The sequence below is a fragment of the Angustibacter sp. Root456 genome (assembly GCF_001426435.1).
Lineage (GTDB): Bacteria > Actinomycetota > Actinomycetes > Actinomycetales > Angustibacteraceae > Angustibacter.
In genome coordinates this window covers 456-56,252 of record NZ_LMER01000015.1, presented here as the reverse complement: position 1 = coordinate 56,252, position 55,797 = coordinate 456, and the positions used below count along the sequence as shown (strand labels likewise).

The following is a 55,797-nucleotide window of genomic DNA, read 5'->3' as shown; positions in this document are numbered from 1 at the left end:
GCGGTCGCCGATACCGAGCGGGCGAGCATGCGCCCGGCGGCCGGTGACAGGTGGGCGCCGCCCGCGGCCACCGTGCGGATCGCGGCGACGATCTCGTCGACGTCGAACTCGCTGTGGACGACGTAGCCGCGGGCTCCGGCCGCCAGCGCGGAGGCGATGATCTCCGGCTCGTCGGAGTGGGTGAGCATGAGCACCGGCACCGTCGCCGCGATGGCCTGGGCCACGGCGATGCCGTCCACGTGAGGCATGCGGACGTCCAGCAGGGCCAGGTCAGGACGCAGCTGGTCGACCATCGCGAGGGCCGCCCGACCGTCGGGCGCCGACCCCACGACGCTGAGCCCCGGCACGGTCGAGAGCAGGTTGCTCATACCGGCGCGCACCACCGGGTTGTCGTCGGCCACCACCAGGCGCAGGGGAGCGACCGGTGCGGGCTCACTGGTGAGGGGCCCGGGTGCGGTGCTCACGCGGGCACCGTCCGCGGCAGCTCCAGCACGACCTGCGTGCCGGGGCGGTCGACCTCGCCGGGCCCGGGCACGACGCTGAGCGCACCGCCCGCGACGCCGGCCCGCTCGGTCATGCCCAGCACCCCGTAGTGCCCCTCGCGCACCCCGGGGCGGCGCTCGGACAGCCCGGCGCCGTCGTCCACCACCTCGAGGTGCACGGTGTGCTCGTCGCCGGTGAGCCGCACCAGCACGTGCCGGGCGCCGGCGTGGCGCCGGACGTTCTCCAGGGCCTCGTCCAGCACGCGCAGCGCGGCGATGCGGGCCGCCGGAGCGAGGTCGGCGACGCCTGCCGCGGTGAACTCGGCGGCGATACCGGTGGCGTCCTGCCACCGCCGCACGCGGTCGGCGACGGCCTGCAGGAGCGGCGCGCTGTCGTCGTCGCGGCGCAGGCCCGTGAGCACCTCCCGGGACTGCGCGAGCGCAGTGCGCGCGGCCTCCTCGAGGTCGCGGGCGAGCTGAGCCAGGCGGGGATCGGATCCCTCGGCAGTGCGGGCCAGCGCGGTCGACTGCAGCACCACACCGTGCAGCGTCGAGCAGACGCCGTCGTGCAGGTCGCGCGCCAGGCGCGTGCGCTCGTTGGCGGTGGCGGCAGCGCCCTCGGCGGCGACCGCCGCGTGCAGGGCGTCGGCGAGCCGGTCGTGGATCTGTCGGAACGCCCCGCCGGTGAGCGTGAGCAGGACGTAGGCCGCGAGCAGCCCCAGGGTGCTGGCGCGGACGGCGCCGTGCGGCGCCTCCAGCGTCTCGATCAGCAGCGTGCCCGCGCACAGCAGCGTGCAGACCAGCGTGGCCGCGAGGTGGTTGACGAGGAAGCCGACGAGCACGGCCGAGGTGACGGTGTAGGCCACGAACGGTGACGGCAGCCCGGCGTAGGCCAGCACGACGAGGCTCGTGACGACGTCGAGCGCGGCCCATCCCGGGTGGCGGCGCACGTGCGGGGCGATGGCGTCCCACCGCAGCGCGAGCAGCGCGGTACCGGCCACGAGCAGCGTGAGCAGCGCCAGCTCCAGCACGCTCGGCCCGTGGTGACCCCACGCGAGCACGACGGGGTAGAGCGTGAGGATCCGCAGCAGGATCAGCACGCGCACTGGGCCGCTGACCTCGTGCTCAGCCACCGAGGTTCCCCAGGTCGACGCCGGACGACAGCAGCAGCGACACCACGAGCAGCACCAACGCACCCGGCACCATCACCATCGTGACGACGAGCGCGACCCGCGGGGAGGTGCGCGAGGCCTGCTGGCGGGCCCGTTGCGCGGTGGCGCGCCGCATCTCGACGGCGATCTGGTCGAGGGCCTCGGTGAGGGGCGTGCCCAGCTCCTCGGCCTGCAGCAGCGCGACGACGAACTGGTCGAGCGCCGCGGAGTCGTTGCGGCGGCGCAGCCGCTCGAACGCGGTGCGTCGGGCCTCGCCGACGTCCATCTGCCGCAGGGTCTGGGTGACCTCCTCCGACAGCGGACCCTCGTAGCGGGCCGCGACGCGCTCCAGCGCGGCCCGGAACGACAGGCCGGCGCTCACCGTGACCGCGAGGACGTCCAGGAAGTCGGGCAGGTCGCGGTCGATGGCGCTCTGGCGAGCCTTGCGTGCCGAGCGCAGCGCGAGGTCAGGAATCGCCCACGCGCCGGCCACGGCGAGCAGCGCGAGCAGCCACTGGCCGCGCAGGACGAGCACGAGGGCTCCGGCGCCGAAGATGGCGAGCAGCCGGGCTTTGCGCTCGAGGTAGGACTGCAAGGTCAGGCCGTCGGGGTTGCCGGCCTGCTGGATGCGGCTGCGCGTGCGCTCGAGCCGCTGCGCGCCGAGCGCGCTGGCGAGCACCGGTGCCAGGCGGCGGCCGAGCGCCCCGAGCGGACCACCGGAGCGCTCGATCTGCTTGCGGCTGCGCACGAGCGCGAGGTCCTCGACCTCCAGGCCGTCGAGCGGGTCGCTGCGCAAGCGGGCGTAGCCGCGCACCGCCGTCCACGCGCACGCGGCCGCGAGCAGCGCCATGAGCACGGGGCTGCCCAGGACGCCGGTCACGACTCGATCCTCGTCATGCGCCGGATCAGCAGCAGGCCGCCGGAGAAGCAGAGCACCGCGAAGGCGAGCGCGCCCTGCCCGATCAGCGACGTCGTCACGATCTTCAGCAGGCCGGGGTGCAGGGCGTTGAGCAGGAACAGCAGGCCGATGCCCATGGCCACCACGAGGTACCCGGTGTACGTGGCCTGCGTGACCAGCGTGCGCACCTCGCGCTTGAGCTCCTTGCGGTCCTCCAACGTGCTGGCGATGTCGCGCAGCGCGCTGATGAGGGAGCCGCCGGAACGGCTGGAGATCACCAGCGTCCCCACGAGCACACCGAGCTCGCGGCCCGGCAGGCGCTCCTCCATCTGCTGCAGCGCGGCCTCCAGCGACGTGCCCACCGACATGGCGCGCGCGCAGCGCTGGAGCTCGGTGCGGGCCGGCTCGGCGAGCTCCTCACCCGCCATCTCGATGGCGGTGCGGATCGACAGCCCTGCGCTGGTGGCGTTCGACAGCACGCGCGCGAGCTCGGGCATCTGGGCGACGAAGGCCTGCCGCTGGCGCTCCTCGCGCCACGAGAGCACCGACTTCAGGCCCCGCACCGCTGCCAGGCCGAGCAGCACCGCCACGTGGATGGCGACGAGGAACGACGCGAGCGCCGTCGCGACGAGGAACACCGCGACGGCGATCGCGACCGCCTCGGCCGGCAGCACCGCGTCGAGTCCGGCGCCGGCGAGGCGGTTCTCGAGCGTGCGTCCCCAACCGGTACGCCGCACGTAGCGGTTCGGCGATCCCGCGAGCAGCCCGCGCACCCCGACCCGCCCGTACCGTCCGGTGTCGCCGACGAGGGCGCGGTTCTCCGCGACTCCTCGCGCCACCGACCACACCCCGAGCACCGCCACGAGCAGGCTGAGTGCGAGCAGCGAGAGCGCCGCCTCGGGACGCATCAGCTGGCCCGCCGGATCTGCAGCTCGCCCGGATCCAGGGCCGGGCGGAACGTCGCCGGCAGCACCTCTCCCGCCAGCTCGAGGCGCTCGGTGAGGTCGCGGGGCAGCGGGTGGTGGCTGAACCGCCCGCGCACCACGCGGTCGGCGGCGAGCGGTTCGGCGTCGAAGCGGACGATCGTCGCGAGCGCGAAGTCCTCGCGACGGCGCGAGGCCACGGCCGCGATCTCGCTGACCCGGCGCGACCCGTCCGCGGCCCGCGAGAGCTGCACCACGACGTCGACGGCGTTGTTGATCTGGTCGCGCAGCGCCTCGAACGGGATCTTGATCTCGCTCATGCTCGCGAGCGTCTCCAGACGCATCACCGCGTCGTCGCTGGAGTTGGCGTGCACCGTGGCCATCGACCCCTCGTGGCCGGTGTTCATCGCCTGGAGCATGTCGAGGGTCTCGCCGCCTCGCACCTCGCCGACGATGATGCGGTCGGGGCGCATGCGCAGCGAGTTGCGCACCAGCTCGCGGATCGCCACCTGGCCCTTGCCCTCGATGTTGGCCGGTCGGGACTCCAGCCGGATCACGTGCTCCTGCTGCAGCTGGAGCTCGGCGGCGTCCTCGATGGTGATGATGCGCTCGTGCTCGGGGATGAAGCCCGACAACGCGTTGAGGATCGTGGTCTTCCCGGTGCCGGTGCCGCCCGAGACGATGACGTTGCAGCGGGCCCGCACCAGCGCGCCCAGCAGCAGCGCGCCCGCCTCGTCCAGTGCCCCCTTGGCCACCAGCTCGGCGAGGGTGTAGGCGCGCGGGAAGCGCCGGATGGTGAGCATCGGCCCGTCGAGCGCGAGGGGCGGCACGATGACGTTGACGCGCTCGCCGGTGGCGAGGCGGGCGTCGACCATCGGGCTGGACTCGTCGACCCGCCGGTTGACGCCGGCGACGATGCGGTCGATCGTCTGCATCAGCTGGTCCTCGCTGGCGAAGTGCGCGTCCAGACGCTGCAGCACTCCGGCCCGCTCGACGAAGATCGTCTCGTGGCCGTTCACCATGATCTCGGTGACGCTCGGGTCGGCGAGCAGCGGCTCCAGGATGCCGAGGCCGAGCGCCTCGTCGACGACGCGCCGGATGATCGCCTGGCGCTCGCCGCTCGACAGGATGGGACCCTCGCGGCTGAGCAGGTGCCCCATGACGCGCTCGAGGCGCAGCCGGCGCTGCCCGGCGTCGAGCTTGCTGAGCTCGCCGAGGTCGATCTCGTGCAGCAGCAGGCCGCGGTAGCGCGCGACGGTCTGGGCGTGCGCGTCGGCGTCGCTGGCCGCACCAGCGGGGACGTTCGTCGGGGTGCTGAGCCGGTCGAGCAGGCCCACGTCAGCCTCCGACCGTCTCGGTGGCGGGCATGCTGGCCGACCGCGTGACGCTCCACTCGGGCAGCCGCGGCAGGACGTGCGGGACGCGCAGCGTCACGCTCCACCGCTGGCCGTCGCCGGTGCTGCCGCCGGTGGCCACCAGCCCGTCGCGCAGTGACTCGCTCACCGCGCCCCGGGCCGCCGCGTCGGCGCCGGCCCCGCCCGTGAGGGTCGCCGCGCGCGCTGCCGCTCGGGCCGCTCCGTTGGCCTGGGCGATCGTGTAGGTGGCGGCGGCGACCTGGGTGACCATGAGCGCCGCCAGGAACAGGAAGAACGACGTGCCGACGAGCTCGAGCGACAGCCAGCCGCCGTCCGTACGGCGGCCACGCAGGTGAGGCAGTCGGCGCGTCATCGCTCGCTCACCGGCCGCGAGCTCGCGCTGAGGTCGATGTCGAGCGGCCGCGCGCCGGGCAGGAACAGTGGCGGCCTGATGGTCACGGTGACCGTGCCGTCGTCCGGGCTGGTGCTCACGCGCATGTTGGCCGCGAACGACGCGGGGACGGCGGCCCGCGCCGCTGCCGAGACGTCACCGCCCACGGCGGCCGCGCGCGCGCCCTCCTGCGCGGAGTTGGCCGCGTAGTGCGCGCCCACGCCCATGAGCACCGCCTGCCAGATGAACAGCAGGATCAGCAGCAGCAGGGGGAACAGGCCGACCAGCTCGATCGTCGCCTGGCCCGCGTCGCGCCGCCGGCCGCGCCGGGCGACGCGGGTGCTCGGCGCGTCGTCGACGGCCGCCGTGGCAGCAGCCGCGCGGGCCGGACGTCGCCCGCGCCCGCGGTCGCTGCGCGCGCTGAGCGGGCGGGCCGTGGCCAGCCGCAGCTCGGTGGCCAGCTCGGTGATGCGCTGCGACCACACGCCACCAGCGAGCTCGGGGTCGCGCTGGTTGTTCGCCGCCTCCAGCGCCCGGAACGCCGCGGGCAGCCGGGTGCGGGTGACCTCGACTCCGGCGATCCGCGCCGCCGTCTCGGGCTGGATGTCGCTGCGCTTGTCGGTGCGGTTGATGATCGCGTGCACGGCCTCCTCCTTGCGCAGCGCGAGGCGCTCCCAGAGCTCGACCAGCCGCCGCGTACCTCGCAACGCGGGCACGTCCGGCGTCGTGACGACGTAGACCTCGTCGGCCAGCTCGACGGCAGCCGCGGACGCCTCGGTGACCACCGCACCGGCGTCGACCACCACCACGTCGTGCCGCTGCCGCAGACCGGTCAGGATGGTGGCCACCTGGGTGCCGCTGAGCCGCTCGGCGTACTCGCCCTGGTCGGGGGCCATGAGCAGCGACAGGCCCGACGGGTGCTGGTAGAGCGCGTCGGCGATGGCCCGCGGGGTGAGGTCGTGCGCCACGGGTGCGAGGTCGAGGATCGTGCGGCGGTGCTGGGCGTCGAGGTAGAGCGGCACGTCGCCCTTGGTGACGTCGAGGTCGACCAGGCACACGCGCCGGGTCGGGTCGTCGTTCGCGCTGGCCAGCGCGAGGTGGGTCGCGATGGTCGTGGTGCCGACACCGCCCTTCGCGCCCGCCAGCACCACCAGCAGCCCGGCCGCGACCGTGCTCTCGCGCTCGCCACCGATGACCCGGCGCATCGTCTGCGCCCAGCCGCCGGCGGACATGATCTTGCCGGCGACGTCCTCGACCTGCACGGGGAGCTCGACGACGGCCCGCGCGCCCGCCTCCATGGCCAGGCCGAGCACCTCGGCGCTGCCGACCGGGCTCGCGAGCACGATGGCCAGGTAGGGGTGCGCCAGAGCGGTCTCGCGCACGACCGGCCAGATCGGGCCGCCGGTGAGGTCATCGCGCAGCAGCACGACGTCCGGGTCGAGGGTGCGCAGCTGCTCGCGCAGGTCGGCGTCGGTGGTCACCGTGCCGACGGTGTGCGCGCCGGCCGCGGCGGCGGCCTCGGCGAGATCGGTGGCGAGCTGCAGCTCGGGAGCGGCGATGAGGACGCGGTAGCTCACTTCTTGGCCGCCTTCGTGCTGGTGTCCTTCGTGCTGGTGTCCGCCTTCTTGCTGGTGGGTGCCTTCGAGCTCTTGGCCCGAGAGGCGAGCAGGTCGCTCAGCCCCAGGTCGTTGAAGGCGGCGTCGCGGTCGCTGTAGGCCTTGCCGGACTCGTTGTTGCCCGAGCGCATCAGCCGCATCTTGACGCTGAACGCCTCGGCGTAGGCCAGGCGCGTGGCGTCGGCGACGGTGAGGGCGAAGGTCACCGGCACGACCTCCTCGGGGTTGGGGTTGCCGTCGGTGGCGGCACCCACCTCGATGCCGATCGGCGTCTTCTCGCCGACGCTGACCACGAGCGCCTGCGAGACGACGATCCCCGCCACGTTGTAGGGCAGCTCGGCTCGGCGGACGTTCTGGTCGACCTGGGTCGCGCTGCCCTGGCGAGCAGCGAACGCGGCGATGACGTCGACGTGGTCGCCGGGGCGGACGCGGCCGTTGATCCCGTCCGCCGCGTCGAAGTTCACCGACACCTCGCGCATGCCGTCGGCGAGCGAGGAGCTCGACGTCAGCATCTCGGTGGTGAGGTAGCTGCCCCGGTGGATCGTCGTGACCGCCTTCTGTCCCAGGAAGTCGGCCTCCTTGGTCACCGTGGTGTCGGTGACGTACTTCGTCGGCACCTCGACGGTGCGCAGCAGGGCGGGCTCGACCGCCGCGAAGGGCGGGATGTCCTTCGCTGCCACGTAGACGGTGGTGCGCGGCCCCACCTCGGCGTTCACCTGCGAGACGTAGGAGGCGACGCCGATGAAGACGGCGCACGCGCCCAGTGCGGCCAGCACGAGCATGACCAGGCCGCGGCGCTGGCGGGGGTTCATCGTTCTCCTCGGGCGGTGGGGTCGAAGGCGAGCGGCGCGGCGGACTCGGCGGACTCGGCGGCCTCGGCGGCCTCGGCGTCCGAGGGGCCGCCGCGGGAGTGGCAGAACCGGCACGACGGCCAGACGACCGGGGCACCGCAGGAGCGGCAGGGCGTGGCGGCGGCCAGGGCGTCGTGGACGATGCCGCTCACGTCGAGCGGCACGGCGCAGAACTCCGAGAAGCGGACGGTGCCCCAACGCTCGCGCGACTCCTCGGGAGCCTCGACCACGCTGGTGCCGCGGCCGGTGAGTCGCACGGCCAGCTGCTCGACGACGACGTGGCTGGCGACGTCCGACGTGGTCGACCGGAAGGCCAGCGGCGCACCCGTTGGTGGCAGGTGCAGCTGCTCCAGACCCGTTGCGCCGCGGACGATCTGCGGGTGCGGGTGCGTGAGCACGATGAAGCGGTTCGGCGGCCACCACGAGGCGAGGTGCTGCGCCATGCGCGGTGCCGGCTGGGCCAGGCGGGTGAGCGAGCCGAGCACCGCGCCGGCGATCGTGGCGCGCTCGATCGCCTCGCAGGCGACCAGCAGCTGGCCGGCGCTGAACGACGACGGCAGCTCGCTCACGGCCTCGAGCAGCGCTGCGCGGGCCAGCGGGGGCAGGGTGCTGGCGTGCACCACGCCGGTGGCCCCGGGCGCTCCGGCCCGAGCCAGCGACAGCGTGCGCCGCGCGCGCTCGGCCTGGGCGGCCGGGGCGACGACGAGCAGCGGATCGGTGCGGGCGGCCCCAGGCCGCAGTCGGGTCAGCAGGGTGTCGACGTCCTCGACGTCGAGCGCGCCGTCCACGTCGCGCGAGCCCAGGACGCGCAGTCGCCCCGTCGTCGTCACAGCGGTCCTCCCCCTTGTGCCCCCTTCCGGGGCCGACGAGCGCGCAGCGTAACCGATCACGCGGGACGACTCGACTGTTGCGTGTGCAAATGCCTCAAGGTGACGCCGAGGGAGTAGCGCTGAGTAGCGGCCAGGTGGTGTGATGTCGTCCGCCCGCGTCGACGGCCCGACCGGCGACCGCGACGAACCACGACCGACTTCCAGGGGGACCCACCGTGTCGCGTAGGGGATGGACGCTGTACGCCGCTGCGGCTTCGGCCCTGCTGGTGGTGGCCTCGTGCACGGGCCAGGACGCCGCCGCACCGCGACCGGCGGCGACGTCGGTGAGCCCCTCGTCGAGCGCCACCACGAGCACTCCCGCGCCGGCCATGACGCAGACCGACGGCTTCTTCCGGCTCAACCTGCTGCCCGAGCCGGTGGCTCAGCAGGTGGTGGTGGACCACAGCCAGACCCAGCCACGCAGCGTGCGGATCGAGGTGGTCCAGGCGGCCACGGTCGGCGACGCCACGCGCGTCGTGCTGGCCTGGGACGTGCCGGTCGAGGGCGAGGACGTCACCCCGTCGTACATGCGCTCCAACCACAAGCGCGCCACGCCCTTCGAGATCGGTCTTCGCCTGTACGACGCCGCCGCGGGCACGGTGAGCGAGCCGCTGCGGACGGCGTCCGGAGACTGCTTGTGCAGCAACAACACCGGGCGCTACACCGATCCCGAGAAGCAGTCGCTGTTCTGGGCCGACTTCCCGGCCGTGACCGGCGACGCGGTGACCCTGCTCGTGGGTGAGCAGGCGCCGCCGTTCGAGGCGGTGCCGGTGAGCCACGACGCGGCGCCGCTCGACCTGTCGGCGGCCGGTGAGCTCGCGGACTGGGTGGGCAACCCGCCACCGGCCACCGTCGGCGAGTCGGCGGCCGCGCCCGTCGTGGTGCCGGTGCGGCGCTCGGTGCGGACGTTCGGCGGCGCCGAGGACTCTCAGGTCGGCAAGAACGCCGACGTCTCGCTGCCGGCTGACGTGCTGTTCGCCTTCGACTCCAGCACCCTGACCGCCAAGGCCCGCAGCGTCCTCGCTGCGGCGGCTCCCCGCCTCGCCGCTGCGGCCAAGGGTGGTCGCGTGCAGGTCGTGGGCCACACCGACGACCAGGGCACGCCCGCCTACAACGACCGGCTGTCGTTGGCGCGCGCCCGGTCGGTGGTCGCCTACCTCGCACCGCGGCTGCGCTCGGCCGGCATCACGCTGGTCGCGGTCGGCAAGGGCGAGTCCGAGCACCTGGTGCCCAACACCACGGCCGACGGCAAGCCGATCGAGGCGAACCGCCGCCGCAACCGCCGCGTGAGCTTCGTGTTCCCCCGCAGCGACGCCTCGCGCGCCACCGGTCTGGACGTGCCGCAGCAGCTGCCGGACATGGCGAAGGCCCACGCCACGTCGCCGTCGCCCGAGGTGACCAACCCGCTCGCGACCGTGCTGTCCAGCGACGGCACGGTCAAGGTGCACGTCACCCGCCTGCAGCGCTCGGGTGACCAGCTCTGGGTGCAGATGTCGTTCACCGCGGCCGGCGAGCACGCCGACTGGGGCGCCAATCCTCCGCTGCTCGGCCCAAACCCCTACGGCCCCAACGACACCTTGGCCAACGTGGCGGTCGTCGACGCCCAGGCTCGCACCCTCGTCACGCCGCTCACGTACGGCGGGGGCGAGTGCCTGTGCAGCGAGAACCAGGGCTCGGGGATGCTGCTCGCGCAGCCGCTGAACCTGTGGGCCGTCTTCCCGGCGCCGAAGGCCAGCACCGTGACGCTGCGGATTCCCGGTGCCGGCCAGGTCGCCGACCTGCCCGTCACCTGACGTGCCCCGACTCTCGCCGGCCGCTCGCGCCGGTGTCGCCCACCGGACGCGCGAGGGCGCCCCCGCCCGGCTCGTCGTCGACGGCCGGACCACCAGCCTCGGGGTGGACGTCGCGGGCTCGGTGCTCGAGCGCAGCCGCGGCCTGCTGGGCCGTCGGGACGTGCCGACCGCGCTGCTGCTCCACCCCTGCAGCTCAGTGCACTCGCTGGGCATGCGCGTTGACCTGCAGGTCGCTTACCTCGACCGCGACCTGATCGTCCTGGAGCTTGCCGACCTGCCCCGCTGGCGGGTGCACCTGCCGCGCCGGCGCGCCGCCGCCGTGCTCGAGGCGGCCCCGGGTGCGCTCACCGCCTGCGGGGTGCGGCTCGGCGTCCGGCTCGCGCTGAAGGCTGGCCGTGCCTGACAGCTCCGTGTTCGGCTGGTGGGCCTTCGCGGCCGCGGTGACCGCGAGCGTCCTGGTGCTGCCCTTGGCGCCGCAGGCGGCCGAGGGCCTGCGGGTGTCGGTGTGCCGCTCGACGGGTGGCAGCTGCGGCTACTTGCCTCAACGCACCCGTTGCGACGTGCTGTCGCGCGACTCGAGTATCGCCTCAGGCCTGATCGCCTTGCGCCGCAGCGAGTCTGGGCCAAGCGTGGTGCTGGTGAAGGCGCTCGACGGCACGGCCAGCGTCACCCTGCACGAGCCACGTGGTCGCGACCTCGGGGTGCTGCTCGGCGACCGCGTCGGGGTGCGTGTCGCCGCGGGTGCGGGTCGCGGGCTGTGGGCGACCTTCCGCTTCGCGCGGCACGACGACGCCGACGCCTGGCTCGACCACTACCACCGGCGCGAGCAGCCCATCACCGCCGCCGCGGCCGGCTGGAGCTCTCCGACCGGCCCCGGCGCCCTCGACGGCGTGCTCGACGGCGTGTTCCACGGCGGCCTGCACGAGGGCCTGCGGGCAGCGCTGAGCGCTCTGGGCTTCGCCGACCTCGACGCCGTGCGCGTCCCCGACGCGGTGGGGGTCGACGTCGGCGCTCAGGCGACGTCCGCGGCGGCCTTCGGCGTCGCGTCGTCGACCGCGGACCGACCCGGCGCCGGCGTCGCCCAGCCGCGGCTCGAGGTCGAGTCAGACGGCCGGTCGGCGACGTCCGGCGAGCTCGCCGCGGTGGCGCCCGAAGGCGGCGACGGTTCGCTGCCCGAGCAGCTGGGTCTGTCGGGGACGGCGACCTACCGGGTCTCCTCGGACGCCGCCGGGCGCCCGGTGCGGCTCGAGGTCAGCGGCGTCGTCGCCCTCGCGCCCGACGGCGGCGTGGCGGCCGCCGACCGACTGCCTCGGCTTCGCGAGGGTGGCGGCAGCCGCGCCGCCCTCGGGCCGGGTGCGGTGCAGACCGTGGTGCTCGACCTGCGCAGCAGCGCCAACCGCGCGGCGTTCGACCGGATGTTCCGCACCCAGGGCCCCGCGGTCGTGCCCCGCTCGCAGCCGCCGGCCGGTGCGGCGGTGGCCCTGCGGCAGCGCGTCGCCGACGACGCCGTGTACGTCCGCGTGACCAGCACCACGAGCCCCACCACGAGCCTCACGACGAGCCCCACCACCAGCCCGACCACCAGCCCGACGGGAACGGAGACCACCATGCTCAAGGCCTTCAGCGAGGACCTCGCGGTGCCGGCCAGCCGGCTCAGCGCGTTGCCGGGGTGCACGCGATGACCCGGCGCTCGCACGTCGGCTGGGCCCTCGGTGCGCTGGTGGTCGCCGTGGCCCTCAGCGCCTGCTCCGGGTCGTCGGCCCGCACGAGCGCCGGCGGTGACGCGACGTCCCCGTCGTCCGCCAGCTCGCCGCCCTCGGCGACCGCGTCGAGCTCGTCGACGGCGCGGCCCACGCTGCCGGCGGGGTGGACGGCGGTGCAGCAGGGCCGGCTGGCGTTCGCGCTGCCTCCGGGCTTCACCGCGCGGCCCGAAGGCGCCGGCATGCCCGGTGCCGCCGCGCAGTGGACCAAGACCGATGCTCCCGAGCTGAAGATCCCGCCCGCGGTCGCGGTGTTCGTCGAGACCGGCAACGTCGGGCCGCTGGAGGTGCGCACGAAGCTCGTCACCCAGGCCCGCACGGCCGAGCTCGGGGCCGAGCCGGTGGGGCCGGCCACCGACGTCACGGTGCCCGGCAGCACCGGTGCGAAGGCCGTCGAGTGGCGCTGGGACTACGACTTCCTGAACGACCAGCCTCCCGTGCCGAGCCGCCAGATCGAGGTCGTGGTGCAGACCGGCGGGCCGGAGCAGTACGGCCTGCTGATCGGCGCTCCGGCCGAGTACCTCACCGACGACGTGGTGGCCGCGTTCACCGCCTCCCTGGCGGTGCTGCCCGAGGGGTCGGCCGCGTGAGCACCCTGCACGGCCCGACCGTGGTGCGCGCCGCCGTGCTGTCGGCGGGGTTCACGCTGGTGCTCTACGCCGTCGTCTCGGTGCTCGCACCGACGCTGCTCGACCTCGCCGGGCCGGACGCCGCCCGAGCCCTGTCGCTGGTGGCCGGCATCGCGCTGCGGGTGCTCGCCGGGCGGCTGGCCGCGCGGCGCACCTGGGACGACGGCGCCGACGCCGTCATGGTGCTGGCCAGCGTCGGGCTCGGGGCCCTGGTCGGGTGGGTCGTGTTCCCGGGAGCCCTGTCGGTCGTGGGTGTGCTGTCGGGCGACGGCGTCGGCTCGGGGCTGCTGCGGATCGTCGTCGACGTCCTGGTCTGGCTGGTCTGCGTGGGCCTAGGTGCGCTCTCGGCGCGCTGGGCCCTGCCGCGTGCAGTTGGGTCCCCAGGCCCATGATCGGACGGGCGATTCTCCCTAGGTTCGAACGGTGATCGCCTCGCCCCCTGCGCGCCGCCTGCTCGGCGGCCCCGACCGCGGTTCCGGCACGCTCGAGTACGTCGGCGTCATCACCGTGGTGGCCGCGATCTTCGCCGCGTTCGCGGTGGTGCCGCTCGCCCCCGGGCTCTCGCAGTCGCTGCGCGAGGCCGTCTGCGCGATCACCCACCAGTCGTCGTGCGGCTACGACCGGCCCACGGTGCGCTGCACCACCAGCACCCGGGACCGCACCGTCGGTGCGTCGCTCACCGCGTTCTTCGTCAAGGCCGGCCACGACGACAAGTACACGATCACCACCTACGGCGACGGCACGGCCGAGGTCGCCCTCGCCGACACCTACTCCCTCGGCGCTTCAGGTACCGCGGGCGTCAAGCTCGACTTCGCCGCGATCGCCAAGGAGCTGAAGGCCAAGGGGTACGGCGAAGCCTCGCTCACCGGCCAGGCGGGCTACCAGACGGTGCTGAAGTTCGACAGCCGTCAGGACGCCGAGGCCTGGGTCGACCGCAACCGCGGCGTGCTGCAGCACGTGGCCGGTGCGGCGGGCGGCATCACCTCCGACGCGCTCGAGCAGGGCGTCAACTGGCTCAAGCGCACGACCGGGATCGGTGACTCCGACGACGCGCGAGCGCCCGACGCCGTGGTGATCGACCTCGGGGCCCAGGCAACCGGTGGCGGCGGGTACGGCGCCTCGACGCTCGCCGGCGGCAGCATCGACGCCAAGGGCACGGTCAAGAGCTCGCTGCGGGTCAACGCCGACGGCACGCAGTCGTTCACCGGCAGCTTCGACGCCGAGGGCGGCCTCACGGGCAGCCTGGCCTTCGTCAGCGGCAAGCTCGGCCTCACCGGCAAGGCGGCCTACACGGTGGCGTTCGACAAGGACGGCAACCCCACCCAGCTGACCGTCGTCGGCGAGTACGGGCAGAACGGCGGCTTGGGGACGCTGAAGAGCGGGGTGCCGATCGGCAACGGCAAGATCAAGTACGGCGGCGACGGCAACCAGGGCAGCAAGGTCACCCACTCGTACACCCTGAACCTCAAGAACCCGGCCAACCTCGCGGCGTTCGACCAGGCCTTCGTCCGGGCTGGGCCCGTGGTGCTGCCGCGACCCACGCCGCACATGATGCCCACCGGCGGCGTGCCGCTGCCCGACCCGGCCGAGCTCGCCCAGCAGGTCAGCCCGCTGATCGACCGGATGAGCCAGGACGCGGTGTACGTGCGCGCGGAGTACGACACCGACCAGATGGGCGGCACCGTGGGTGGCTCCGCCGAGGGCTTCGGCCTCGACGGCACCTACAAGGGGTCGTCGGCCACGCTCACGAACGTGCAGAGCCAGGACTACGGTGTGCCGTCGAGCGTCCTGGCCCCGATGGCCGACTGCAAGCACTGACCCCGAAGGGCCCCACCCGTGAGCCTGGTTCCCGTCCTGCTGCCCCTGCTCGTGGGCGGTGCCCTGGTCGCTGGGGTGCTGGCTCTGCGCCAGGGCCGCGCCGACCGAACGCGCCAGCGCCGGGCCCGGGTCGCGACCGGCGTCGTCACCGAGCTCGAGTACAACGCCTCGCTGCAGGTCTTCCCGACCGTGCGCTACACCGTCGACGACGGCAGCGTGGTGCAGGCGCAGCCGCAGTCGTCGTCCAACGTCGCGCGGTTCGTCGTGGGGCAGCAGGTGACGGTGCGCTACGACCCCCTCGACCCGCGGTGGATGCAGATCGAGGGGCTCGCGTCGGCATCGGCCATGAACGTCGTGGCCGGGGTCGGGCTGCTGGTCGGCGCTGTGGTGTTCGCCGCCGCGTGGTGGCTGGTGCGCTGACCGGACGCTCGGCGCCTCAGTCGCTCACCGCGTCCGCAGCCCGCCGCAGCAGGTCTCCGGCGCCCGCCAGCTCCCGGACGACGTCGGCCGCCGGTCGCACCGCCGCCAGCTCACCGACCCCGTGACCCGCGTAGAGCGGCGCGATGTCGGGGTCGAGCTCGCGGCGCGCCGCGAGCACCGCCTGGTGGGCGTCGTCGTCGCGCGCCAGCTCGTCCTCGTGGCCCACCCAGCGGTCGAAGTAGGCGTTGCGCAGCGCCCGGCCGCCGTACTGCTCCGGCCAGGCCACGCGCTGCCCGACGTCGAACACCCGGCCGTAGACGGTCGCCGTCTCGTCCGCGCCCAGCAGCCGCTCGCGGGCGGCATCGACGGTCTGGGCCTCCGGGCAGGCGATGAAGGCAGTGCCGACCCAGGCACCGGCGGCTCCGGCCGCGATCACGGCGGCCAGCCCGCGGGCGGACGAGATGCCACCAGCGGCCAGCACCGGGACGCGTACGTGGGCCAGAACACGTTGCAGCAGAGGCAGTGTGGCCACGGCGTCGCGCCCGTGGCCGCCCGCTTCGAGGCCGCGCGCGACGACGACGTCGACGCCGGCCCGCTCGGCCTCGAGTGCCTCGTCGAGCGTGCCGACCTGCGCGCCGACGACGATGCCGGCCTCCTGCAGCGGACGCACGTACGGCGCGATGTCGCCGAAGCTCACCGACGCGAACGCCGGGCGGGTGTCGAGCACCGCGTCGAGCTGGCCGGGCGCTCCCGGCAGCACCCACGCCATCAGACCGATCCCGAACGGACGCCCACCGGCGGCCTCGGCCGCCACCGCGTGCTGCTCGCGCACCCAGTCTCCCGTGGCGCTCGGGCCGACGCCGATCATGCCGAGCGCACCTGCGGCGCTCACCGCGCCGGCCAGCCGGCCGTCGGACACGCCGGCCATGGGCGCCTGCACCACGGGGGTCTCGAGCGACAGCAGCCGGGTCAGGGCGGTGGCGATCACGCTCCGACAGTAGCGCTGACGGTCACCGGGTGGTCGCGGTCGCCCGCGCGGACGGCGTCACGCAGGTGCTCGTCGGGGCCGACGTACGCGCCCGGCCACACCACGCAGCGCTCGATCGTGCCCTCGACCACCGCGCCCGCGCCCACGACGTCGTGTCCGCCGCTCGCGTGCAGGTTCGCCGCCAGGTAGTCACCCGGTGTGCCGCAGTCGATCGACACCTCGTCGGTGCGCACCAGGTCGAGCCGGCGCGCGGCGTCCAGGTCGCGCCAGAGCACCTCGTAGAGCCCGGACGGCGTGGCGCGCAGGTCGCGCACCGCCGTCCAGGGCAGCAGGCAGGAGCCGACGTACCGGCAGCCGGTGCCGTCGGGCAGCACGAAGTCGGCGCGACGCCCCGGCTCGGCGGGCGTGACGAGCAGCCGGCAGCGCTCGCCGTCCCAGCCGGTGCCGTTCGAGGCCCCGAGCAGCTGCGCGAGACCGGCCGGCTGGTAGACGTCGGCGTTGGTGAGCAGGACGTCGCGCCCGTCGAGCCAGGGCAGCAGCTGCACGAGCGCCCCCGCGGTGCCCAGCGCCCGCGGCTCCTCGACCGACACGTGCGCCTGGGCGCCGACGTGGGCCGTGACGTCGCAGGCGCGGTAGTGGGCGTTCACCGCCAGGTGCTCTGGGCCGCGTCCGGCCGCCGGGGCGAGCCGGTCGAGCGCGAGGTCGAGCAGGGTCGCGCCGGCGAGCGGCATGAGCACCTTGGGCACCGCGTCGGTCAGCGGGCGCATCCGCTCACCGCGGCCAGCGGCCAGCGCGACGCCGGCGAGGCTCACGAGGTGACGACGCGGCCGAGGTAGGCGCCCGGGTCGAGCACCGCGCGGGCGGCGTCGAGGATCTGGCGCGTCGGGCCGTCGTGCTCGTCGACCTCCTCGGGCAGCAGCCACCGGGCCGACTCGGCCTCGCCACCGGCCTGCTCGCCGATGTCGCCGACGACCGCGACGCGGAACACCACATCGACCCGGCGCAGCGGNCGAGTCGACGACCACGGTGACCGGGCGGCCCACTTCGATGGTGAGGCCGAGCTCCTCGCGCACCTCGCGCACGACGGCGTCAGCGGCCGACTCGCCGCGGTCGAGCAGCCCACCGGGCAGGCTCCAGCCGTTGCGGTGGGGCTGGCGCAGCATGAGCAGGCGCCCGTCGCGTTCGAGCAGGCACACGGCGCCGACCGTGAAGCCGGGCGTACCGGCCCGCACCAGCGCGCGCCGCACGGGGGCGGGCAGGCGCCGGAAGACGCGCAGGGCCAGCAGGTAGAGCGGTCGCAGCGCAGGGAGGTCGGGCATGCAGCCAGCCTACGGACGACTAGGGTCGAGCGCGTGGTGAGCGGATCCGACGAGCAGCCGGTGCAGATGCTGCGTGTCGGCGCCTACGCCGTCGTCGTGGTCGAGCAGCGCTTGCTGCTCACGCAGATGGCTGAGAGCACGCCCGTGCCGGGCCAGTGGGGGCTGCCCGGCGGGGGAGTCGACCACGGCGAGGCGCCGCTGGAGGCCGTGGTGCGCGAGGTGCGCGAGGAGACNCGCGCACGAGCTGGTCGACGTCCGGCTGCTCGACGTCGGGTCGCACCGGTTCGTCGCGCGCTCGCCACGTGGCCGGCTGGAAGACTTCCACAGCGTGCAGATCGTCTACAGCGGTGGCGTGCGCGAGGTGCGGGAGCCCGAGGTGCTCGACGTCGGCGGCAGCACCGTGCAGGCCCGCTGGGTGCCGCTGGACGCCGTCACCGACCTGCCACTCACCGCCGGGACGCGGGAGTGGCTGGGCCGGTTGGGGCACCTGCTGCAGGAGCGGCCCTAGGAGGGGCTCTCGCCGTCGAGCGGTCGCTGGTCGCGCTCGCCGCCGTGGCCGCGGCGGCCCTTGGCGAGGGTGGCCGCGAGCCCGACGACGCCGGCGACGATGAGCACCGCCGGGCCGAGCAGCGACAGGTCGGGCAAGGTCACCAGCTCGATCTGCACCAGCGCCCACGTGGCGGCGACGCCGAGGAAGATCAGGCCGAAGACGAGGGACGTGACGTCCAGGTCATGACGCCGCACGGCGCACCTCCAGGTGTCCGAATCCTGCGTAGAGGGTGAGGTCGAGCGTGCCGCCGCCCGGGCCGTCGGCGCCGTAGTCGGTGCGCTGGCGGTGCTGGTTGACGCCGCCGGTGTCGGAGCCGAAGAGGGTCAGACCGCCCACGCCGGTCCGAGCATCGAGCACGACGTCGACGTCGGGCGGCAAGGTGACGACGATCTCGCCGAAACCGATCTGCGCGTCCATCGAGGCGGTCTGGCCGCTCAGGTCCAGCCCGGTGAGGTCGTACTCGACCTGGCCGGCGCCGTACCGGTCGTCGGTGGGTAGCGCGCTCACGGTCGACACCGTGACCGTCTGGTCGACGGTGTTGTCGTTCAGGCCCCGGGCGTGGCCGGCGACCGACCCGATGAGGGTGGCCAGCGAGAGCACGAGGCCCCAGAACACGAGCCCCCGGGCGCGTCCGATCCACGTGCCGAGCACGAGTCCGAGACCGACCACGGTGAGGGCGAGGGCGGGGTAGGCGCCGGCCGGCGGCTCGGCGCCCGCGACGTCGAACGCCGCCAGCACGCCGAGGGCGATGAGCGCGACGCTCACGGTGGCGCCGAACAGGTGCGACCTGGGGCGCGGGGGCTGCGGGGGCAGGGGCGGCTGCGGCGGCACGGGGGGCCCGGCCGCGTAGGGCGGCTGCGGCGGCAGCGGGGGACGCGCGGGCGGCTCGCCCTCGCCGTCCGTCGGCAGCAGCACGGTGGTGGGCGCGGTGCTGGGCGGTGCGCTGGGCGCGGTGGTGGGCGCGGTGGTGGCTGCGGTGTTGGGCGCCACGCCGTACGGCACGGACGTCGTGGGGGGCGGCGCCGAGGTCATCGGTGGTGCGGACGCCGCCGGCTGGCGGCGTAGCAGCCAGACGAACAGCGCGACCACGGCGAGGGTGAGCAGGATCGGCCCGTCCCAGCGGTTGAAGGCGCCGGCGATGCCGATGGCCACGGCGATGGCGAGCACCACGGCCAGCCACACGGTGCCCGAGCGGGTCTGCTGGTCGCGCTCGAGCGCCTGGGCGCCCACCGACGGCGTGCCGTCGTCGACCGGCAGGAGCAGCCAGCCGAGGGCGTATAGGACGACGCCCGCGCCGAACACCGCGAGCACGGCGACGACGATGCGGATGAGGAGGGGGTCGACGCCGAGGCTGCGGCCCACGCCGCCGCACACACCGGCGATGACCTTGTCGGAGCGGCTGCGCCGCAGGCGCTTGAGCTGGTCGAGCACTTGCTCGGCCGGCCCGTTCGCCGTGGTCTGGTTCTCGTTCATGCCAACCATGCTCGGCGTCCGCACGGTGCCGGGGCCATCGGTGACGCCCCTGAGCGGCCCCTGAGCCGCCGCCGGTGCCGAGCGCGTCGGGATCCGGGCGTCACCTGGTGGCCGGTCAGGGACGCCGCGCGAGAGGATCGGTGTCGTGACCACCACGTCCGGCGCTGACGCGCCTGCACGCATGCGCCGTCCGGTCGACGGCCGGCTGCTGAGCGGTGTCGCGGCGGGCGTGGCCGAGCACCTCGACGTGCCGGTGCTGCAGGTGCGGCTGGTCTTCGTCGTCCTCAGCGCGCTGGGTGGTTTCGGGGTGGTGCTGTACGCCGCGCTCTGGGTGTTCGTCCCGTCGCAGGGTCCGGACGACGACCCGGCCGGTCTGGCGTCCGCCTCGCGCGGTGGCCGCCGTCCGCGGCGGTCGGTGAGCCGCGGGGACGCCGGTCAGCTCGTGGCGCTCGGGGCGCTGGGTCTGGGGTTGGTGCTGCTGCTCACCCAGACCGGGTGGGGCGTACCGCTGCGCGTGACCGTCCCGCTGCTCATCGCGGGTGCGGGCCTGGCCCTGCTGTGGTCGCAGGCCGACGCGAGCGAGTGGGCGCGCCTGGTGCCCGGAGGGCTGGGCGACGGCCAGCGCCGTTGGTTGACGGTGGTGCGGTTGGTCGGCGGCGCTCTGCTGGTGGTGCTCGCGGTGCTGGCCTTCCTGGTGGGCAGTGGGCGGCCGGCGCAGATCGGCGAGACCGTGCTGCTCCTCACCGTCGTGGCGCTCGGTCTCGGTCTGGTGGCCGGCCCGTTCGTCTGGCGGCTGGTGCGCCAGCTCGATGACGAGCGACGCGAGCGCCTGCTGCAGCAGCAGAAGGCCGACGTCGCCGCGCACCTGCACGACTCGGTGCTGCAGACTCTCGCGCTGATCCAACGGCAGGCCGACGACCCACGCGCGGTGCTGACCCTCGCCCGGGCCCAGGAGCGTGACCTGCGCGGCTGGCTCTTCGACGACGCACCCGACTCGGGCGGCACGTTGCGCTCGGCGCTGGAGCAGGCGGCGGCGGAGGTCGAGCAGGACCACGGCGTGGCGGTCGAGGTGGTCGCGGTGGGCGACTGCCCGCTGGACGAGCAGCTCACCGCCGTCGTCCGGGCCGCACGCGAGGCGATGGTCAACGCCGCCAAGCACTCTGGGGCCGCGAGCGTCGACGTGTTCGCCGAGTGCCAGCCCGAGGCCGTCGAGGTGTTCGTCCGCGACCGCGGTCGCGGCTTCGACCCCGAGGGCGTGCCCGACGACCGTCTGGGCCTGCGCGGCTCGGTGGTCGGGCGGATGGAGCGTCACGGCGGCAGCGCGCGCGTGCGCTCCGCGCCCGGAGAGGGCACCGAGGTGGCCCTCACGATCACCCGCCGCACCGGCGAGCGCCCCGCCGAGCGCCCCGCCGAGCGCACCGTCGAGAAGGAGCCGCAGTGACCGAGCAGACCCAGGCCAGAGCGCGGGTCGTGGTGGTCGACGACCACGCGATGTTCCGCAGCGGGGTGCGCGCCGAGCTCGGCGATGCCGTCGACGTCGTGGCCGAGGCCGACGACGTCGACAGCGCCGTGGCAGCGGTGCTGCGCGAGCAGCCGGACGTCGTCCTGCTCGACGTGCACCTGCCCGGTGGGGGCGGCGTCGAGGTCATCAACCAGGTGAGCTCGCGAGGCGCCCCCGCGCGGTTCCTCGCGCTGTCCGTGAGCGACGCCGCGCAGGACGTCATCGGCGTGATCCGCGCTGGCGCTCGCGGGTACGTCACCAAGACCATCACCGGGCCCGAGCTCGTGCAGGCGATCGGACGGGTCGCCGACGGTGACGCCGTGTTCAGTCCGCGGCTGGCCGGCTTCGTGCTCGACGCGTTCGCGGCGGGGGAGGCGCCGTCGGTGGACGCCGACCTCGACCGCCTCAGCAACCGCGAGCGCGAGGTGATGCGCCTCATTGCGCGCGGCTACGCGTACAAGGAGGTCGCCAAGGAGCTGTTCATCTCGGTGAAGACGGTGGAGACCCACGTGTCGGCGGTGCTGCGCAAGCTGCAGCTGTCGAGCCGGCACGAGCTGACCCGCTGGGCGGCCGACCGTCGCCTGCTCTGAGCGCGCTGGGCGCGTGCGGCCGAGGGTGCGGCCGGGTGGTCGTGATCGCAGCACCTTCGCCGCACCTTCGCCGCACCCACGACTGCACGCTGCGTCTGCCACTCACCGGCCGGCCCGAGTGCCGACAGCCCCTAGGATCACCGCATGGACGTCGTCTACGACCTGATCGTCGTGCTGCACCTGCTCGGCATGGCCGCCATCGTGGGCGGTTACCTCGTGACGCTGCGCGAGCCGCACGTCAATCTGGTGCAGGTGTGGGGCGCCCGCGCGCAGCTGCTCACCGGCCTGGTGCTCGTGGGGCTCCGCGAGTCCGGCGCGGTCGACGGCGATCCGCTCGACCACACGAAGATCGCCGTGAAGCTCGTCATCGCGCTCATCGTCGTCGCGGCCGCGGAGATGCAGTTCCGCCGGCGCCGGCACGGCGACCCGCTGACGCACGTGGTGGGTCTCGGCGCGATCGTGAACGTGCTCGTCGCCGTCCTCTGGCACTGACCTCCTCGCACGGCTCCTCGCACGAGAGAGCCGCCGGGCCGGGTGGCTCGGCGGCTCGTGTGCGTGCGGCCGTCAGACGGTCGTCATCGCTTCGACCTGCGACTTGAGGTTGGCGAGCATGCCCTCCAGGAAGGGCTCGTGCTCACGGACCATCATGGTCTCGATCGGCCGACCCACGACGGGCAGCTTGACGTCCCACTCGCCCACGGCGGTGACCTTGGTGCCGCCGCTCTTGGTGGGCGCGAAGGTGAACGTCCACATCGGCTTCTCGGCGAAGAAGTGCACCTGAGCCACGATCCGCTCGTTCGGGACGACCTCGGTGTACTCGATCCCGCCCTCGATGTGGAAGCCCAGGGCGTGGGTATAGATCCGCGCGCTGGTGCCGACGCCGTCCGGTGTCAGGGTGATCTCGCCGAGCGCGACGTCCTTCGCCCGCCACAGGTGACCGATGTCGAGGGCGAACCCGAACACCGACGCGACCGGCGCGTGCACGGTGATGCTCCGTGTCAGCTTTGCCATTGACTCCTCATCTCCTTTCCACCTCCGACGCTAGGTAGCGGTGCACGGCGGAGGTCAGGGGAGATGGTCCTGCGGGCGAACCTCGCCCGCACGGCAGGCTGGCCGGCCGCGATGCCTACGGCGACGAGCGCGGTGCCGATCAGCTGGACGGCGCCGAAGGCCTCGTGCGCGACCACCACGCCGAGCGCGGTGCCCACGAGCGGGTTGAGCAGGCCGATGAGGGCGACCGCGCCCGGGTCGAGCCGGGACAGGCCGTGGAACCACGCGGCGTACGCGGCCCCGGTGCCGATGACGGCGAGGTAGGCGAACCCGGCCACGGCGGGCAGGTCGAGTGCGGGCGGTGGCCCCTCGACCACCAACGCCACGGGGGCGAGCACGACGCCACCGGCGACGAGCTGCCAGGCCGTGAAGGCGAGCAGCGGCACCGGCGGCGTCCAGCGCTTGACGAGGATGAAGCCGAGGGACGCCATGGTCATCGCGGCCACGGACGCCGCGACTCCGGCCAGGGGCACCGAGCCGCCCCCGCGCAGCACCAGCAGGGCGACGCCGACGAGCCCGACGAGTGCTGCCGTCACGGACGCCGGCGCCGGGCGCTGGCCCAGGAGCGGCCAGGCCAGGGCCATCATCACCAGCGGCGAGAAGGCCGTCAGCGTGGCCGCGATGCCGCTCGGTAGCAGCTGGGCGGTCACGTAGATGAGCACGAAGAACGCCCCGATGTTGAGGGTGCCGAGCACCGATGCCTTGAGCCACCACGACGCGCGCGGACGGCGGCGCGTGAGCGCCAGCAGCACCAGGCCGACCGGAAGCGCGCGGACGGCGGCGCCGAACAGCGGGCGATCGGACGGCAGCAGGTGGCTGGTGACGAGGTAGGTCGAGCCCCAGACGACGGGAGCGACGGCAGTGACGGCTGAGGTGCGTACGATAACTTCCATGGAAGATAAAGTACCTGACGAGGAAGATATTCTCAAGCTCATGACGGACCCCCCCGCTGACCACGCCGCCGAGGTGATGGCCCAGTGGCGCCGCGAGCGCCCCGATCTCGACGTGGCCCCGCAGGGCCTCATCGGCCGCCTCCACCGGCTGGCCGCCGCGCTCTACGAGGAGCTCGACACCGTCTACGCGCGGTTCGGCGTCAGCGACGGGGAGTTCGACGTCCTCGCGACGCTGCGCCGGGCGGGGGAGCCGTTCGAGCTGACGCCGACCCAGCTGGCGGCGTCCACGATGGTGACGTCGGGCGCGGTCTCCAAGCGGCTCGACCGGTTGGAGGCGGCGGGGCTGGTGCGCCGCGAGCGCAGCGCGACCGACGGGCGCGGCCGGGTCGTCGGGCTCACCTCGGCCGGGCGCGAGCTCATCGACGAGGCGTTCACCGCGCACATCGCCAACGAGCACCGGCTGCTCGGGGGGCTCGATGCGCACGACCGCGCTGAGCTGGAGCGGCTCCTGGTGACCTGGAGCGGCCACGTCGGCGCGTGAGGAGCCGTTGACAGTCCGGTGCCGGCGGGTCTAGGACGTCGGGCATGGCTGAGATCCTGCGTGACCTCGTGACCGGCTTCGGCGCCGCGTGGCCGGTCATCGGGGTGCTCGTCTTCGCGGGCGCGTGGCTGGCCTGGCTCGCTTACAAGGCGTACGAGGACCACAGCCCGGCGGGCGCCGGCGGCCTCGGGGTGCTGGCGGTCGCGGCGTTCGCGCTGGCGGTAGCCACCGCTCCCATGGCGCAGGCGAGCTGCCGGTCCCTGTGGCAGACCGACCCGCAGAAGTACACCGACAGCAACTGCGAGGTGCTGGTGCACTGCCTCGCGGGCGTGCTGGATCCGACCCGGCGGTGCAGCTGAGGCTCAGCCCGTCGCGACGACGCGGAACGCCTCGGCCAGCCGGTCGTCACCGAGGCCGCCGGCGACGGCCACCTGGCTGCCCCAGCCACGCAGCAGGGTCTCGAGCTGCTCGCCCATGTGCTCGGTCTGGCTGGTGTGCGCGCGCAGCGCGGCCAGCTTGCGGTCGAAGTCGTCGGTGATGTCGACCGTGTGGTTGGTGTCGGGGTGCGCCATGAGCCACAGCTCCTTGACGGTCCACGGCTCGAGGCCCTCGTCGCTCATGAGCTCCGGCCACGCGAAGGGGTTGCGGGCGGCGGGGTAGATGGCGCGCACGGCGGCCTCGCCGGCCGCCAGGTGGTCGGGGTGCCCGGCGCCGATGCGCTCCCAGTTGCGTTCGGGGCTCTGCGCGAGCACGCGCTGCGGGCGCACCTGGCGGATCACGCGCACGATGTCGCGCTGCAGGTCGAACGTCGGCTCCAGCCAGCCGTCGCGGTAGCCGCTCAGGAAGCGCACGTCCTCGACGCCGACGGCGGCCGCGGCCGCACGCTGCTCGGCCTCGCGGATCGCAGGCATCTGCTCGCGGGGCGTGTCGTCGAAACCGCCCTGGTCGCCGTACGTGCACAGCAGGTAGGTGACCTGCAGGCCCTGCCGCACGAAGGTCGCGATGGTGCCCGACGCGCCGAAGTCGATGTCGTCCGGGTGGGCCGCAACGGCCAGGACGCGCTCGATCTCGGTGTCAGGCAGCGGCATGCGGATCTCCCTGGGACGGTGGACGAACGAGGCCTGCGGCAGCCCCGCAGTCTAGGTCAGCGGACCGTCGGTGGCCCCCCGTACCCTGGACGGTGATGAGCACCCTCTTCGACGACCTGCCGCTCGGTGGCCTCGCCGCACCCTCCGCGTCCGCCGCCACGGCGTCCGGGACCTCGACGGACGAGCGCCACGCGCCCGACCCCGAGGTGCTGCTCGCGGGGCTCAACCCCCAGCAGCGCGAGGCGGTGCTGCACGAGGGGTCGCCGCTGCTCATCGTCGCGGGCGCGGGGTCCGGCAAGACCCGCGTGCTGGCCCACCGCATCGCCTACCTGCTCGGCCACCGCGGCGTGCGGCCGGGGCAGGTGCTCGCCATCACGTTCACCAACAAGGCCGCCGGCGAGATGAAGGAGCGGGTGGCGGCGCTCGTCGGCCCGCGGGCGGCGTCCATGTGGGTGTCGACGTTCCACTCCGCGTGCGTGCGGATCCTGCGCCGCGAAGCCACCAAGGTCGGGCTGCGCTCGAGCTTCTCGATCTACGACGCCGCTGACAGCCAGCGCCTCATGGCCATGGTGTGTCGCGAGCTCGACCTCGACCCCAAGCGCTACCCCCCGCGCTCGTTCAGCGCGCAGGTCTCGAACCTCAAGAACGAGCTGGTCGACGAGGAGACGTACGCCGAGCGCGCGGGCGGCGAGGGCGGCAACCCCGCCGAGCAGACCCTCGCCGAGGCCTACCGGATGTACCAGCAGCGGCTGCGCCAGGCCAACGCGCTCGACTTCGACGACCTCATCATGACCACGGTCAACATCCTGCAGGCGTTTCCGGACGTCGCCGAGTACTACCGCCGGCGCTTTCGGCACGTGCTCGTCGACGAGTACCAGGACACCAACCACGCGCAGTACGTGCTCGTGCGCGAGCTCGTCGGTGGCTCGCGCAGCGAGGAGTCCGCGCGGGCGCAGGTGCTCGCCGCCGACGGCACGGTGGTGCGCGAGGGGCGCGACGTCGACGTCGAGCCGGCCGAGCTCACCGTCGTGGGTGACGCCGACCAGTCGATCTACGCCTTCCGCGGCGCCTCGATCCGCAACATCGTCGAGTTCGAGCAGGACTACCCCGACGCGCGCACGATCCTGCTCGAGCAGAACTACCGCTCGACCCAGACCATCCTCGAGGCGGCCAACGCCGTCATCGCCCGCAACCCCGACCGCCGACCCAAGCGGCTGTGGACGGCGGCAGCCGGCGGCCCGAAGATCGTCGGCTACGTCGCCGACAACGAGCACGACGAGGCGGCCTTCGTCGCCGAGGAGATCGACCGCCTCGGCGACACCGAGCACGTGCGGCCCGGCGACGTCGCGGTCTTCTACCGCACCAACGCCCAGTCCCGAGCGCTCGAGGAGGTGCTGGTCCGCGTCGGACTGCCCTACAAGATCGTCGGGGGCACGCGGTTCTACGAGCGGCGCGAGGTCAAGGACGCCCTGGCCTACCTGCGGGTGCTCGCCAACGGCGCCGACACCGTCAACCTGCGCCGCATCCTCAACGTCCCCAAGCGGGGGATCGGCGACCGCGCCGAGGCGGTGGTGGCCGCGCTCGCCGACCGCGAGCGCATCTCGTTCGTCGAGGCCCTGGCCCGCGCCGACGAGGCGCCGGGCATCGCCACCCGATCGCTCACCTGCATCCGCTCGTTCACCTCGCTGCTGCAGGATCTGCGCACGGTGGTCGACGGCGGCGCCGGGCCCGCCACGGTGCTCGAGGCGGTGCTCGAGCAGACCGGCTACGTCGCCGAGCTGCAAGCCAGTCACGACCCGCAGGACGAGACCCGGCTGGAGAACCTCGCCGAGCTCGTGCAGGTCGCTCGCGAGTTCGAGGAGGGCTCGCCCGACGGCAGCCTCACCGACTTCCTCGAGCGGGTCTCGCTGGTGGCCGACGCCGACGAGATCCCGGACGACGCCGGGGCGGGTGACGACGGCGACGCCGTCGACCAGGGCGTGGTGACGCTCATGACGCTGCACACCGCCAAGGGCCTGGAGTTCCCGGTGGTCTTCCTCACCGGCCTCGAGGACGGCGTGTTCCCGCACCTGCGGGCGCTGGGCAACAACGCCGAGCTCGAGGAGGAGCGCCGGCTGGCCTACGTCGGCATCACCCGGGCGCGTGAGCGGCTGTACTTGAGCCGGGCGGCCGTCCGCAGCGCGTGGGGCGCGCCGTCGTACAACCCGGCGTCGCGGTTCCTCGACGAGCTGCCCGGCGAGCTGGTCGACTGGCGCCGGCTCGACACCTCGGCGGTGCGCACGTCGTCGACGCCGGCCGTGGCCCGCCTGGCCCAGCAGCCCGGCGTCCGCTCGCCCGGCAACCGGCCGATCATCCACCTCGAGCCCGGCGACCGCGTCACCCACGACACCTTCGGGCTCGGTACGGTCGTGGCCGTCGAGGGCGTCGGCGACAAGACGGTGGCCAAGGTCGACTTCGGGGCCGACGGCGAGAAGCGCCTGCTGCTGCGGTACGCACCGGTCGAGAAGCTGTAGCCGGATCCGAGACAGCCCAGGGGGGCCAGTGCACCAGCCGTTCGCGGTCTACCTCATCCTCGCCATCATCGCCGGCGGGGTCGTCGTCGGGGCCTACCGTGGGCTGCGGCGACGGCACTGGACCGAGGGCGAGGCGCTCGTGACCGACGTCGTCTTCCGCGACCACGCCTTCGACGAGGGCGCGCCGGGCAGCCAGCGGCACACCGTGCGCGCGCAGGTGCTCACGCCGGACGGCGAGCAGCACGCGGGGACGGCCATCGGCACCTACACCGAGGAGGCGAAGCAGTGGCTCGGTCAGCGGCGGCGCGCGTGGTACGACCCCGACCGGCCGGAGCGCTTCACGCTGGTGCCGCCCCTGCGCGAGCGCGGCATCACCGGCGGTGACGTGTTCGTGTCCGCCATCGTGGTGCTGATCTTGGCCGTCGTGCTGGCCGTCGTGCTGCTGTAGGCGCCGCACGAGCGGCGCCGGCGTTCAGACCGTGATGCCGTGCTTGGCGAGCCACGGCGTCGGGTCGACCGGGCCGCCGCCGTCGGGGTGGATCTCCAGGTGCAGGTGCGGGCCGGTGGAGTGGCCGGTGTTGCCGACCTCGCCGATCTTCTCGCCCGGCGCGACCTTCTGGCCGACCGTGACGTCGATCTGGGACATGTGGCCGTACCAGCTGACCGTGCCGTCCCAGTGCCGGATCTCGACCTTGTTGCCGTAGCCGCTCTGCTGCCCGGCGAAGATCACCGTGCCGGACGACAGCGCGCCGATGCGCGTGCCGATCGGCGCCGCGAAGTCGTTGCCCGCGTGCAGCCGGCCCCAGCGCATGCCGAAGTCGGAGCTGAACCGGAAGTGCGCCACCGGCATGACCCAGCGGTGGGCGGCGGCGAGGGCCTTGCGGCGCTTCTCCTCGATGCGCTTGCGCTCGGCGGCACGGCTGGCCCGGGCGCGCGCCTCGGTGCGTGCCCGCTCGGCCTTCTCCTGCAGCTCGGCGCGAGCCAGCAGAGCCTGCGCGCTCTCGATGTACTTGGCCTGAGCGGCGGCGTTGGCCTCTTGCGAGCGAGGCGCCGCGTCATGGTCCTGCTCGCTCGCGCTGGCCGGACCACCCAGACCCGGGATCACCGCGGTGCCGGTCGCCGTCAGCGTCAGCGCCACGGTGGCGGCACCGGGGAGCGCCACGGAGCGTGACGAGCGCTCGACCTCAGCGCGATGACGACCACGATGACGTCCGGTGTACGCGGTGCGCTTCGGCACAGGGGTACCTCACGGGGCAGGGGGCGTGCGGCGGGGGCAGGCAGGGTCCGGCAGGGTCAGGCAGGACGAGCGGGTCAGGCGGGACGAGCGGGACAGGCTGGGTGGGCAAATCCTCCCGTCGACCATACGGAGCGTCGCCCCCTCGATCAAGTCCGCGTGCTGACGGCGCGCTGACGGCGCGCGAGCCGGAGCCGGCGCAGGTCACCGACTGTGCCCGACGCGGCCTGCCCGCCTCACCCGATTCGCCGCTTCAGCCGCCGTGCGGCGTGTCGAAGGTTCCAGCAGCCGAGCGCACTCGGCCACCACGCGAAGGAGGCGACATGCGCAAGATCACTCTGGCGGTCGGACTGAGCATCGCCATGCTCGGTGCGAGCGCCGCGCCGGCGCTGGCCGCGGCGGGCACGCCGCAGCGGCCGGACGGTCCGGTGGTGCCCATCGCGCCGTCGGACAACGGCGGCGACAACGGCTGGGGGAACTGCGGGCACAACTCCAGCCGGGGCAACCCGCACAGCGACCCGAACGGCGGCGGCAACGGCGGGTACAAGAAGGGCGACGCCTGCGGCACCGTCGACCCGACCGACCCCGGCAGCGGCGACGGTGGTTCGGGCGGCGGCGACAACCCGCCGCCGATCTACACCTGATCGAGTCGCAGCCCGACCGGCGCTAGCCGGCCAGGCGGGGTTCGGGGGCCCCGCCGTGGCCGCCCTCGCGGCGCAGGTGGGCCAGCGTCGAGCAGATCCCGTGGACGACGCGGGAGTCGACAGGCAGGGACGTGTGCCCGATGCCGCGCACGAGGTGGCTGACGACGTCCAGGTCGGCGTGCACGAGCCGGGCGTTGCGCTGGGGCACGATCAGCTGGTCGAGGTCCGACCAGTACGCCTCGAACCGGGTGGTGCAGTCCGGCGCCGGCTCGGCGAGCTCGCGCATCAGCGCGCTGCCCGGTCGCAGCTGGCGGCACAGGCGCGCCGGCAGCAGGTAGGCAGGCAGCGTGCCGGCGTGCGGCGTGCCGAGGGTCACCAGCGTGTGCACCCGGTGGTGGCCGCCGAGTCGCTGCACGTAGTACCGCGCGATGAGGCCGCCCAGGCTGTGGCCGACGACGTGCACCTGCTCCGAGCCGGTGTCGGCCGCGAGCCCCTCGACGTGCCGGGCCAGGTCGCGCGCTGCGGCGCGCACGTCGCCGGTGAGCGGCGAGTAGTTGATCGAGTGGACGTGGCCGAAGCCCCGGCGCCGCAGGGCTCGGCGCAGCACCGTGAAGATCGACCGGTTGTCGACCATGCCGTGCACCAACAGGATCGGCGTCCCGGCGGCCTCGACGTCGCCGACGAGCAGCCCGCGCTGCACCGGCGACCGGTGCCCTACGCCGTACGGGCGGTGCTCGTGCTCGCGGCCCATCGGCCCGAGCAGGCCCAGGGGGTCGAGCAGGCCGAGCGGGTAGGTGGCCAGGTGGGTGGTGAGCCACGCGGCCTCCAGTGCCGCCCCCCGCACACCGGACGGCGAGAGCACGGCCCGCGCGCCGCGTCCCACGGCGCGCGTCGCGGTGCGGGCCGCGGTGTGGGCGACCTGCGGTGCCGCGGCCAGCGCCGCTGCGGCGTTCACCGTCGGGACGCTACCGGCGGGTCGGGGTCCGCGCCCGTGGAGCGACACGCCGGGGTTAGAGTGCGTGCGCAGCCGGGCAGCGTCGCCCGCCACCGCCCCAGGAGGTCCTCGCCATGAGCAGCACCGCACCGGTCCGCGTCGTCGTCGCCAAGCCGGGGCTCGACGGGCACGACCGAGGCGCCAAGGTCGTGGCCCGGGCGCTGCGCGACGCCGGCATGGAGGTCGTCTACACCGGCCTGCACCAGACGCCCGAGCAGATCGTCGAGGCGGCCATCGCCGAGGACGCTGACGTCATCGGCCTGTCGGTGCTCTCGGGCGCGCACATGACGCTGTTCGCCAAGGTCGTCGAGCTGCTCAAGCAGCGTGACGCCGACGACATCGTCGTCTTCGGTGGCGGCATCATCCCCGAGGGCGACATCCCCGAGCTCGAGAAGATCGGCGTGGCCAAGGTCTTCACGCCCGGCGCCACCACGGCGTCCATCGTCGAGTGGGTGCGCGCGAACGTCTCCACCGACTGAGGGCTGCGCCCACCTGCGCGGTCAGTGGGTGATGGGCAGGCGCAGCACCGCAGGGGACGTCGGGTCGACGACCACCGACACCGGCTGCACCGGCACGGCGTTCTTGTAGGCCGCGTCCGTGGCGGCGAGCACGAGCCGCAGGCGGTGGCCGGCTTTCACGCGGTGCACGATGCCCGGCAGCTCGATGTGCACCGGCTGGGTGACGTCACCGACGCGGGTGGGGCTGATCAGCCGGTTCACGAGGGTGAGGCTGCCGTCGGGCGCCACGTCGTAGAGCTTGGCGAACACCAGCAGCTGGGACGCCGGCCCCGCCGACTGCACGGCGGCGACCACCGGTGAGCTGAGCCGCACGTCGAGCGTCGGCATGCCCACGAGGTCGGTGTCGGCGTCCAGCGGGCTGGTGGTCCAGGCGCCGAAGGTGCCTGGGGTGTCGTACGGCGGCGTGATGGCGTCCGGCACGGCCGACCCCTGCAGCGCCGAGGTCTCCGAGTAGCTCGCGGCCGCGCCGCCGCCGGGGTTGCTCCACGAGGTGGTCCCGGGCCGCACCGCGCTCGTCGAGCTCACCAGCGCGCCCGTGCCGTTGCCGCCGCTCAGGTACAGCGGCGTCGGCTTCGACACCGCGGGGTAGCGGCCGGCCTCGGCGAACGCCGGGCGCGCGTTGCCGGTGTAGTCGACCCAGTCGCGGAAGTAGGCGAAGTTCGCGCCGGTGCTGAGCGTGGAGTCCTTGAGGTAGTGGTCGAACCAGTCCTTGATCCGCTGGCCGAGGTAGGTGCCCTCGATGTCGCCGCCGTTCAGGTCCAGCTCGCCCGGGGCAGGCGTCGAGCCGCTGTGACCCCACGACTGCCAGACCATCTTCACCGGCACACCGCGCGCCTTCAGGCCGCGATAGGTGGCCACGGCCTCCTGCAGGTTGAACAGCGTGTCCTTCTCGCCCTGCAGCAGGAAGGTCGGGATCACGACGTCGTCGAGGTAGTGGCCCACCGAGACCTGGTCGGTCAGCGCGATGGTGTCGGCGCTCGGGTAGCCGAACGTGTCGAGCTGCACCTTCGCGGCGCACGCCTCCTCGCGAAAGTTCGGGCAGCCGACGTCACGCGTGGGGTCGATGGTCGCGCCCTGCACGCCGTCGGCGATGCCGACGCCGAAGAACAGCGACGTCCAACCGATCTTCTCGGTGCCGGGCACGGACGGCGTCACGCCGTCGAGCGAGGTGTTGTTCGGCGCGAGGGAGTACTGCAGGTCGTTCCAGGTGATGATCGGGACGATCGCGTCCAGCCGCTTGTCGACCTTCGCCGTCGCGAACTGGATCTGGCCGCCGTACGAGCCGCCGACCATGCCGACGCGCGGGTCGTCCGGGTGGGCCACGCCGACGTGGTCGGTGGCGTCGTGGACGACGACGTCCGGCATCGCGTACGGCGCGCCGTCCTTCGTGGCCGTGCCCGTGCCACCGAGGAACGAGATGAGCTGGGACGCCGCCCGCCCGTCGTACGCCGGGTCGTCGAGCGTGATCTTGCAGCTGGAGTCGGGGAAGCCGAGCCCGGTGTACGACAGGACGGCGTAGCCGCGCGCGGCGAACGCGCGCCCCAGCCCGGCCTGGTCGGCCTTGCTCCCGCCGAAGCCGTTGGTCGTGAGGATCGCCGGCACGCGGTGCGTGGCGCTCGCGGACGCTGGAAGGTACAGGTCGGCGTCGATGGTGCACGGCGTCGCGCCGTCCGGGCCGGTCGCCACCGTGAAGGTGAGGTCCGGCAGCGTCGTGACGGTGTCCAGCCCGGTCGCGGCCGACGCCGCCGGAGGGCCGGCCGCGGTGGTCGCGGCGGCAGCGAGGGCGAGCAGGGCAGTGGCGGCGAGGGTGCGGGTGCGCGTCATGGTGACCTCCTGCGGCACTCAACGAGCCGCTTCGCCCGGGGTCACGAAACGCCGGTCACCGGTGTGCGGTTCGTCGCACTTGCCGCACCGCCGTCGAGCGTGATCCGTGCACGGGACTAAAGTCGCCTCCGGCCCGCCGTGATCGGCGGCCACATCCCCGCACCCGACGACGACGTCGCGCCGTGATGGCACGCGGCACCGGAAGGCAGAGACCGTGGACCTCTTCGAGTACCAGGCGCGCGACCTGTTCGCCGAGCACGGGGTCCCCGTGCTCGACGCAGCGGTCGCCGACACCCCCGAGGCCGCCCGTGCGGGCGCCGAGCAGATCGGCGGCGGCACCGTCGTCGTCAAGGCCCAGGTCAAGACCGGCGGCCGCGGCAAGGCCGGTGGCGTCAAGCTCGCCCACTCGCCCGACGAGGCGCAGGCCAAGGCCGCCGAGATCCTCGGCATGGACATCAAGGGCCACACGGTCCACAAGGTCATGGTCGCCCAGGGCGCCAAGATCGCCGAGGAGTACTACTTCTCGGTGCTGCTCGACCGCGCGAACCGCTCCTACCTCGCCATGGCGAGCAAGGAGGGCGGCATGGAGATCGAGCAGCTCGCCGTCGAGCGCCCGGAGGCGCTGGCCCGCGTGCCCGTCGACCCGAACGTCGGCATCGACGCCGCGAAGGCCGCCGAGATCGTCGAGGCGGCCGGCTTCGCCGCCGACGTCAAGGACGCCATCGCCGAGGTGCTGCAGCAGCTCTGGGTCGTCTACCGCGAGGAGGACGCGACGCTCGTCGAGGTCAACCCGCTGGTGAAGACCGAGGACGGCAAGATCATCGCCCTCGACGGCAAGGTGACCCTCGACGACAACGCGTCGTTCCGCCACGAGGCGCACGCGGCGCTGGAAGACAAGAGCGCCGCTGACCCGCTCGAGGCGCAGGCCAAGGCCAAGGGCCTCAACTACGTCAAGCTCGACGGCGAGGTCGGCATCATCGGCAACGGCGCCGGGCTCGTGATGAGCACCCTCGACGTCGTCGCCTACGCCGGTGAGGAGTTCGGCGGCGTCAAGCCCGCGAACTTCCTCGACATCGGTGGTGGCGCCTCGGCCGACGTCATGGCCAACGGCCTGCACATCATCCTCGGCGACCCGCAGGTCAAGAGCGTGTTCGTCAACGTGTTCGGCGGCATCACCGCGTGCGACGCGGTGGCCGACGGCATCGTGCACGCGCTCGGGATCCTCGGCGACGAGGCCACCAAGCCCCTCGTCGTCCGGCTCGACGGCAACAACGTCGACGAGGGACGACGCATCCTCAGCGAGGCGAACCACCCGCTCGTCACGCTGGTCGACACCATGGACGGCGCCGCCCGCAAGGCGGCCGAGCTCGCGGCCGCGAAGTAAGGGAAACGGACCACACCTCATGGCAATCTTCCTGACCGAGAACAGCAAGGTCATCGTCCAGGGCATGACCGGCTCCGAGGGCCGCAAGCACACCCAGCGGATGCTGGCGAGCGGCACCCAGATCGTCGGTGGCACGAACCCGAAGAAGGCCGGCACCACCGTGGCCTTCGACGGCGCGGACGGCGGCAGCGTCGACGTCCCGGTGTTCGGCACCGTCAAGGAGGCGATGGACGCCACCGGCGCCGACGTCTCCGTGATCTTCGTCCCGCCGGCCGGCACCAAGGCCGCGGTCGTCGAGGCCGTCGACGCCGGCATGCCGCTCGTCGTCGTCATCACCGAGGGCGTCCCGGTGAAGGACACCGCGGAGTTCTTCACCTACGCCCAGCAGGCGGGCACCACCCGGATCATCGGCCCGAACTGCCCGGGCCTGATCAGCCCCGGCAAGTCCAACGCCGGCATCATCCCGGCGAACATCAGCGGTGGCGGCCGCATCGGCCTGGTGTCGAAGTCCGGCACGCTGACGTACCAGATGATGTACGAGCTGCGGGACTTCGGTTTCTCGTCGGCCATCGGCATCGGCGGCGACCCGATCATCGGCACCACGCACATCGACGCGCTCGAGGCGTTCGAGGCCGACCCCGAGACCGACGCGATCGTCATGATCGGCGAGATCGGCGGCGACGCCGAGGAGCGGGCCGCGGCGTACATCAAGGAGCACGTGACCAAGCCGGTCGTCGGCTACGTCGCGGGCTTCACCGCGCCCGAGGGCAAGACCATGGGCCACGCGGGCGCCATCGTGTCGGGCTCGTCCGGCACCGCGCAGGCGAAGAAGGAGGCCCTCGAGGCCGCCGGCGTCAAGGTCGGCAAGACGCCGTCCGAGACCGCCGAGCTCATGCGCGAGATCATGAAGAACCGCTGAGCTGATCGCTCACAACGCCTGAGCCGCAAGGCTCCTACGACGGCCCCTCGCTCACGGCGGGGGGCCGTCGGCGTGTCGTCCCACCTATGTGCGCCGGATGCGGATGGCGTCGCGGGCGGTCGACGGGTCGACGACGTGCCCGCCCTGGGTCACCACCACCTCGCTCGCGGCCACGAGCCGCTGGTCGGCGTCGTCGACGCCGTGGCGGCGACAGGCGGTGGAGCAGTAGCGCACCGACTCCCAGTCGCGCTCCCACTTCTTGCGCCACTCGATGCGCCGCCCGCAGGACGCGCAGGTCTTCGGCTCCGGGTTCGCCACGCCTTCCAGTGTGCCTGGTCGCAGCTACACCGCCGAGTGGCTGCTAGAACTGGCCGAAGGCGTCCCACGGTCACGACCTACCGGCGTAGATGGCTGTCACCTGGCCGCCAACGACACGAAAGTGCTCGTCGTGGCCCGGGACGTAGTACCAGTCCGCGTCAGCCGTCGGTCGACCGCCGAGGGCGGCCACCCGGCTGACTGGGTCGCCGACGTGCACCGCTGTCGTCGTGGTCGGCGATGGAGCGACGATGTTCGACAGCGGCAGGCCGACGCGAAAGCCCACGACGACAGGACGCTTTGCAGCATCGCGGTCGACATAGAGGCGCAGCCCGGTCGACCAGTCGATCTGACCGTGAGGACGGCCCGATCCGCACTTCCACGAGACAGGTGCGACGGCGCTCGAACCTGGGCCGTACCAGTGCTCGAGTCGGCTCAGGGCCGCATCGATGCCATCCCCAGGTCGCAGCACCGGCCGCCCCTGGACGATCAATGTGGCAGGGAGCCGTGGGGGCACTGACGCCCCTGGCACCGGTACCAGAACGTACGTGGCTGAGGGCGTCGCCGACCGAGTAGCGGGCGTTGTCAGCGACAGAGCCGCCTCGTCTGTCGCCACGCTGCAGCCGGAAACCGTCAAGAGAAGGGCGCCAACAACTGCCATTCTCCGCCGCATCTACGCAAGGTAGTGCGTCTCTCTCGTGAGCTGCTCGAGCGGTGCTGTCGACGTCACCTGATTGGAGCCGCATCGAGAACAGGCGGTGACTGCCTCGTACCGACCGGAGCACCTGCAGACAGCGCAGAACGACGCTTGCGGCGAGCGCAGCCGGGCCGCTAGAGGACGGCAGGCGCTCGTCGGCGGGTCCGCACGAGATCGGTGACACCGAGCACGAGCGCCGCGGCCGTGAAGGCGAGGGTGGCCAGCACCGCGTTCGACAGGGCGTGGGAGTAGGCCGCCGGGTCACGGTGCCCAGGACGCACGCCCTGGGCAGCCAGGGTGGCGAAGAAGACCGAGCCGATCACGGCCTGCCCGACGGCCGAGCCGATGCGCTGCGCCGTCTGCAGCACGCCCCCGGCAGCACCGCCCATGCGGGGGTCGACGTCCTGCAGCGACAGCGCCTGGTTGGGCGTGATGATCCCGCCGCTGCCCAGGCCGAGCACGAGCAGGGGCAGCGCCAGCGCCAACGCCGCGTTGCGTCCACCCCCGCCGCTGTGCCGCGCGACGACGTCCACGGCCACGGCACCGGCGGCGAAGACGGCGAGCGCCACGATCACCAGCGGCCGCCCGCGGGCGGCCACACGCCGTCCGACGAGCGGCGCCGACACCGCTGACCCGATCGCGAACGCCGTCACACCGAGCCCCGACTCCAGTGCTGAGAAGCCCAACCCGAGCTGGTAGTAGAGGGCCAGCACCAGCGGCAGGCCGGTGAAGGCGCAGAAGTACAGCAGCGCCAGCAGCACCCCGACGGTGTATGACGGCTGGCGGAACAGCCGCAGGTCGACGAGCGGGTCGCTGCGGGTGCGGGTGAGCCGCCACTCGCGCCGCAGGAACAGCAGGGCCAGTGGCAGCGCCGGCACGAGGATCCAGAACAGCCGCGCGTCGCGCACCGTGTCGTACTGCACCGTGGGGAACAGCACGCACAGCGTGGTGAGACCGAGCAGGCTCGCGCCGAGGACGTCGAGCCGCGGCCGCCGCCCGGGCGCCGACTCTTCGGGCCCGGGCAGCCACCGGCGGGCCAGCACGATGGCCAGGATCCCGAGCGGGATGTTGACGAAGAACACCAGCCGCCAGCCGAGCTGCTCGCCGCCGAGCCCGATGAGCAGGCCACCGACGAGCGGGCCGACAGCGGTCGCCGTCCCCACCATCGCGCCGATCGCACCGAACGCCTTGCCCCGCTCGGCGCCGGTGAACAGCTGCTGCACGATGCCGGACACCTGCGGGTTGATCAGCCCCCCGAAGAGCCCCTGCGCGACGCGCGCGGCGATGATGAGCGTCGGGTCGGGCGCCACGCCGACGACGGCCGACGTGACGACGAACCCGGCCACGCCGATGATGAACATCCGTCGCCGGCCGCGGTCGTCACCGAGCCGCCCGGCGAGCACGGGCACCAGCCCGAACGACAGCACGTAGCCCGTGACGACCCACTGCAGCTGCGACGGCGACGCGCCCGTGGCCCGGCCGATCGAGGGCAGCGCGACGTTCGTGACGCTGACGTCGAGCAGCGTCGCGAACAGCGCCAGCTGGCAGACCGCGAGCGCCCGCCAGCGGTGATCAGCGACGGGTCGGTGCACCACCGCACCGTAGACGCGTCATCGCGCAGCGGCCCACCGGATCTGCAGCCGGGCTTGTTCAGCCAGGCGCTGCAGGGCGCTCACAGTGACCGACGAGCCGTCGAGCTGCGGCAGGCTGAGGAACGTCACGGCCGAGCCCTCGCGGGCCAGCACCACCCACTGGCTCAGCTTCGAGCTGGCGCCGGTGCCGTAGTCGGTGGTGGTGCGAAACGCCTGCACCGACCCCGTGGCGTCGGTGACCGCGCTGGATTGCTGCGGCTCGACCGTCGCGTTCGGCGTCGGGGCGGTCTCGCCGGCCGGGGCGGATGCAGCATCCTTCTGGGCCTGGGCCCGCAGCCGGTCCTGGCAGTCGGCCATCGCCCCGGCCATGGACGCGGCGAACGTCGCGGCCTCCTCGGGCGAGCCCAGCAGCCGCACCTTCTGCGTGCCGGCGACGTTCTGCGTCATCAGGTCGCGCACCTGCAGGAAGGCGACATCACCTGTGATGTCGGTGTCGGGGTCGCACTCGAAGCGCGTCACGCTGCCCTCGGTCTCGTAGGGCTCGACGGACTGCATGCGGTGGCCGGAGTTCAGGTCAGGCCCCTGCCACAGCTGCCCGGGCAGGAAGTAGGCGGCGGGCACCGTGCCGCCGCCCGGAGCCGCCGGGACCAGCTTCACCGTGGGTCGACTGACCGGAGTGGACGCCGTGGCGCTCGGACTCGAGGTCGTGGCCGCACTCGAGGTCGTGGCCGCACTCGTGGACGTCGTCCGCGACGCGGGTGTCACCGGACGTGGTGCGGCGTCTGGGCGGCCGAGCTGGCCGCTCAGCACCGCGATGCCGGCCACGGCGGCCACGCCGACGGCCGTGGCGCCGATCCGTCGGTTGCGGGTGCGCTGGTTGCCGCGGCGGCGGACCGTGTCGGCCGACGCGAGCGAGACGCCCCTGACGTCGTCGCGCAGTCCGCTCAGCGCCTCGTGGAGCGGATCGTTCATCTCAGTGACCATGACGAAGCCCTTTCTCGGTCTGCGCGTCGAGCGATCCGATGACGGCGGCGAGCGCCGTCCGTCCGCGGCTCAGGCGGGCCTTGACCGTGCCGGTCGGCGCGCCGGTCTCGCGGGCGACCTCCTCGACGCTCAGGCCGACGAGGTGGTGCAGGACCACGGCGTGGCGCTGGGCCGCAGGAATCTGCCGCAAGGCGTTGACGAGCACCTGGTGGTCCTCGCTCGGCGGCGGCACGGACTGCTCGCGCCCGTGCACGAGCAGGTGCCGGGCCGCCGTCCGGGTGCGGCGCCATCTCGAGACGGCGATGCGCCGCGCCACCGTACGCACCCACGCCTCCGGGTCGCCGTCCCGGTCGTCACGGTGGAGCTGTCCCCACCGCTGCCAGGCCCGCGCGTACGCCTCCTGGACGCAGTCCTGCGCCTCGGTGCGGTCGCCGGTCATGGCGTAGACGTGGTGCATCACGCGCCGGCTCGTCGTCCGGTAGAACTCGTCGAACGACGACTCGTCCTGCTCGCTGCTCACGCCACCCTCTTCTCGGTCGCCTGGGCCCCCTGCGCCCAGCCTCCACCACCAACACGCCTGAGCGGGGCGCCCGGTTGCACGCGCTGCCCTCGTCGCCGCCCGCGACACCCCGAAGCGTGGGCGGATGCCGGTCGCGGCGCGCACCACGGGCGACCATGGAGGGGCGATGAGCCTCCTCGACCGACTGCACACCTCGAGCACCAGCTCGAGCACCAGCTCGACCACCGCCACGTCCGGCCGCGGCCCCGACGACGGGCCGACCAGCCCGCTGCTGGCGGCTCTGACGGGGATGTGGAGCGCGGCGCTGTCGTGGCTGGCCGTCGTCCTGCCCGCCCTGCTGGCCTGGGCGACATCGGCCCAGTCGACGGCGAGCTGGGGGCAGTCCCTGCGCGTCGGCTCGGACGTGTGGCTCGTGCTGCACCGGGTCGCGGTGCAGGTGCCGGACGGCCAGGTCGCCCTGGCGCCGCTGGGTGGGCTCGCCCTGCCCGTGGGCCTCGCGTGGCTCGCCGGACGCCGCATCGGCCACTCGCTCGACGCGCGGCACGTCACGGCGGCGGGGGGAGCGCTGCGCGCCGTGGCTCCGCTCGTGGCGGCGCTCGCGGGCGGGTACGCGGTGGTGCTGCTGCTCGTGGCGCTGCTGGCGCACGGCGACGGCGTGCGCCCCGTGCTCTGGCAGGCCGTCGTGGCCGGCCTGTTGCTGCCCGCGGCGGGGGCGCTGGTGGCGGCGCTGCGCGCGGTCGACGCACCGGTGGCGGCGACGCTGGCCGAAGCCGTGCGAACGCCAATGCTGCTGCGCCGGGCCGCCCGGCCCGCGGCCGTCGCGGTCGCGGCGCTCGTGGCCGTCGCGGCGGCGCTGGTGCTGGTCACGCTGGCGCTGCGGTTCGCCCGGATCGGGTCACTGTACGAGGCCCTCGGCGCCGGGGTGGTCGGCGGTGCCGTCGTCACGCTCGGCCAGCTGCTGCTGGTGCCCAACTTCGTGCTGTGGGGCGTGGCGTTCGTGAGCGGCCAGGGTTTCGCGCTCGGAGCGGGCACGTCGGTGACGCCGGCGGGCTCCGACCTGGGCCTGCTCCCGCTGGTGCCCGTGCTCGGAGCGGTGCCGCCGCCGGGTGCGCTGCCCGTGGCGTTCCAGGCGCTGGTGCTCGTTCCCGTCATCGTGGGAGCCGTCGTCGGCTGGTGGGTCGTCGCCCGCCGCGAGGGCACGGTCTGGGACGCCCTGGCGGCGGCCGGGCTGGCCGCCGCGGTGCTCACGGTGCTGCTCGCGCTGAGCGGGGGTGCGGCCGGGCCCGGTGCGCTCTCGGCCGTCGGGCCGTCGGCGTGGAAGGCCGGTCTGGTGCTCGCCGGAGAGCTGGCCCTGGGGGCGGGTGCGGCCGCGTGGGCCACCCACCGGCGACGCCGGGCCTGAGGCGCCGATACCCTCGTCGTCCGTGACGACCCTGACGCGGCGCTCGGGCCCTGCGCGCCTCGTGGTCCTCGTGTCCGGTGCGGGCACCAACCTGCAGGCGCTGCTCGACGCGTGCGCCGACCCGGCGTACGGCGCCCGGGTCGTGGCGGTCGGAGCCGACCGGGACGGCATCGAGGGACTGGCCCGTGCCGAGCGGTCCGGCGTGCCGACGTTCGTGCTGCGCGTGCGCGACCACGCTGACCGCGCCGCCTGGGACGCCGCCCTGACCGACGCGGTGGCGTCGTTCGAGCCCGACCTCGTCGTGTCGGCGGGGTTCATGAAGCTGGCCGGCCCGTCGTTCGTCGCGCGCTTCGCCGGCCGGTTCGTCAACACCCACCCCGCACTGCTGCCGTCGTTCCCCGGCATGCACGGCGCCGCCGACGCCCTCGCCTACGGCGTGAAGGTCACCGGCGCCACGCTCTTCGTGGTCGACGAGGGGGTCGACACCGGGCCGATCATCGCCCAGCGCGCGGTCGACGTCGCGGACGACGACGACGTGGAGTCCCTGCACGAGCGCATCAAGACCGTCGAGCGCGAGATGCTCGTCGACGTGGTGGGGCGCATGTCCCGCGACGGCTGGACCATCAACGACAGAAGGGTCACCATCCCGTGAGCGAGCAGCCCGCCGTCGACGGCGCCCGGCGTCCGATCCGTCGCGCCCTGGTGTCGGTGTACGACAAGTCTGGTCTCGAGGACCTCGCGGCGGCGCTGCACGGTGCGGGCGTCGCGATCGTGTCGACCGGCTCGACGGCGTCGCGGATCGCCGCCGCGGGGGTGCCGGTGACGCAGGTCGAGGAGCTCACCGGCTTCCCCGAGTGCCTCGACGGGCGGGTGAAGACGTTGCACCCCAAGGTGCACGCGGGCATCCTCGCCGATCGCCGCAACGCCGACCACGAGCGACAGCTCGCCGACCTCGGCATCGAGCCGTTCGACCTCGTCGTCAGCAACCTGTACCCCTTCCGCGAGACGGTGCGCTCGGGCGCGGGGCTCGACGACGTGGTGGAGCAGATCGACATCGGCGGCCCGTCGATGGTGCGGGCGGCCGCCAAGAACCACGCGAGCGTCGCGATCGTCACCGACCCCAGCGACTACCCTCTCGTCGCCGAGGCGTTGCGGGACGGCGGTTTCGACCTCGCCGCTCGCCGCCGGCTGGCCGCTCGGGCCTTCGCGCACACCGCGTCGTACGACAAGGCGGTGGCGGAGTGGTGCGCCCGCGAGCTCGCCGACGACCCGCAGTGGTGGCCCGCGTACGCCGGCCTTGCTCTCGAGCGCGCCGCGACCCTGCGCTACGGCGAGAACCCGCACCAGCGCGCCGCCCTGTACGTCGACCCGGACGCCGCGCCCGGCATCGCGCAGGCGACCCCGTTGCACGGCAAGGAGATGTCGTACAACAACTACGTCGACGGCGACGCCGCGCTGCGGGCGGCGTTCGACTTCGACCAGCCGGCAGTCGCGATCATCAAGCACGCCAACCCCTGCGGTATCGCCGTCGGCGCCGACATCGCCGAGGCACACGCCAAGGCGCACGCGTGCGACCCGGTGTCGGCGTACGGCGGCGTGGTCGCGGCGAACCGACCGGTGTCGTTGGCGATGGCCGAGCGGCTGGCCGACATCTTCACCGAGGTCGTCGTGGCTCCCTCGTTCGACGACGACGCCTACGAGGTGCTGACTCGCAAGAAGAACGTGCGGTTGCTCGAGCTGCCCGACGGCTACGCCCGCGACGCCGTCGAGCTGCGCCAGGTGAGCGGGGGAGTGCTCGCCCAGACGGGCGACCGCATCGACGCGCCCGGTGACGACCCGGCGTCCTGGACGCTCGCGGCGGGTGAGGCCGCCGACGCCGACACGCTCGCCGACCTCGCGTTCGCGTGGCGGGCGGTGCGCTCGGTGCGCTCGAACGCGATCCTGCTGGCCAACGACGGCGCGAGCGTCGGGGTGGGCATGGGGCAGGTCAACCGCGTCGACTCCTGCCGGCTCGCGGTGGAGCGTGCGGGCGCGGAGCGGGCGCGCGGCGCCGTCGCGGCTTCCGACGCGTTCTTCCCCTTCGCCGACGGCCTGCAGGTGCTGCTCGACGCCGGCGTGCGCGCCGTCGTGCAGCCGGGCGGCTCGATCCGCGACGACGAGGTCGTGGCCGCGGCGCAGGCGGCTGGCGTGACGATGTACTTCACCGGCACGCGGCACTTCGCCCACTGAGCGCTCGCAGCGGGTGGCGGTCAGTCGCCTCGGCGGGACTGCTCGTAGATCCGTTGCAGCACAGGGTCTTGAGACGCTCCGGGGCGACGTGCCGCCCGGTACGCCTCCGCCGCGGCACGGCGCTCGGCCATGGCCTGCTCGACTTCGCCGCTGCGGTCGGGGAAGTCGCCCAGCACGAACCTGGGGAACGCCTCGGCGAGCCGCAGCGCGGCCTCGACGGTGCGGTGCACCCGCGCGGTGTCGCGCCGGGTGGCCGAGCGGTAGGGCCACCACACGTGCAGCGCGTCACCGGCCACGGTCACGGCACTGAGCGGCGGCACGACGTCGAGCGCGATCGCCATCACGGCGGGGGTGAGCAGGGCCGCCGCGGTCGTCAGGTCGTCGGCGTGCACCGAGTAGCGGCCGGCGAAGTCGACGGACTCGGTGAGCCAGGCCGAGCCCGGGTCGTCGAGGTCGCGCAGCTCACGCGGCAGCCACGCCACCGGCGGCAGCCAGGTACCCGGCAGCCGCACCATGGCCCCCGCCCACTGGGGCGTGGTGCCCGCCGACGTCACCGCCCCCACCGACCGGACGGCGGCACCGAACGCCATCGCCGCGAGCAGGGCCGCGGGGGAGTCCAGGCCCGCGCTCGCGGGGCTGTCCGAGCGGTCGAGGTCGGGTTCGCGCGCCGTCACCGACAGGACGGCGAAGGCGGGGCGGGTGGTCGGGGACTGCGTGTCGGGCGGGCACCGCGCCAGCCACTGCAGCTGGCGCGACGACCCCTTCTGGTCGCCCAGGCGCCACGGGTGCAGGCGGGGCAGCGTCGCCACCGTGCGCAGCAGAGCGGCCTGGGCCCAGACGTCGTCCAGCGGCTCGCCCCGCAGCCACGCGCCGTCCCAGCAGGGATCGGCGTCCGGCGCGGTGGCCGGCCGAGCAGGTGTCGCGCACTCCTCCACAGCCCCCCCTCGGCACGGCGGGGCGTTGCCTTGAGCCGGAGCGGGCCCGTGAAAGGATGCCGCCATGGCAGCGCGCGTGCTCGACGGCAAGACGACCGCTGCGGCGATCCGCGCCGAGCTCACCGAGCGGGTCGCCGCGCTCCGGGCTCGCGGGGTGACGCCCGGCCTCGGCACGGTGCTGGTCGGTGACGACCCCGGCAGCCGCGCGTACGTCGGCGGCAAGCACCGCGACTGCGCTGAAGTGGGCATCGCCTCGATCCGCCGCGACCTGCCGGCTGACGCGACGCAGGCGGACGTCGAGCAGGCGGTCGACGAGCTCAACGCCGACCCCGCGTGCACCGGCTTCATCGTGCAGCTGCCGCTGCCGCGTGCCGTCGACCCCGACGCCGTGCTGGAGCGCATCGACCCGGCCAAGGACGCCGACGGCCTGCACCCCACCAACCTCGGGCGGCTGGTGCTCGACGTGTCCGGACGCGGCCACGCGCCGCTGCCGTGCACCCCGCGCGGCATCGTGGAGCTGTTGCGCCGCTACGACATCAGCCTGTCCGGAGCCCACGTGGTGGTCATCGGCCGAGGCACGACGTCCGGCCGTCCCCTCGGCCTGCTGCTCACGCGCCGTCCCGAGAACGCCACCGTCACCTCGTGCCACACGGGCACACGCGACCTGCGCTCGGTGGTGCGCTCCGGCGACATCGTCGTCGCGGCCGCGGGCAGCGCGGGACTCGTCACCGCTGACATGGTGCGACCCGGCGCGGTGGTGCTGGACGTCGGCACGAGCCGCGTCGTCGACGACACCGGCCGCAGCCGCATCGTCGGGGACGTCGCGCCCGAGGTCGCCGAGGTCGCCGGCTGGCTGGCGCCCATGCCGGGCGGCGTGGGACCGATGACGCGCGCGATGCTGCTGGCCAACGTGGTCGAGGCGGCCGAGCGCTCGCTCGCGTCGTGACGACGCCGCGGCTCCTGGGCCCCTGGCTGTTGCTGCTCGTCGGCGTGGCCGCCGCGGTCGTGGCCGTCGTGTCGGGCCACCTGCGCGCCGGCGGCTACCTGCTGGCCGGTGCGCTCGGCGTCACCGCGGTCGTGCGGGCGGTGCTTCCCACCAGCGCCGTCGGCGCGGTGGCGGTGCGCTCCAAGGCGGTTGACGTCCTGCTGCTCGCCGGTGCGGCCGGCGCGGCCGCCGTGCTGGCCGCCACGGTCAAGCTCACGGTCTGACCGTGGCGGCCGAGCCGCCGGACTGCTGGTGCCTCAGATGAGGCCGAGCTCCTGCACCGCGCTGCGCTCGTCGACGAGCTCGGCGGCGCTGGCGTCGATGCGTGCGCGAGAGAACTCGTCGATCTCCAGGCCCTGCACGATCGAGTACGTCCCGTCCGACACCGTCACGGGGAACGAGCTGATGACGCCCTCGGGGACGCCGTAGGAGCCGTCGCTCGGCACGGCCATCGACGTCCAGTCGCCCTGGGCCGTGCCCTGCACCCAGGTGCGCGCGTGGTCGATGGTCGCGTTCGCCGCGCTGGCCGCCGACGACGAGCCGCGCGCCTCGATGATCGCTGCGCCGCGCTTCTGCACGGTCGGGATGAAGTCGTTCTCGATCCACGCCTGGTCGTTCACGACCTCGGCGGCGTTCTGCCCGCGCACCTCGGCGTGGAAGACGTCGGGGTACTGGGTGGCCGAGTGGTTGCCCCAGATCGTCATCTTGCGGATCTCGCTCACGCTGGCGCCGGTCTTGGCCGCCAGCTGGGCGATCGCGCGGTTGTGATCGAGCCGGGTGAGTGCCGTGAACCGCTCGTTCGGGATGTCGGGGGCGTTGCTCATCGCGATGAGGGCGTTGGTGTTGGCGGGGTTGCCGGTGACGAGCACCTTGATGTCGTCGGCAGCCGCGGCGTTGAGCGCCTTGCCCTGCGCGGTGAAGATGGCGCCGTTGGCCTCGAGCAGGTCGCCGCGCTCCATGCCCTTGGTGCGCGGGCGAGCGCCGACCAGCAGCGCCAGGTTGACGCCGTCGAAGACCGTCTCGGCGTCGTCACCGATCTGGACGCCGGACAGCAGCGGGAAGGCGCAGTCGTCGAGCTCCATCACGACGCCCTCGAGCGCCTTCAGCGCCGGGGTGATCTCGAGCAGCCGCAGCTCCACGGGCGTGTCGGGCCCGAGCAGGGCACCGCTCGCGATGCGGAACAGCAGGCTGTAGCCGATCTGGCCGGCGGCGCCGGTGACGGCGACCTTGACGGGGGTGGTGCTCACGACACGCTCCTCGGTGGGTGAAAGGTGGCGACGCCGACGATAGTGGCCGTCAGCCGTCCTGCTTCTCGCGGGTGAAGAAGGAGATGCGCCCGTCGGACTCCAGGACGGCGAGCTTGACCTGGTCGATGCGCTCGATCCCCTTCTCGCGGGCCGCTTCGTACAGGTCGTCGATGCTGAGCCGCTCGGCCTTCATGGCGGTCATCTGCGGCTGGCCGGCGTTGACCACGACGATCGGCGCACCGTGGACGATGGGCCGCACCTTCGGGAAGTGCTGGTCGACCCAGGACAGCCCCACGGTGGCGACCGTGAAGACGGACACGGCCAGCACGGCGCCGGTCACCGAGTAGTCCTGGCCCGTCACGCCCTGCTGGACGAGGTCACCGAGCACGACGTACATCACGAGCTGGAAGCTGCTCATCTCGCCGAGCGTCGCCTTGCCGGCGGCGCGGGTGACGAACCACAGGAAGACGAACATGATCGCCGCGCGCACGACGGTCTCCATCGGATGCTCCTCTCGCTGGGGCCGCTGCGGCTCAGGGCAGCAGCAGCGTGCGGGCGTGCAGCCGCAGCCGCTCCTGGCCACCCGTGATGAGCTTGATGGTGGCTGTGCGGCCGATCTGGCTGGTCGGCTGGATGTAGGCGTCGAAGTCGACGACGAGGGTGTCGCCGGGCGGCGGCGAGAACTCCAGGTAGACGTACTCGCCGTCGGCGGTCTCGGAGTCCGGCGAGGGGTGGAAGCCCTGCGTCTCGTAGATGTCGAACATCGACCGGCTCACCGCGACGGTGACCAGACCCTCTCCGAAACCGCCGGGGTGGCGGATCACGAGGTGCCACGGAACGTCCCAGCCCGGCCGGGCCACGGAGGCGTACGTGAAGTCGGCGCGGTAGCCGCTGCCGGTTGCGTGCACCGTGTGCGAGCGCACGCCGAGCAGGCCGATGGCACCGGCGATCACCACGGCCCACAGGGCGATGACCGAGGCAGCGCGCCACCGGCGGTTGCGCTGGACGTCGTGCGCGTCGCGCACCGGGCGCAGGGTGCTTCCGTCGTCCGTGTCGGTCCACGGCCGGGCAATCGGGTTCGCGGGACGATGCGCCGACTGCTCAGTGCTCGTCATGGGGTCATGATCGGACCGCTGTCGTCGCCCCGCCACCGGAGCGGGCCCGCCGGCTGCCTGGCACCAGCCACCTCCGAGCCGATATCTTGACGTCAAGCAATCCCCCCACGAGAGGCACTCCCATGGCGAAGATCAAGGTTGCCGGGCCGGTCGTCGAGCTCGACGGCGACGAGATGACCCGGATCATCTGGCAGTTCATCAAGGACCGCCTGATCCACCCCTACCTCGACATCGACCTGCGCTACTTCGACCTCGGCATCGAGCACCGCGACGCCACCGACGACCAGGTGACCATCGACGCGGCGAACGCCATCAAGGAGCACGGCGTCGGGGTCAAGTGCGCGACCATCACGCCCGACGAGGCCCGCGTCGAGGAGTTCGGCCTCAAGCGGATGTACGTCTCGCCGAACGGCACGATCCGCAACATCCTCGGCGGCGTGGTGTTCCGCGAGCCGATCATCATCAGCAACGTCCCGCGCCTGGTGCCCGGCTGGACCAAGCCGATCGTCATCGGCCGTCACGCTCACGGCGACCAGTACAAGGCCACCAACTTCAAGGTGCCGGGCGCCGGCCAGCTGACGATCACCTTCACGCCCGAGGACGGCTCGGAGCCGATCCAGCACGTCGTGGCCAACTACGGCCCCGATGGTGGCGTCGCGATGGGCATGTACAACTTCAACAAGTCCATCGAGGACTTCGCGCGGGCGTCGTTCTCGTACGGCCTGCAGCGCGGCTACCCGGTCTACCTGTCGACGAAGAACACGATCCTCAAGGCCTACGACGGTGCCTTCAAGGACATTTTCGCCGAGATCTTCGAGAACGAGTACAAGGCCGACTTCGACGCCGCCGGCCTCACCTACGAGCACCGCCTCATCGACGACATGGTCGCCGCAGCCATGAAGTGGGAGGGCGGCTACGTCTGGGCCTGCAAGAACTACGACGGCGACGTGCAGTCCGACACCGTCGCGCAGGGCTTCGGCTCGCTCGGGCTGATGACGTCGGTGCTCATGACGCCCGACGGCAAGACGGTCGAGGCCGAGGCGGCCCACGGCACGGTCACGCGTCACTACCGCCAGCACCAGGCCGGCAAGCCGACGTCCACCAACCCGATCGCCTCGATCTTCGCCTGGACCGGTGGCCTGAAGCACCGCGGCAAGCTCGACGGCACGCCCGAGGTCACCGGCTTCGCCGAGACCCTCGAGCGGGTCTGCGTCGAGACGGTCGAGAGCGGCAAGATGACCAAGGACCTCGCGCTGCTCATCGGTCCGGACCAGCCCTACCTGACGACCGAGGAGTTCCTCGCGGCGCTCGACGAGAACCTCGCGGCGGCGCTCGCCTGAGCACGGGCGGTCGGCCGACCGCGGCCGGACGCGCAGCGGCGCGGTGTCCCCTCAGGACGCCGCGCCGTTGCTGTGCGTCACGCGTGGTCACGGAAATGCTCCCATGGGACTAGTCAATTCAAGATAGTCCCTCTACCCTCGGTGCATGCATGCTCTACCCAGGGTGATTCTCCGTGTCGCGTTGGCCCTCGTTGTGGCGGCCAGCGGGATCGTCGCCGTCTCCGCGCACGCGCCGGCTCAGGCCGCCGAGTCGCAGACCTACCTCAACGGCTACGAGGTCCGCGTGGTGCAGGCGATCAACTACCAGCGCTCGCGCCACGGGCTGCGGCCGCTGGCCTACACGTCGTGCCCCGACTCCTACGGTGAGCGGTGGGCACTTCGCCTCCGCACGTCGACGACGCTGTACCACCAGTCGATGTACACGGTGATGCGCGGCTGCCGGGCCACCATGGCCGCCGAGAACATCGCGCGGGCGCGCATGTCCGCACCGAGTCTGGTCGCGATGTGGATGCGTTCGCCGGGCCACCGCGCCAACATCCTGAATTCTCGGGTGACCCAGGTCGGTGTCGGCACCCAGTGCGCGTCACTGTGCACGACGGTGGCCGACTTCATCCGACGCTGACGCGTCGGCCATGATGGGGCCGTGCTGCGCCTCGTCTCCGCCAACGTCAACGGCATCCGCGCGGCGGCCCGTCGCGGCGGCCTCACCTGGCTCGCCGACGCTGCACCGGATGTCGTGACGCTGCAGGAGGTGCGGGCGACGGCACAGCAGCTGCACGAGGTGCTGGCGGACAGCCCGTTGGCGGGCTGGCACGTGGCGCACGCCACCTGCGACGCCGCCGGCCGGTGCGGCGTCGCGGTGCTGACCCGGCACGAGCCCGCGCACGTCCGACACGGCTTCGGGCACCGAGAGTTCGACCCCTGCGGCCGGTGGGTGGAGGCCGACCTGGCCACCGACGCCGGTCCTCTGACCGTCGTGTCGGCGTACGTGCACACGGGCGAGGCTGGCACGTCGCGACAGGTGGTGAAGCAGCGCTTCCTCGCCGCCGCCGGACGGCGCATGGCCGCCTTGCGACGCGAGCGCGACCACGTCGTCGTCACGGGCGACCTGAACGTGGCGCACCGCGAGGTCGACCTGAAGAACTGGCGCGGCAACGTCGGACGCGCGGGGTTCCTGCCCGAGGAGCGCGCCTATCTCGACCGATGGCTGTCGACTCGCGGCGGGTACGTCGACGTCCACCGCTCGCTCGCCGGCGACGGCCCCGGGCCGTACACGTGGTGGTCGTGGCGCGGCAAGGCGTTCGACTCCGACGCCGGATGGAGAATCGATTACCAGTTGGCGACGCGTGAACTGGCAAACCGGGCACACAGGGTCACGGTCGGTAGAGCGCCGTCATACGCTGAGCGCTGGAGTGATCACGCACCGGTTACGGTAGATTACGAAATGTGACGGCGGATGGTGTTTTGGCCTGCCTGCATGGTCGGAACGGCGTGGTGGCACGTGGTTGTTTGACGACGAACGTACCCATTAGGACTTTGGCTGGCACGTGCACTAGCGCACGTCAACGCTGGAGCCACGGTGTACTTCGGCGCTCATAGCTGGCTGCAATCTCATCGATCTTGCTCCACGCCATACCGAAGGGCCATGCCCCGAGCCTGCTCGAGAGACCGAGCGGTTGGGAACACTCGCACCGCAGACCGGCCGATGTGCCGTCCTTCGGTCCGCTCCGCGGTCAAGAGCAGCAAGATCCATTTACGCAGCCCTGCCACTTCCCGGCCGTCGAAGTCGTCGCCTGTGCTGTCGTCCGCCGCCAGGCTGCACTCCTCATCCCACCACCACTCCGGCAGTCGACGACCCTCCAGGGCCTGGGGCCAGCCTTCTGCCATCACTTCAACAAACCGCTGCCAACACGGCTCGAACGTCCGGTCGAGGGCCGACGTTGAGGGAGCCCGCCGTCGGCGGGCGGGGTAGGCGTCATCTACGAGACTATAGTCTCGTAGATGACGCGCGTCCTTGTCCGTAGGTTCAATAGGTGCAGCCAAGGCGTGATGAGGAGTTCGCCAAGGTTGTAGTCGACGTACTTCGCGAGGCGCGTCTCGCACGCGGTTGGTCGCTCGAGCGCCTTGGTGACGAGGCAGGTCTGCACAGAACCAGCATCGGGTTGATCGAGCGTGGCAAGCGTCGCATGACGCTCGACGTGGCAGCTCGATTGGCCTGGGCCGTCGACATGAGTCTGTCCGAAGTGGTAGCCGCGGCAGAGGACCGCCTGCTCCACGGGTGAAGGTTGCTAGTCTCCTTTAGCGCCGCAAATGCGTGCGGCTCGGTGTGGACGTCCAAAGGGGGACATTCGCGTGGACAAGATCACCAAGTCGCTGGTGGCTGAATACGCCCAGTCGGAGGATCTGGCTGGGATGGACGAAGCCCGGCTGTTTGAGCGCTTCGCTGCCTATTCGATCCTCTCGCCGAAAGTGCACGACACGTTGGCAGTGGACGATGTCTCCGTCGGCGACGACTCCACACCCGGAATCGACTCGGTGGCCGTGATAATCAGTGGCACAGTCGTGGCCACGGTCGATGATTTAGAGGCGATCCTAGAGACCCACGGCTACGTCGAACCCGACTTCTACTTTATTCAAGCCAAGACGAGTCCCGAGTTTGACGGAGCGAAGATTGCGAACTTCGGGGAAGAAGTGCGCCTATTCTTCGCCGAGGACTCCGTTCCACCGCGACTCCGACCGGCGAAGGACATAGCAGAACGCCTATTCGGGCTTGGCGCGAAGTTGAAGCGCAATCCGGACTGTCATCTCTTCTACGTCACAACTGGTCGCTGGGCGGACGACAGAACACCCTCGCTGCGCCGTGACGCCGCGCGTGATCGGCTCGCAGAACTATCGCTGTTTCGCGATGTAACGGTAACGCCAGTCGGGGCCGACGATGTTCAGCGTCGCTATCGAGCTATCCAGAATAGTGTCAGCGTTAGCTTCGAGTTTCGCGATAAGGTCACACTGCCAAGGATCGACGGTGTCGATCAGTCCTACCTAGGTTATCTGCCAGGCTCACAGTTCCTGCGCATCGTCACTGATGAGGCCGGCGACCTTCGGCGTGGAATCTTTGAAGACAATGTCCGTGACTTCCAAGGGGAGAGCAACGAGGTCAACGATGGCATTCGGCGGTCGATTATTGAGGCTGCGGATCGGTTTGCCGTCCTGAATAACGGGATTACGATCGTCGGCCGTCAACTCCGCACGACTGCGAATGAGTTCACGCTCGAAGATTTCCAGATCGTGAACGGCTGTCAGACGTCCAACATTCTCTTCAACTTGGCAGACTCATTGGATAAGGTGTCAGTTCCAGTGCGCCTGGTGATCACACAAAGTGACGAAATCGCTAATACGATCACTGCAGCAACCAACAGTCAGACGAAGGTTGCAAAGGAAGACCTATACGCACTTCTGTCCTTCCAGAAGAAGCTCGAGGACTACTTCGCCACTTTCGAGGACTCGAGGCGGTTGTACTACGAGCGGCGCTCACAGCAGTATTCAGGTATGTCCGGCGTACCTCGGTATAAGATCATCACACGTGCGCAGCTCGTGAAGGCCTTCGCATCGGTATTTCTCGATGAGGCACATCGGGCCACCCGGTACTATTCAACGCTATATACCCAGGTTGGTAAGCGAGTCTTCGATGATGACCACAAGCTCGAGAACTACTATGCGAGCGCACTAGCGCTGTACAAGCTGGAATCGCTGTTCAGGGCGCAGTCCCTGGATCGAGCGTTGCGGCCGGCCCGCTACCACGTCCTGCATGCCGTGAGGCATCTGGCACTCGGTGATCAGGTGGGTCCCATGAATAGCAGAAGGCAGGAGAAGGCAGCAGAGGCGTTCAGCCGAGTGCTGTGGGCGGACGATGCTGCCGGCGACCTCTACCGCCAGGCGGGCGAAGTCGTGCTAGAGGCTGCTGGCGGCTCCGAGTTGACCCGCGACTTCACGAAGCAGCAGTCGTTCACGTCCGATGTGACCCAGATCGCGAAGGCACGGAGGGGTACGCGAGCGGGAAGGGGTTGGTGGATCGCGCCTATGAAGTGACCTGGGCATCCTGTGGCCCTTAGAGCACTTCGTCGTCAAGACGTCGTCTCGCTGCCTTTGCATGCTCGGAGGGTGTATCACCGCCGTCGAAGGCGGGCCGCCATCGGATGATCGACCCCGGTCAATACGAGCTGATCATGACCACAACCGCCGCCCAGGCCGCCTGACCTCAACTGTCAGCCGTTCGTGCAGCCCCCCCCGTCTTCGGGGCCCTCGCACGGCCAAAGCGACTTCGCGCATACGACCGACGTCCCTCGAGTATCGCTAACCTGCGGATGTGCCATCGACTCCGCCACTGGGACGCGCCGACAATGAACCGGATCGGCACAAACGGAGACACAGGCGGGCAACCGCACCAGCGGGCCCACCCAGGGGCCGCGCCCCGAGCGCGAAGACGCTGCAGCCTGTAGCCACAGAGCGTTCAACACTCAGCCCGCGCGTTGCCAATAACCAGCCGTCTCGGCTATGGGCGGCTTCGCCAATCGTATGCGCCCTCCTCGCGCTATTCTTTGGCGCAATGGCCGGACTGGCAATCTCTTTCTGGGCTCAGGTGTGGTGGGACCCGCACGAGAGATTCCGTCCGATTACCCAACTGATGCTGCAGACGGGATTGAGTGCGATCGCGATCGCTGCATTGATTATCATCTCCCGTTGGCTCGCCGATGCCTTCGTCGTGTTTTCGTGGGCCCTCGTCGGCCTGAGCGGCAGCATGATCTTCGGGCTGCATGACAGCGCGAGGACCCTGCCAAATAGCAGCGCCCTTCCCGTCATTAGTGTCAGAGTGCCAAGGAAAGAGCTCTCCAAGTGGTCGCACGTTGACATTGCCGCCCCGCCGTCGGTCCGAGTTCAACCCGACGGCAGCCTGGAGCTAAGGGCCATCGCTGGGTACCTGCACGTCGAATGGACAGTCGTGGGGGCAGTGCCTTCGGAGGTTCCGCCGACTTGTCGCATGGACATACTGGATCTCCCCAGTCCCGTAGCTACCGTCGTTTGTCCCGCGGACGGCGAGAAGATCCGCGTTCCGGTTTCCAACTCATTCTTCCGCACAGGAGACTACGAGACCGGGTATGGCGTTCGTATGTCGGAGGGGCCGGGAAACTCAGCGTGGGCTTCATTCGACGATGTTTCCCGGGAGGCGCAGGGCGCGATGCGGAAAGGAACGGTCGTAGAGTTTCCAACATGGGGTCTGAGTGAGAAGAACCAAGCATCTCCACGCATCGTGAGAGGCGTCGGTGTGAACCGGGGGGATACGTTGACGTTCGTGGCCAGCGAGCAGGCACTCCCCGATTGGGACGCTGCGATAGCCGTCACTAACGTGAATGGCCAGCAGGTGGGAAACGCATTGCGTGACCTCAGCCTGATCGTCCTTGGAGGGGCGGTGTCCCTGCGATTTAGGTCGCGTCGGCGCCCAAGCTCGGGGACGGCAACTGCTGCAGCGCCTACATCAAGGACTGGATGACCGTCAGGCGAGCCGGCAAACGAAGAGCGAACGTATGGGTCCTTGACGGGGCAGACGGAACCAGAACGGAACGCCTCCACCCCCTGAATCGTCGCCTGTGGCGGTGCTGCGGCATGGCATCCTGACCACGTCAATCAAGATCAGCTGGTCGCATAACTGCCTGGTAGCAGTGCCGGCAAATAGGGCGGATTTTCTGCGAGCGACATTATAGTGGCATGGATTGTCCGCGCACCGCCACCTAGGTTCAACGTGTGCCAACCCGTCGTGACGAAGACTTCGCGAGGGGTATAGCCCAGGTACTGCGAGAGGCCAGGCTGGCGCGAGGGTGGTCGCTGGAGCGGCTCGGCCAGGAGGCCGAGCTCCACAGAACCAGCATCGGGCTCATCGAGACCGGCAAGCGCCGCATGACCCTCGAGGTGGCGGCACGGCTGGCGTGGTCCCTGGGCTTAACCATGGCGGAAGTGGTCGCGAGGGTCGAGGCCGACGTTCTAGACGCTGATGACTGACGGCCCCTGGTTGACGACAAGCCAGCGGGAGGGGTTCTCCGCTCCCAAGCCTGCGCAGGCATCGTTGCAAAGCGGTAAGCGTGCGTGACTATAGTCATTGCCGTGGCAGAGGCTTCGGCGATGCGGCGGGCGGGGCAGGACATGAGGACGGCCAATGAGTAGGGCCAACTCGGTCTACCCGTCAACCCCCTACCAGCGGGCTGCCGAGGCGCTCGCGGACGTCGCGGAAGACGTGGCTTTTACGACGGCCGGCGACGGGCTCTCCGTAGCGGAGCGGGAGCGGCTCCGGGACGCCTGGCAGGCCTTTGTCGATGTGGCCGCGGACTTGGAGGGCGAGGGCTAGACGCCGTCGTTCTCCTCGGCGAGCTCCGCAAGCGCTGCCAGACCGCCGTCACGGACTGCCTCGACCGCTCGACGCCAACTACTCCATGCGCGATGGATCTCTTGATCGAGGTCCGATCGGAGTGCCTGTGTCCGCGCTCTATCCAGATCCGCGCTCGTCGCGAACACACGGGGGACTGGGTCCGCAACGTGCTGTCCTTCGAGGGCCTCGCCCAGAAGTAGCTTTCTGATCCACAACTTCTCCGCCGCCACCGTCCCGGCCCTGCTGTCGTCGACGGACGCGTGCAGCGCCACGCAGTCGTCGTCCCAACTCCACTCAGGCCAGCGCCCCTCCTGGATCATCCAGAGCACGGCCTCGGCCATGAAGTGGTGGTACCGCGCCCAGGCCTCTTCGAAGGTGACCACCGGCGCGTCCACTGCCGCCCAGTAGTCACGCCCGTCAGCCTTGGTCTCTCTGACCCAGCGAGTGGGGGCGGCCGGTGCTGGGTGGCATGCCAGGAAGGCCTCCACGGCTGGGTCCGGCCTCCGGCGACGCCTATTCACCCAACGAGACTATAGTCTCTTGTTCTTGGCGGGAAGTGTGGAAGAGCGAGCTCGGGGCGACGCGACCTGAGGATTTGAGTCGGTGTGGGGCGGCCGCATGTGTGCCCGTAACACCCCCTGGCATGGGCTGCGCGGCCGCCGTGATCAAGATCAAATCGCGCATTTACGCAGGTCAGCGTGTAGTCGACGTTTGGTGAGATAGCGGAGGTCGTTGGACAACGACGCGGGGTGGCGGATCGACTACCAGCTGGCGACGGCGGCTCTCGGCGCTCGAGCGGTCAAAGCCGAGGCCGGGCGCGCGCACAGCTACGCCGAGCGGTGGAGCGACCACGCCGCGGTGGTGGTCGACTACGACGTTCACCTGGTCGCGTAGGGCTCTACTCGCGCCTGGGTGCGACCCACTGCCGCACGAGGCGGTGGATGAGGTCGTTGGCGCGGTGGGGCGGTAGCGGCTGGTCTGGTGGGTCTGGTGGGTTGCTGCCTGGTGGGCCTGGTGGGCCTGGTGGGTTGGTGTCCCAGAT

The 55,797-nt window shown here is 72.1% G+C and carries 61 protein-coding genes and 1 pseudogene (1 of these 62 cut by a window edge); 32 read left to right on the top strand and 30 right to left on the bottom strand.

Going from position 1 to position 55,797, the window contains the following annotated elements:
* The 9 genes in view from ASD06_RS07885 to ASD06_RS07845 are tightly spaced (at most 1 nt apart) and all read right to left on the bottom strand, a layout consistent with a single transcriptional unit that may run on beyond the window.
* Positions 1-464: the 5' portion of a response regulator transcription factor gene (locus tag ASD06_RS07885; RefSeq protein WP_056675367.1), read on the bottom strand. Its footprint begins 214 nt before the window's first position; only the first 464 of its 678 coding nucleotides appear in the window; its start codon is at positions 462-464; its stop codon lies beyond the left edge, outside the window.
* Positions 461-1,615, bottom strand: coding sequence for a sensor histidine kinase (locus tag ASD06_RS07880; protein WP_056675364.1), 1,155 nt, complete (start codon positions 1,613-1,615; stop codon positions 461-463). The genes ASD06_RS07885 and ASD06_RS07880 overlap by 4 nt, the downstream gene beginning before the upstream one ends.
* A complete protein-coding gene (locus tag ASD06_RS07875) occupies positions 1,608-2,513 on the bottom strand; it encodes a type II secretion system F family protein (protein ID WP_200941966.1) in 906 nt (301 codons plus the stop codon). The genes ASD06_RS07880 and ASD06_RS07875 overlap by 8 nt, the downstream gene beginning before the upstream one ends.
* A complete protein-coding gene (locus ASD06_RS07870) occupies positions 2,510-3,439 on the bottom strand; it encodes a type II secretion system F family protein (RefSeq protein ID WP_056675361.1) in 930 nt (309 codons plus the stop codon). The genes ASD06_RS07875 and ASD06_RS07870 overlap by 4 nt, the downstream gene beginning before the upstream one ends.
* Positions 3,439-4,791 (bottom strand): CpaF family protein, encoded by a 1,353-nt coding sequence (locus ASD06_RS07865; protein ID WP_056675358.1) that lies wholly within the window; start codon positions 4,789-4,791, stop codon positions 3,439-3,441. Before ASD06_RS07865 ends, ASD06_RS07870 begins: the two co-directional genes overlap by 1 nt.
* Position 4,792: 1 nt before the next feature.
* Positions 4,793-5,182: a hypothetical protein gene (locus ASD06_RS07860; RefSeq protein ID WP_056675354.1), complete on the bottom strand. Its 390-nt coding sequence runs from the start codon at positions 5,180-5,182 to the stop codon at positions 4,793-4,795.
* Complete coding sequence (locus ASD06_RS18845) at positions 5,179-6,777, bottom strand: AAA family ATPase (RefSeq protein ID WP_056675349.1); 1,599 nt, start codon at positions 6,775-6,777, stop codon at positions 5,179-5,181. The genes ASD06_RS07860 and ASD06_RS18845 overlap by 4 nt, the downstream gene beginning before the upstream one ends.
* Entirely contained in the window at positions 6,774-7,628 is an 855-nt protein-coding gene (cpaB, locus tag ASD06_RS07850) for a Flp pilus assembly protein CpaB (protein WP_082537836.1), read from the bottom strand. Before cpaB ends, ASD06_RS18845 begins: the two co-directional genes overlap by 4 nt.
* Entirely contained in the window at positions 7,625-8,497 is an 873-nt protein-coding gene (locus ASD06_RS07845) for a hypothetical protein (protein WP_056675345.1), read from the bottom strand. Before ASD06_RS07845 ends, cpaB begins: the two co-directional genes overlap by 4 nt.
* A gap of 215 nt (positions 8,498-8,712) precedes the next feature.
* Here ASD06_RS07845 and ASD06_RS07840 point away from each other — a divergent pair, with 215 nt between their 5' ends.
* Genes ASD06_RS07840 through ASD06_RS07810 form a run of 7 tightly spaced genes read left to right on the top strand, consistent with a single transcriptional unit; the run spans position 8,713 to position 14,956 of the window.
* Positions 8,713-10,329, top strand: coding sequence for an OmpA family protein (locus ASD06_RS07840; RefSeq protein ID WP_157371590.1), 1,617 nt, complete (start codon positions 8,713-8,715; stop codon positions 10,327-10,329).
* 1 nt (position 10,330) lies between these two features.
* A complete protein-coding gene (locus ASD06_RS07835) occupies positions 10,331-10,732 on the top strand; it encodes a DUF192 domain-containing protein (protein ID WP_056675339.1) in 402 nt (133 codons plus the stop codon).
* A complete protein-coding gene (locus ASD06_RS07830; RefSeq protein ID WP_056675336.1) occupies positions 10,725-12,011 on the top strand; it encodes a hypothetical protein in 1,287 nt (428 codons plus the stop codon). The genes ASD06_RS07835 and ASD06_RS07830 overlap by 8 nt, the downstream gene beginning before the upstream one ends.
* Positions 12,008-12,679: a hypothetical protein gene (locus ASD06_RS07825; RefSeq protein WP_157371589.1), complete on the top strand. Its 672-nt coding sequence runs from the start codon at positions 12,008-12,010 to the stop codon at positions 12,677-12,679. Before ASD06_RS07830 ends, ASD06_RS07825 begins: the two co-directional genes overlap by 4 nt.
* Positions 12,676-13,110, top strand: coding sequence for a hypothetical protein (locus tag ASD06_RS07820; RefSeq protein WP_056675331.1), 435 nt, complete (start codon positions 12,676-12,678; stop codon positions 13,108-13,110). The genes ASD06_RS07825 and ASD06_RS07820 overlap by 4 nt, the downstream gene beginning before the upstream one ends.
* A gap of 31 nt (positions 13,111-13,141) precedes the next feature.
* Entirely contained in the window at positions 13,142-14,536 is a 1,395-nt protein-coding gene (locus ASD06_RS07815; RefSeq protein WP_056675328.1) for a hypothetical protein, read from the top strand.
* A gap of 18 nt (positions 14,537-14,554) precedes the next feature.
* The gene (locus ASD06_RS07810; RefSeq protein WP_056675326.1) at positions 14,555-14,956 is read left to right on the top strand and encodes a DUF3592 domain-containing protein; all 402 of its coding nucleotides are present in this window, start codon (positions 14,555-14,557) and stop codon (positions 14,954-14,956) included.
* A gap of 16 nt (positions 14,957-14,972) precedes the next feature.
* On the opposite strand, the gene ASD06_RS07805 is transcribed toward ASD06_RS07810, so the two are convergent.
* The 3 genes from ASD06_RS07805 to ASD06_RS19605 all read right to left on the bottom strand — a co-directional run.
* A complete protein-coding gene (locus ASD06_RS07805) occupies positions 14,973-15,944 on the bottom strand; it encodes a nitronate monooxygenase family protein (RefSeq protein WP_056675322.1) in 972 nt (323 codons plus the stop codon).
* Positions 15,941-16,756, bottom strand: a complete 816-nt coding sequence (locus tag ASD06_RS19610) for an NTP transferase domain-containing protein (protein ID WP_056675320.1) — start codon at positions 16,754-16,756, stop codon at positions 15,941-15,943. Before ASD06_RS19610 ends, ASD06_RS07805 begins: the two co-directional genes overlap by 4 nt.
* A gap of 198 nt (positions 16,757-16,954) precedes the next feature.
* On the bottom strand, positions 16,955-17,263 hold a 309-nt coding region (locus tag ASD06_RS19605; RefSeq protein ID WP_162248063.1), incomplete at its 3' end, for an NUDIX domain-containing protein.
* A 66-nt stretch (positions 17,264-17,329) separates the two neighbouring features.
* Between ASD06_RS19605 and ASD06_RS19765 the strand changes: the two are divergent.
* A pseudogene (locus ASD06_RS19765) lies at positions 17,330-17,496 on the top strand (NUDIX hydrolase); the annotation flags it as partial.
* A gap of 271 nt (positions 17,497-17,767) precedes the next feature.
* Here the strand turns inward: ASD06_RS19765 and ASD06_RS19115 are convergent.
* Both ASD06_RS19115 and ASD06_RS07780 read right to left on the bottom strand, forming a co-directional pair.
* Complete coding sequence (locus ASD06_RS19115) at positions 17,768-18,007, bottom strand: hypothetical protein (protein WP_056675312.1); 240 nt, start codon at positions 18,005-18,007, stop codon at positions 17,768-17,770.
* On the bottom strand, positions 17,994-19,286 hold the full coding sequence (locus ASD06_RS07780; RefSeq protein ID WP_056675309.1) for a PspC domain-containing protein: 1,293 nt from the start codon (positions 19,284-19,286) through the stop codon (positions 17,994-17,996). Before ASD06_RS07780 ends, ASD06_RS19115 begins: the two co-directional genes overlap by 14 nt.
* A 145-nt stretch (positions 19,287-19,431) precedes the next feature.
* Between ASD06_RS07780 and ASD06_RS07775 the strand changes: the two genes are divergently transcribed.
* The 3 genes from ASD06_RS07775 to ASD06_RS07765 all read left to right on the top strand — a co-directional run bounded on the left by ASD06_RS07775 (position 19,432) and on the right by ASD06_RS07765 (position 21,869).
* Entirely contained in the window at positions 19,432-20,727 is a 1,296-nt protein-coding gene (locus ASD06_RS07775) for an ATP-binding protein (protein WP_200941965.1), read from the top strand.
* Between the two features lie 50 nt (positions 20,728-20,777).
* On the top strand, positions 20,778-21,377 hold the full coding sequence (locus ASD06_RS07770) for a response regulator transcription factor (protein WP_157371622.1): 600 nt from the start codon (positions 20,778-20,780) through the stop codon (positions 21,375-21,377).
* Between the two features lie 144 nt (positions 21,378-21,521).
* The gene (locus ASD06_RS07765) at positions 21,522-21,869 is read left to right on the top strand and encodes a hypothetical protein (RefSeq protein WP_056675306.1); all 348 of its coding nucleotides are present in this window, start codon (positions 21,522-21,524) and stop codon (positions 21,867-21,869) included.
* Positions 21,870-21,941: 72 nt separating this feature from the next.
* On the opposite strand, the gene ASD06_RS07760 is transcribed toward ASD06_RS07765, so the two are convergent.
* Both ASD06_RS07760 and ASD06_RS07755 read right to left on the bottom strand, forming a co-directional pair.
* The gene (locus ASD06_RS07760; protein ID WP_056675303.1) at positions 21,942-22,388 is read right to left on the bottom strand and encodes an SRPBCC family protein; all 447 of its coding nucleotides are present in this window, start codon (positions 22,386-22,388) and stop codon (positions 21,942-21,944) included.
* The gene (locus ASD06_RS07755; protein ID WP_056675300.1) at positions 22,376-23,320 is read right to left on the bottom strand and encodes an EamA family transporter; all 945 of its coding nucleotides are present in this window, start codon (positions 23,318-23,320) and stop codon (positions 22,376-22,378) included. The genes ASD06_RS07760 and ASD06_RS07755 overlap by 13 nt, the downstream gene beginning before the upstream one ends.
* 40 nt (positions 23,321-23,360) lie before the next feature.
* On the opposite strand from ASD06_RS07755, the gene ASD06_RS07750 reads away from it, so the two are divergent.
* Positions 23,361-23,861, top strand: coding sequence for a MarR family winged helix-turn-helix transcriptional regulator (locus ASD06_RS07750; RefSeq protein WP_056675297.1), 501 nt, complete (start codon positions 23,361-23,363; stop codon positions 23,859-23,861).
* A gap of 44 nt (positions 23,862-23,905) precedes the next feature.
* Complete coding sequence (locus tag ASD06_RS07745; RefSeq protein WP_056675296.1) at positions 23,906-24,220, top strand: hypothetical protein; 315 nt, start codon at positions 23,906-23,908, stop codon at positions 24,218-24,220.
* 3 nt (positions 24,221-24,223) lie between these two features.
* Here the strand turns inward: ASD06_RS07745 and ASD06_RS07740 are convergent, their stop codons facing one another.
* Positions 24,224-24,949 carry a PIG-L deacetylase family protein gene (locus ASD06_RS07740; protein ID WP_056675295.1) on the bottom strand — a complete coding sequence of 242 codons (726 nt, stop codon included), beginning with the start codon at positions 24,947-24,949 and terminating at the stop codon, positions 24,224-24,226.
* Positions 24,950-25,044: 95 nt separating this feature from the next.
* Here ASD06_RS07740 and pcrA point away from each other — a divergent pair, with 95 nt between their 5' ends.
* Both pcrA and ASD06_RS07730 read left to right on the top strand, forming a co-directional pair.
* Entirely contained in the window at positions 25,045-27,462 is a 2,418-nt protein-coding gene (pcrA, locus tag ASD06_RS07735; RefSeq protein WP_056676366.1) for a DNA helicase PcrA, read from the top strand.
* 28 nt (positions 27,463-27,490) lie between these two features.
* Positions 27,491-27,910, top strand: coding sequence for a DUF3592 domain-containing protein (locus ASD06_RS07730; protein WP_056675293.1), 420 nt, complete (start codon positions 27,491-27,493; stop codon positions 27,908-27,910).
* 24 nt (positions 27,911-27,934) lie between these two features.
* Here ASD06_RS07730 and ASD06_RS07725 read toward each other — a convergent pair whose 3' ends face one another.
* Positions 27,935-28,699, bottom strand: coding sequence for a M23 family metallopeptidase (locus ASD06_RS07725; protein ID WP_157371588.1), 765 nt, complete (start codon positions 28,697-28,699; stop codon positions 27,935-27,937).
* Positions 28,700-29,019: 320 nt separating this feature from the next.
* On the opposite strand from ASD06_RS07725, the gene ASD06_RS07715 reads away from it, so the two are divergent.
* Complete coding sequence (locus ASD06_RS07715; protein ID WP_056675284.1) at positions 29,020-29,340, top strand: hypothetical protein; 321 nt, start codon at positions 29,020-29,022, stop codon at positions 29,338-29,340.
* Positions 29,341-29,362: 22 nt separating this feature from the next.
* Here ASD06_RS07715 and ASD06_RS07710 read toward each other — a convergent pair whose 3' ends face one another.
* A complete protein-coding gene (locus ASD06_RS07710; protein ID WP_200941964.1) occupies positions 29,363-30,295 on the bottom strand; it encodes a triacylglycerol lipase in 933 nt (310 codons plus the stop codon).
* A gap of 113 nt (positions 30,296-30,408) precedes the next feature.
* Here ASD06_RS07710 and ASD06_RS07705 point away from each other — a divergent pair, with 113 nt between their 5' ends.
* Positions 30,409-30,813, top strand: a complete 405-nt coding sequence (locus ASD06_RS07705; protein WP_056675281.1) for a cobalamin B12-binding domain-containing protein — start codon at positions 30,409-30,411, stop codon at positions 30,811-30,813.
* A 21-nt stretch (positions 30,814-30,834) separates the two neighbouring features.
* On the opposite strand, the gene ASD06_RS07700 is transcribed toward ASD06_RS07705, so the two are convergent.
* A complete protein-coding gene (locus ASD06_RS07700) occupies positions 30,835-32,676 on the bottom strand; it encodes a CocE/NonD family hydrolase (protein WP_082537895.1) in 1,842 nt (613 codons plus the stop codon).
* A 214-nt stretch (positions 32,677-32,890) separates the two neighbouring features.
* On the opposite strand from ASD06_RS07700, the gene sucC reads away from it, so the two are divergent.
* Complete coding sequence (gene sucC / locus ASD06_RS07695; RefSeq protein ID WP_056675278.1) at positions 32,891-34,060, top strand: ADP-forming succinate--CoA ligase subunit beta; 1,170 nt, start codon at positions 32,891-32,893, stop codon at positions 34,058-34,060.
* A gap of 19 nt (positions 34,061-34,079) precedes the next feature.
* Positions 34,080-34,979, top strand: coding sequence for a succinate--CoA ligase subunit alpha (gene sucD, locus ASD06_RS07690; protein ID WP_056675277.1), 900 nt, complete (start codon positions 34,080-34,082; stop codon positions 34,977-34,979).
* 84 nt (positions 34,980-35,063) lie between these two features.
* Here sucD and ASD06_RS07685 read toward each other — a convergent pair whose 3' ends face one another.
* The 5 genes from ASD06_RS07685 to ASD06_RS19320 form a co-directional block, all read right to left on the bottom strand.
* The gene (locus ASD06_RS07685; protein ID WP_056675275.1) at positions 35,064-35,297 is read right to left on the bottom strand and encodes a DUF2256 and DUF3253 domain-containing protein; all 234 of its coding nucleotides are present in this window, start codon (positions 35,295-35,297) and stop codon (positions 35,064-35,066) included.
* Between the two features lie 70 nt (positions 35,298-35,367).
* Positions 35,368-35,580, bottom strand: a complete 213-nt coding sequence (locus tag ASD06_RS07680) for a hypothetical protein (RefSeq protein ID WP_056675272.1) — start codon at positions 35,578-35,580, stop codon at positions 35,368-35,370.
* A 545-nt stretch (positions 35,581-36,125) separates the two neighbouring features.
* Complete coding sequence (locus ASD06_RS07675; protein ID WP_200941963.1) at positions 36,126-37,583, bottom strand: MFS transporter; 1,458 nt, start codon at positions 37,581-37,583, stop codon at positions 36,126-36,128.
* 18 nt (positions 37,584-37,601) lie between these two features.
* Positions 37,602-38,555: a hypothetical protein gene (locus ASD06_RS07670; protein ID WP_056675267.1), complete on the bottom strand. Its 954-nt coding sequence runs from the start codon at positions 38,553-38,555 to the stop codon at positions 37,602-37,604.
* A 1-nt stretch (position 38,556) separates the two neighbouring features.
* Entirely contained in the window at positions 38,557-39,087 is a 531-nt protein-coding gene (locus ASD06_RS19320; RefSeq protein WP_200941962.1) for an RNA polymerase sigma factor, read from the bottom strand.
* Positions 39,088-39,253: 166 nt separating this feature from the next.
* On the opposite strand from ASD06_RS19320, the gene ASD06_RS07660 reads away from it, so the two are divergent.
* The 3 genes from ASD06_RS07660 to purH are packed head-to-tail and all read left to right on the top strand — an operon-like array spanning position 39,254 to position 42,718.
* Entirely contained in the window at positions 39,254-40,489 is a 1,236-nt protein-coding gene (locus tag ASD06_RS07660) for a DUF6350 family protein (RefSeq protein ID WP_056675262.1), read from the top strand.
* Positions 40,490-40,520: 31 nt separating this feature from the next.
* Complete coding sequence (gene purN / locus ASD06_RS07655; RefSeq protein WP_082537893.1) at positions 40,521-41,141, top strand: phosphoribosylglycinamide formyltransferase; 621 nt, start codon at positions 40,521-40,523, stop codon at positions 41,139-41,141.
* Entirely contained in the window at positions 41,138-42,718 is a 1,581-nt protein-coding gene (gene purH, locus ASD06_RS07650) for a bifunctional phosphoribosylaminoimidazolecarboxamide formyltransferase/IMP cyclohydrolase (protein ID WP_056675258.1), read from the top strand. Before purN ends, purH begins: the two co-directional genes overlap by 4 nt.
* A 20-nt stretch (positions 42,719-42,738) precedes the next feature.
* Here purH and ASD06_RS07645 read toward each other — a convergent pair whose 3' ends face one another.
* Positions 42,739-43,653 carry a hypothetical protein gene (locus ASD06_RS07645; RefSeq protein WP_056675255.1) on the bottom strand — a complete coding sequence of 305 codons (915 nt, stop codon included), beginning with the start codon at positions 43,651-43,653 and terminating at the stop codon, positions 42,739-42,741.
* A 64-nt stretch (positions 43,654-43,717) separates the two neighbouring features.
* Between ASD06_RS07645 and ASD06_RS07640 the strand changes: the two genes are divergently transcribed.
* Both ASD06_RS07640 and ASD06_RS07635 read left to right on the top strand, forming a co-directional pair.
* On the top strand, positions 43,718-44,599 hold the full coding sequence (locus tag ASD06_RS07640) for a bifunctional methylenetetrahydrofolate dehydrogenase/methenyltetrahydrofolate cyclohydrolase (RefSeq protein WP_056675252.1): 882 nt from the start codon (positions 43,718-43,720) through the stop codon (positions 44,597-44,599).
* Entirely contained in the window at positions 44,596-44,862 is a 267-nt protein-coding gene (locus ASD06_RS07635) for a DUF3017 domain-containing protein (protein ID WP_056675249.1), read from the top strand. The genes ASD06_RS07640 and ASD06_RS07635 overlap by 4 nt, the downstream gene beginning before the upstream one ends.
* Before the next feature lie 33 nt (positions 44,863-44,895).
* On the opposite strand, the gene ASD06_RS07630 is transcribed toward ASD06_RS07635, so the two are convergent.
* From ASD06_RS07630 to ASD06_RS07620, 3 genes are read right to left on the bottom strand one after another with little or no spacing between them, the layout of a single operon-like run.
* The gene (locus tag ASD06_RS07630; protein WP_056675246.1) at positions 44,896-45,885 is read right to left on the bottom strand and encodes a malate dehydrogenase; all 990 of its coding nucleotides are present in this window, start codon (positions 45,883-45,885) and stop codon (positions 44,896-44,898) included.
* Positions 45,886-45,934: 49 nt separating this feature from the next.
* Positions 45,935-46,387 carry a DUF421 domain-containing protein gene (locus ASD06_RS07625; RefSeq protein WP_056675243.1) on the bottom strand — a complete coding sequence of 151 codons (453 nt, stop codon included), beginning with the start codon at positions 46,385-46,387 and terminating at the stop codon, positions 45,935-45,937.
* Positions 46,388-46,418: 31 nt separating this feature from the next.
* A complete protein-coding gene (locus ASD06_RS07620) occupies positions 46,419-47,000 on the bottom strand; it encodes a hypothetical protein (protein WP_157371586.1) in 582 nt (193 codons plus the stop codon).
* A gap of 122 nt (positions 47,001-47,122) precedes the next feature.
* On the opposite strand from ASD06_RS07620, the gene ASD06_RS07615 reads away from it, so the two are divergent.
* The 7 genes from ASD06_RS07615 (at position 47,123) to ASD06_RS07580 (ending at position 54,734) form a co-directional block, all read left to right on the top strand.
* On the top strand, positions 47,123-48,340 hold the full coding sequence (locus ASD06_RS07615) for an NADP-dependent isocitrate dehydrogenase (RefSeq protein WP_056675242.1): 1,218 nt from the start codon (positions 47,123-47,125) through the stop codon (positions 48,338-48,340).
* Positions 48,341-48,503: 163 nt separating this feature from the next.
* The gene (locus tag ASD06_RS07610; RefSeq protein ID WP_162248056.1) at positions 48,504-48,962 is read left to right on the top strand and encodes a CAP domain-containing protein; all 459 of its coding nucleotides are present in this window, start codon (positions 48,504-48,506) and stop codon (positions 48,960-48,962) included.
* A 21-nt stretch (positions 48,963-48,983) separates the two neighbouring features.
* A complete protein-coding gene (locus ASD06_RS07605; RefSeq protein WP_200941960.1) occupies positions 48,984-49,790 on the top strand; it encodes an exodeoxyribonuclease III in 807 nt (268 codons plus the stop codon).
* A gap of 583 nt (positions 49,791-50,373) precedes the next feature.
* A complete protein-coding gene (locus ASD06_RS19975; protein WP_082537825.1) occupies positions 50,374-50,622 on the top strand; it encodes a helix-turn-helix transcriptional regulator in 249 nt (82 codons plus the stop codon).
* Positions 50,623-50,692: 70 nt separating this feature from the next.
* A complete protein-coding gene (locus ASD06_RS07590) occupies positions 50,693-52,426 on the top strand; it encodes an AIPR family protein (protein ID WP_056675230.1) in 1,734 nt (577 codons plus the stop codon).
* A 1,710-nt stretch (positions 52,427-54,136) separates the two neighbouring features.
* Positions 54,137-54,391 carry a helix-turn-helix domain-containing protein gene (locus ASD06_RS19970; protein WP_056675226.1) on the top strand — a complete coding sequence of 85 codons (255 nt, stop codon included), beginning with the start codon at positions 54,137-54,139 and terminating at the stop codon, positions 54,389-54,391.
* A gap of 154 nt (positions 54,392-54,545) precedes the next feature.
* Positions 54,546-54,734, top strand: a complete 189-nt coding sequence (locus ASD06_RS07580; protein WP_056675223.1) for a hypothetical protein — start codon at positions 54,546-54,548, stop codon at positions 54,732-54,734.
* Here the strand turns inward: ASD06_RS07580 and ASD06_RS07575 are convergent.
* Positions 54,731-55,243 carry a hypothetical protein gene (locus ASD06_RS07575; RefSeq protein ID WP_157371585.1) on the bottom strand — a complete coding sequence of 171 codons (513 nt, stop codon included), beginning with the start codon at positions 55,241-55,243 and terminating at the stop codon, positions 54,731-54,733. The genes ASD06_RS07580 and ASD06_RS07575 overlap by 4 nt on opposite strands.
* A 244-nt stretch (positions 55,244-55,487) precedes the next feature.
* Here ASD06_RS07575 and ASD06_RS18835 point away from each other — a divergent pair, with 244 nt between their 5' ends.
* The gene (locus ASD06_RS18835) at positions 55,488-55,649 is read left to right on the top strand and encodes a hypothetical protein (protein ID WP_157371584.1); all 162 of its coding nucleotides are present in this window, start codon (positions 55,488-55,490) and stop codon (positions 55,647-55,649) included.
* Positions 55,650-55,797 lie beyond the last annotated feature (148 nt).

Coding starts and splice junctions, on each gene's coding strand:
- ASD06_RS07755 (WP_056675300.1), bottom strand. CDS start 23,320: ATGGAAGTTATCGTACGCACCTCAGCCGTCACTGCCGTCGCTCCCGTC.
- ASD06_RS07580 (WP_056675223.1), top strand. CDS start 54,546: ATGAGTAGGGCCAACTCGGTCTACCCGTCAACCCCCTACCAGCGGGCT.
- ASD06_RS07770 (WP_157371622.1), top strand. CDS start 20,778: ATGTTCCGCAGCGGGGTGCGCGCCGAGCTCGGCGATGCCGTCGACGTC.
- ASD06_RS07705 (WP_056675281.1), top strand. CDS start 30,409: ATGAGCAGCACCGCACCGGTCCGCGTCGTCGTCGCCAAGCCGGGGCTC.
- ASD06_RS07740 (WP_056675295.1), bottom strand. CDS start 24,949: ATGCCGCTGCCTGACACCGAGATCGAGCGCGTCCTGGCCGTTGCGGCC.
- sucD (WP_056675277.1), top strand. CDS start 34,080: ATGGCAATCTTCCTGACCGAGAACAGCAAGGTCATCGTCCAGGGCATG.
- ASD06_RS07620 (WP_157371586.1), bottom strand. CDS start 47,000: ATGACGAGCACTGAGCAGTCGGCGCATCGTCCCGCGAACCCGATTGCC.
- ASD06_RS07860 (WP_056675354.1), bottom strand. CDS start 5,182: ATGACGCGCCGACTGCCTCACCTGCGTGGCCGCCGTACGGACGGCGGC.
- ASD06_RS07615 (WP_056675242.1), top strand. CDS start 47,123: ATGGCGAAGATCAAGGTTGCCGGGCCGGTCGTCGAGCTCGACGGCGAC.
- pcrA (WP_056676366.1), top strand. CDS start 25,045: ATGAGCACCCTCTTCGACGACCTGCCGCTCGGTGGCCTCGCCGCACCC.
- ASD06_RS07750 (WP_056675297.1), top strand. CDS start 23,361: ATGACGGACCCCCCCGCTGACCACGCCGCCGAGGTGATGGCCCAGTGG.
- ASD06_RS07780 (WP_056675309.1), bottom strand. CDS start 19,286: ATGAACGAGAACCAGACCACGGCGAACGGGCCGGCCGAGCAAGTGCTC.
- ASD06_RS07765 (WP_056675306.1), top strand. CDS start 21,522: ATGGACGTCGTCTACGACCTGATCGTCGTGCTGCACCTGCTCGGCATG.
- ASD06_RS07870 (WP_056675361.1), bottom strand. CDS start 3,439: ATGCGTCCCGAGGCGGCGCTCTCGCTGCTCGCACTCAGCCTGCTCGTG.
- ASD06_RS07825 (WP_157371589.1), top strand. CDS start 12,008: ATGACCCGGCGCTCGCACGTCGGCTGGGCCCTCGGTGCGCTGGTGGTC.
- ASD06_RS07670 (WP_056675267.1), bottom strand. CDS start 38,555: ATGAACGATCCGCTCCACGAGGCGCTGAGCGGACTGCGCGACGACGTC.
- cpaB (WP_082537836.1), bottom strand. CDS start 7,628: ATGAACCCCCGCCAGCGCCGCGGCCTGGTCATGCTCGTGCTGGCCGCA.
- ASD06_RS07745 (WP_056675296.1), top strand. CDS start 23,906: ATGGCTGAGATCCTGCGTGACCTCGTGACCGGCTTCGGCGCCGCGTGG.
- ASD06_RS07625 (WP_056675243.1), bottom strand. CDS start 46,387: ATGGAGACCGTCGTGCGCGCGGCGATCATGTTCGTCTTCCTGTGGTTC.
- ASD06_RS07640 (WP_056675252.1), top strand. CDS start 43,718: ATGGCAGCGCGCGTGCTCGACGGCAAGACGACCGCTGCGGCGATCCGC.
- ASD06_RS07715 (WP_056675284.1), top strand. CDS start 29,020: ATGCGCAAGATCACTCTGGCGGTCGGACTGAGCATCGCCATGCTCGGT.
- ASD06_RS07760 (WP_056675303.1), bottom strand. CDS start 22,388: ATGGCAAAGCTGACACGGAGCATCACCGTGCACGCGCCGGTCGCGTCG.
- ASD06_RS07660 (WP_056675262.1), top strand. CDS start 39,254: ATGAGCCTCCTCGACCGACTGCACACCTCGAGCACCAGCTCGAGCACC.
- ASD06_RS07700 (WP_082537895.1), bottom strand. CDS start 32,676: ATGACGCGCACCCGCACCCTCGCCGCCACTGCCCTGCTCGCCCTCGCT.